This window comes from Janibacter sp. GXQ6167 (assembly GCF_041365945.1).
In the GTDB taxonomy this organism is placed as follows: domain Bacteria; phylum Actinomycetota; class Actinomycetes; order Actinomycetales; family Dermatophilaceae; genus JBGFSK01.
On record NZ_JBGFSK010000007.1, the window covers coordinates 1 to 55,023 of the forward strand.

Annotated in this window: 59 protein-coding genes and 1 tRNA gene (1 of these 60 only partly in view); 44 read left to right on the top strand and 16 right to left on the bottom strand. The window is 68.7% G+C overall.

The window, feature by feature from the left end; translation table 11 throughout:
* Positions 1–169: 169 nt before the first annotated feature.
* From AB8K43_RS11125 to AB8K43_RS11140, 4 genes are all read left to right on the top strand, one after another.
* Positions 170–814 carry a hypothetical protein gene (locus AB8K43_RS11125; protein ID WP_370894274.1) on the top strand — a complete coding sequence of 215 codons (645 nt, stop codon included), beginning with the start codon at positions 170–172 and terminating at the stop codon, positions 812–814.
* A 180-nt stretch (positions 815–994) separates the two neighbouring features.
* Positions 995–1,585 (top strand): RNA polymerase sigma factor, encoded by a 591-nt coding sequence (locus AB8K43_RS11130; protein ID WP_370894275.1) that lies wholly within the window; start codon positions 995–997, stop codon positions 1,583–1,585.
* A gap of 14 nt (positions 1,586–1,599) precedes the next feature.
* Positions 1,600–2,352 (top strand): hypothetical protein, encoded by a 753-nt coding sequence (locus AB8K43_RS11135; protein ID WP_370894276.1) that lies wholly within the window; start codon positions 1,600–1,602, stop codon positions 2,350–2,352.
* Positions 2,349–2,663, top strand: a complete 315-nt coding sequence (locus AB8K43_RS11140; RefSeq protein ID WP_370894277.1) for a LysR family transcriptional regulator — start codon at positions 2,349–2,351, stop codon at positions 2,661–2,663. The genes AB8K43_RS11135 and AB8K43_RS11140 overlap by 4 nt, the downstream gene beginning before the upstream one ends.
* A gap of 95 nt (positions 2,664–2,758) precedes the next feature.
* Here the strand turns inward: AB8K43_RS11140 and AB8K43_RS11145 are convergent, their stop codons facing one another.
* The 3 genes from AB8K43_RS11145 to serS form a co-directional block, all read right to left on the bottom strand.
* On the bottom strand, positions 2,759–3,340 hold the full coding sequence (locus AB8K43_RS11145; protein ID WP_370894278.1) for a TIGR03086 family metal-binding protein: 582 nt from the start codon (positions 3,338–3,340) through the stop codon (positions 2,759–2,761).
* A gap of 74 nt (positions 3,341–3,414) precedes the next feature.
* The gene (locus AB8K43_RS11150; protein ID WP_370894279.1) at positions 3,415–3,975 is read right to left on the bottom strand and encodes a hypothetical protein; all 561 of its coding nucleotides are present in this window, start codon (positions 3,973–3,975) and stop codon (positions 3,415–3,417) included.
* 30 nt (positions 3,976–4,005) lie between these two features.
* Entirely contained in the window at positions 4,006–5,271 is a 1,266-nt protein-coding gene (serS, locus tag AB8K43_RS11155) for a serine--tRNA ligase (RefSeq protein ID WP_370894280.1), read from the bottom strand.
* 80 nt (positions 5,272–5,351) lie between these two features.
* Between serS and AB8K43_RS11160 the strand changes: the two genes are divergently transcribed.
* Positions 5,352–5,843 carry an amino-acid N-acetyltransferase gene (locus tag AB8K43_RS11160; protein WP_370894456.1) on the top strand — a complete coding sequence of 164 codons (492 nt, stop codon included), beginning with the start codon at positions 5,352–5,354 and terminating at the stop codon, positions 5,841–5,843.
* Positions 5,844–5,921: 78 nt separating this feature from the next.
* Here the strand turns inward: AB8K43_RS11160 and AB8K43_RS11165 are convergent, their stop codons facing one another.
* Genes AB8K43_RS11165 through AB8K43_RS11180 form a run of 4 tightly spaced genes read right to left on the bottom strand, consistent with a single transcriptional unit; the run spans position 5,922 to position 10,219 of the window.
* Positions 5,922–6,800 carry an A/G-specific adenine glycosylase gene (locus AB8K43_RS11165; protein WP_370894281.1) on the bottom strand — a complete coding sequence of 293 codons (879 nt, stop codon included), beginning with the start codon at positions 6,798–6,800 and terminating at the stop codon, positions 5,922–5,924.
* A 7-nt stretch (positions 6,801–6,807) separates the two neighbouring features.
* Positions 6,808–7,848 carry a DNA integrity scanning diadenylate cyclase DisA gene (gene disA / locus AB8K43_RS11170; RefSeq protein WP_370894457.1) on the bottom strand — a complete coding sequence of 347 codons (1,041 nt, stop codon included), beginning with the start codon at positions 7,846–7,848 and terminating at the stop codon, positions 6,808–6,810.
* Positions 7,849–7,907: 59 nt separating this feature from the next.
* Complete coding sequence (gene radA / locus AB8K43_RS11175; RefSeq protein ID WP_370894282.1) at positions 7,908–9,332, bottom strand: DNA repair protein RadA; 1,425 nt, start codon at positions 9,330–9,332, stop codon at positions 7,908–7,910.
* 47 nt (positions 9,333–9,379) lie between these two features.
* A complete protein-coding gene (locus AB8K43_RS11180) occupies positions 9,380–10,219 on the bottom strand; it encodes a hypothetical protein (protein WP_370894283.1) in 840 nt (279 codons plus the stop codon).
* A gap of 67 nt (positions 10,220–10,286) precedes the next feature.
* Here AB8K43_RS11180 and AB8K43_RS11185 point away from each other — a divergent pair, with 67 nt between their 5' ends.
* The 10 genes from AB8K43_RS11185 to AB8K43_RS11230 all read left to right on the top strand — a co-directional run bounded on the left by AB8K43_RS11185 (position 10,287) and on the right by AB8K43_RS11230 (position 18,198).
* Positions 10,287–11,213, top strand: a complete 927-nt coding sequence (locus tag AB8K43_RS11185) for a Ppx/GppA family phosphatase (protein ID WP_370894284.1) — start codon at positions 10,287–10,289, stop codon at positions 11,211–11,213.
* Positions 11,214–11,279: 66 nt separating this feature from the next.
* Entirely contained in the window at positions 11,280–12,074 is a 795-nt protein-coding gene (locus AB8K43_RS11190; protein WP_370894285.1) for a sugar phosphate isomerase/epimerase family protein, read from the top strand.
* Positions 12,071–12,811 (top strand): TetR family transcriptional regulator, encoded by a 741-nt coding sequence (locus tag AB8K43_RS11195; RefSeq protein WP_370894286.1) that lies wholly within the window; start codon positions 12,071–12,073, stop codon positions 12,809–12,811. The genes AB8K43_RS11190 and AB8K43_RS11195 overlap by 4 nt, the downstream gene beginning before the upstream one ends.
* A gap of 38 nt (positions 12,812–12,849) precedes the next feature.
* Positions 12,850–13,575: an ABC transporter ATP-binding protein gene (locus tag AB8K43_RS11200; RefSeq protein ID WP_370894287.1), complete on the top strand. Its 726-nt coding sequence runs from the start codon at positions 12,850–12,852 to the stop codon at positions 13,573–13,575.
* A complete protein-coding gene (locus tag AB8K43_RS11205) occupies positions 13,572–14,306 on the top strand; it encodes an ABC transporter permease (RefSeq protein WP_370894288.1) in 735 nt (244 codons plus the stop codon). Before AB8K43_RS11200 ends, AB8K43_RS11205 begins: the two co-directional genes overlap by 4 nt.
* A 28-nt stretch (positions 14,307–14,334) precedes the next feature.
* On the top strand, positions 14,335–15,285 hold the full coding sequence (locus AB8K43_RS11210) for a diacylglycerol kinase family protein (protein WP_370894289.1): 951 nt from the start codon (positions 14,335–14,337) through the stop codon (positions 15,283–15,285).
* 5 nt (positions 15,286–15,290) lie between these two features.
* The gene (locus AB8K43_RS11215; RefSeq protein WP_370894290.1) at positions 15,291–16,229 is read left to right on the top strand and encodes a hypothetical protein; all 939 of its coding nucleotides are present in this window, start codon (positions 15,291–15,293) and stop codon (positions 16,227–16,229) included.
* A gap of 63 nt (positions 16,230–16,292) precedes the next feature.
* Complete coding sequence (gene proC / locus AB8K43_RS11220; protein ID WP_370894291.1) at positions 16,293–17,093, top strand: pyrroline-5-carboxylate reductase; 801 nt, start codon at positions 16,293–16,295, stop codon at positions 17,091–17,093.
* Between the two features lie 30 nt (positions 17,094–17,123).
* The gene (locus tag AB8K43_RS11225) at positions 17,124–17,636 is read left to right on the top strand and encodes a GNAT family N-acetyltransferase (protein WP_370894292.1); all 513 of its coding nucleotides are present in this window, start codon (positions 17,124–17,126) and stop codon (positions 17,634–17,636) included.
* 43 nt (positions 17,637–17,679) lie between these two features.
* Positions 17,680–18,198 carry an N-acetyltransferase family protein gene (locus AB8K43_RS11230; protein ID WP_370894293.1) on the top strand — a complete coding sequence of 173 codons (519 nt, stop codon included), beginning with the start codon at positions 17,680–17,682 and terminating at the stop codon, positions 18,196–18,198.
* Positions 18,199–18,229: 31 nt separating this feature from the next.
* On the opposite strand, the gene AB8K43_RS11235 is transcribed toward AB8K43_RS11230, so the two are convergent.
* Positions 18,230–18,898, bottom strand: a complete 669-nt coding sequence (locus AB8K43_RS11235) for a TrkA family potassium uptake protein (RefSeq protein ID WP_370894294.1) — start codon at positions 18,896–18,898, stop codon at positions 18,230–18,232.
* A gap of 70 nt (positions 18,899–18,968) precedes the next feature.
* Here AB8K43_RS11235 and AB8K43_RS11240 point away from each other — a divergent pair, with 70 nt between their 5' ends.
* The 4 genes from AB8K43_RS11240 (at position 18,969) to AB8K43_RS11255 (ending at position 22,097) form a co-directional block, all read left to right on the top strand.
* The gene (locus AB8K43_RS11240) at positions 18,969–20,165 is read left to right on the top strand and encodes an acetoin utilization protein AcuC (protein ID WP_370894295.1); all 1,197 of its coding nucleotides are present in this window, start codon (positions 18,969–18,971) and stop codon (positions 20,163–20,165) included.
* Positions 20,166–20,360: 195 nt separating this feature from the next.
* Positions 20,361–20,558 (top strand): helix-turn-helix domain-containing protein, encoded by a 198-nt coding sequence (locus AB8K43_RS11245; RefSeq protein WP_370894296.1) that lies wholly within the window; start codon positions 20,361–20,363, stop codon positions 20,556–20,558.
* Between the two features lie 212 nt (positions 20,559–20,770).
* Entirely contained in the window at positions 20,771–20,869 is a 99-nt protein-coding gene (locus AB8K43_RS11250) for a 30S ribosomal protein bS22 (protein WP_003792170.1), read from the top strand.
* A gap of 172 nt (positions 20,870–21,041) precedes the next feature.
* Positions 21,042–22,097, top strand: coding sequence for an NAD-dependent epimerase/dehydratase family protein (locus AB8K43_RS11255; RefSeq protein ID WP_370894297.1), 1,056 nt, complete (start codon positions 21,042–21,044; stop codon positions 22,095–22,097).
* A gap of 7 nt (positions 22,098–22,104) precedes the next feature.
* On the opposite strand, the gene AB8K43_RS11260 is transcribed toward AB8K43_RS11255, so the two are convergent.
* Positions 22,105–22,704 (bottom strand): hypothetical protein, encoded by a 600-nt coding sequence (locus AB8K43_RS11260; RefSeq protein WP_370894298.1) that lies wholly within the window; start codon positions 22,702–22,704, stop codon positions 22,105–22,107.
* 97 nt (positions 22,705–22,801) lie between these two features.
* Here AB8K43_RS11260 and AB8K43_RS11265 point away from each other — a divergent pair, with 97 nt between their 5' ends.
* The 10 genes from AB8K43_RS11265 to AB8K43_RS11310 all read left to right on the top strand — a co-directional run bounded on the left by AB8K43_RS11265 (position 22,802) and on the right by AB8K43_RS11310 (position 32,928).
* Positions 22,802–23,824 carry a lysophospholipid acyltransferase family protein gene (locus AB8K43_RS11265; protein ID WP_370894299.1) on the top strand — a complete coding sequence of 341 codons (1,023 nt, stop codon included), beginning with the start codon at positions 22,802–22,804 and terminating at the stop codon, positions 23,822–23,824.
* A 22-nt stretch (positions 23,825–23,846) separates the two neighbouring features.
* The gene (locus AB8K43_RS11270; RefSeq protein ID WP_370894300.1) at positions 23,847–24,149 is read left to right on the top strand and encodes a glutaredoxin family protein; all 303 of its coding nucleotides are present in this window, start codon (positions 23,847–23,849) and stop codon (positions 24,147–24,149) included.
* A 101-nt stretch (positions 24,150–24,250) separates the two neighbouring features.
* Positions 24,251–24,970 (top strand): redox-sensing transcriptional repressor Rex, encoded by a 720-nt coding sequence (locus tag AB8K43_RS11275; RefSeq protein WP_370894301.1) that lies wholly within the window; start codon positions 24,251–24,253, stop codon positions 24,968–24,970.
* Positions 24,967–26,235 carry a glutamyl-tRNA reductase gene (locus AB8K43_RS11280; RefSeq protein WP_370894302.1) on the top strand — a complete coding sequence of 423 codons (1,269 nt, stop codon included), beginning with the start codon at positions 24,967–24,969 and terminating at the stop codon, positions 26,233–26,235. The genes AB8K43_RS11275 and AB8K43_RS11280 overlap by 4 nt, the downstream gene beginning before the upstream one ends.
* Complete coding sequence (gene hemC / locus AB8K43_RS11285) at positions 26,232–27,197, top strand: hydroxymethylbilane synthase (RefSeq protein ID WP_370894303.1); 966 nt, start codon at positions 26,232–26,234, stop codon at positions 27,195–27,197. Before AB8K43_RS11280 ends, hemC begins: the two co-directional genes overlap by 4 nt.
* Entirely contained in the window at positions 27,194–28,864 is a 1,671-nt protein-coding gene (locus AB8K43_RS11290) for a uroporphyrinogen-III synthase (RefSeq protein ID WP_370894304.1), read from the top strand. The genes hemC and AB8K43_RS11290 overlap by 4 nt, the downstream gene beginning before the upstream one ends.
* A gap of 47 nt (positions 28,865–28,911) precedes the next feature.
* The gene (hemB, locus tag AB8K43_RS11295) at positions 28,912–29,892 is read left to right on the top strand and encodes a porphobilinogen synthase (RefSeq protein WP_370894458.1); all 981 of its coding nucleotides are present in this window, start codon (positions 28,912–28,914) and stop codon (positions 29,890–29,892) included.
* A gap of 77 nt (positions 29,893–29,969) precedes the next feature.
* A complete protein-coding gene (locus tag AB8K43_RS11300) occupies positions 29,970–30,446 on the top strand; it encodes a MarR family winged helix-turn-helix transcriptional regulator (protein WP_370894305.1) in 477 nt (158 codons plus the stop codon).
* A gap of 39 nt (positions 30,447–30,485) precedes the next feature.
* On the top strand, positions 30,486–31,832 hold the full coding sequence (gene hemL / locus AB8K43_RS11305) for a glutamate-1-semialdehyde 2,1-aminomutase (RefSeq protein WP_370894306.1): 1,347 nt from the start codon (positions 30,486–30,488) through the stop codon (positions 31,830–31,832).
* A gap of 157 nt (positions 31,833–31,989) precedes the next feature.
* A complete protein-coding gene (locus AB8K43_RS11310) occupies positions 31,990–32,928 on the top strand; it encodes a hypothetical protein (protein WP_370894307.1) in 939 nt (312 codons plus the stop codon).
* A gap of 65 nt (positions 32,929–32,993) precedes the next feature.
* On the opposite strand, the gene AB8K43_RS11315 is transcribed toward AB8K43_RS11310, so the two are convergent.
* Positions 32,994–33,761: a hypothetical protein gene (locus AB8K43_RS11315; RefSeq protein WP_370894308.1), complete on the bottom strand. Its 768-nt coding sequence runs from the start codon at positions 33,759–33,761 to the stop codon at positions 32,994–32,996.
* A 174-nt stretch (positions 33,762–33,935) separates the two neighbouring features.
* On the opposite strand from AB8K43_RS11315, the gene AB8K43_RS11320 reads away from it, so the two are divergent.
* The 3 genes from AB8K43_RS11320 to AB8K43_RS11330 are packed head-to-tail and all read left to right on the top strand — an operon-like array spanning position 33,936 to position 37,365.
* Complete coding sequence (locus tag AB8K43_RS11320) at positions 33,936–34,619, top strand: succinate dehydrogenase cytochrome b subunit (RefSeq protein ID WP_370894309.1); 684 nt, start codon at positions 33,936–33,938, stop codon at positions 34,617–34,619.
* An 8-nt stretch (positions 34,620–34,627) separates the two neighbouring features.
* Positions 34,628–36,619, top strand: coding sequence for a fumarate reductase/succinate dehydrogenase flavoprotein subunit (locus AB8K43_RS11325; RefSeq protein WP_370894310.1), 1,992 nt, complete (start codon positions 34,628–34,630; stop codon positions 36,617–36,619).
* A gap of 2 nt (positions 36,620–36,621) precedes the next feature.
* Positions 36,622–37,365 (top strand): succinate dehydrogenase/fumarate reductase iron-sulfur subunit, encoded by a 744-nt coding sequence (locus AB8K43_RS11330; protein ID WP_370894311.1) that lies wholly within the window; start codon positions 36,622–36,624, stop codon positions 37,363–37,365.
* A 172-nt stretch (positions 37,366–37,537) separates the two neighbouring features.
* Here AB8K43_RS11330 and AB8K43_RS11335 read toward each other — a convergent pair whose 3' ends face one another.
* The gene (locus AB8K43_RS11335; RefSeq protein ID WP_370894312.1) at positions 37,538–38,329 is read right to left on the bottom strand and encodes a CPBP family intramembrane glutamic endopeptidase; all 792 of its coding nucleotides are present in this window, start codon (positions 38,327–38,329) and stop codon (positions 37,538–37,540) included.
* 108 nt (positions 38,330–38,437) lie between these two features.
* Between AB8K43_RS11335 and AB8K43_RS11340 the strand changes: the two genes are divergently transcribed.
* A complete protein-coding gene (locus tag AB8K43_RS11340) occupies positions 38,438–38,824 on the top strand; it encodes a hypothetical protein (RefSeq protein WP_370894313.1) in 387 nt (128 codons plus the stop codon).
* Positions 38,825–38,957: 133 nt separating this feature from the next.
* On the opposite strand, the gene AB8K43_RS11345 is transcribed toward AB8K43_RS11340, so the two are convergent.
* Complete coding sequence (locus tag AB8K43_RS11345) at positions 38,958–39,590, bottom strand: DUF4126 domain-containing protein (protein WP_370894314.1); 633 nt, start codon at positions 39,588–39,590, stop codon at positions 38,958–38,960.
* 165 nt (positions 39,591–39,755) lie between these two features.
* On the opposite strand from AB8K43_RS11345, the gene metG reads away from it, so the two are divergent.
* The 6 genes from metG (at position 39,756) to AB8K43_RS11375 (ending at position 47,500) form a co-directional block, all read left to right on the top strand.
* Positions 39,756–41,573, top strand: a complete 1,818-nt coding sequence (gene metG / locus AB8K43_RS11350; RefSeq protein WP_370894315.1) for a methionine--tRNA ligase — start codon at positions 39,756–39,758, stop codon at positions 41,571–41,573.
* Positions 41,570–42,451, top strand: coding sequence for a TatD family hydrolase (locus AB8K43_RS11355; RefSeq protein ID WP_370894316.1), 882 nt, complete (start codon positions 41,570–41,572; stop codon positions 42,449–42,451). Before metG ends, AB8K43_RS11355 begins: the two co-directional genes overlap by 4 nt.
* Positions 42,452–42,623: 172 nt before the next feature.
* Positions 42,624–43,775 carry a ubiquitin-like domain-containing protein gene (locus AB8K43_RS11360; RefSeq protein ID WP_370894317.1) on the top strand — a complete coding sequence of 384 codons (1,152 nt, stop codon included), beginning with the start codon at positions 42,624–42,626 and terminating at the stop codon, positions 43,773–43,775.
* A gap of 30 nt (positions 43,776–43,805) precedes the next feature.
* Positions 43,806–44,747 (top strand): 16S rRNA (adenine(1518)-N(6)/adenine(1519)-N(6))-dimethyltransferase RsmA, encoded by a 942-nt coding sequence (gene rsmA / locus AB8K43_RS11365; protein WP_370894318.1) that lies wholly within the window; start codon positions 43,806–43,808, stop codon positions 44,745–44,747.
* A gap of 9 nt (positions 44,748–44,756) precedes the next feature.
* The gene (locus AB8K43_RS11370; RefSeq protein WP_370894319.1) at positions 44,757–45,695 is read left to right on the top strand and encodes a 4-(cytidine 5'-diphospho)-2-C-methyl-D-erythritol kinase; all 939 of its coding nucleotides are present in this window, start codon (positions 44,757–44,759) and stop codon (positions 45,693–45,695) included.
* Positions 45,695–47,500, top strand: a complete 1,806-nt coding sequence (locus tag AB8K43_RS11375; protein ID WP_370894320.1) for an ABC-F family ATP-binding cassette domain-containing protein — start codon at positions 45,695–45,697, stop codon at positions 47,498–47,500. The genes AB8K43_RS11370 and AB8K43_RS11375 overlap by 1 nt, the downstream gene beginning before the upstream one ends.
* 6 nt (positions 47,501–47,506) lie before the next feature.
* Here the strand turns inward: AB8K43_RS11375 and mgtE are convergent, their stop codons facing one another.
* Together mgtE and AB8K43_RS11385 are read right to left on the bottom strand one after the other, a co-directional pair.
* On the bottom strand, positions 47,507–48,868 hold the full coding sequence (gene mgtE, locus AB8K43_RS11380) for a magnesium transporter (RefSeq protein WP_370894321.1): 1,362 nt from the start codon (positions 48,866–48,868) through the stop codon (positions 47,507–47,509).
* Between the two features lie 8 nt (positions 48,869–48,876).
* Entirely contained in the window at positions 48,877–49,446 is a 570-nt protein-coding gene (locus AB8K43_RS11385; RefSeq protein WP_370894322.1) for a PadR family transcriptional regulator, read from the bottom strand.
* Positions 49,447–49,481: 35 nt separating this feature from the next.
* Here AB8K43_RS11385 and AB8K43_RS11390 point away from each other — a divergent pair, with 35 nt between their 5' ends.
* Positions 49,482–50,312, top strand: a complete 831-nt coding sequence (locus tag AB8K43_RS11390; protein ID WP_370894323.1) for an alpha/beta hydrolase — start codon at positions 49,482–49,484, stop codon at positions 50,310–50,312.
* Between the two features lie 81 nt (positions 50,313–50,393).
* On the opposite strand, the gene AB8K43_RS11395 is transcribed toward AB8K43_RS11390, so the two are convergent.
* Complete coding sequence (locus tag AB8K43_RS11395) at positions 50,394–50,903, bottom strand: MarR family winged helix-turn-helix transcriptional regulator (RefSeq protein WP_370894324.1); 510 nt, start codon at positions 50,901–50,903, stop codon at positions 50,394–50,396.
* 94 nt (positions 50,904–50,997) lie between these two features.
* Here AB8K43_RS11395 and AB8K43_RS11400 point away from each other — a divergent pair, with 94 nt between their 5' ends.
* Positions 50,998–51,834 (top strand): methyltransferase domain-containing protein, encoded by an 837-nt coding sequence (locus AB8K43_RS11400; RefSeq protein ID WP_370894325.1) that lies wholly within the window; start codon positions 50,998–51,000, stop codon positions 51,832–51,834.
* A gap of 82 nt (positions 51,835–51,916) precedes the next feature.
* Here the strand turns inward: AB8K43_RS11400 and AB8K43_RS11405 are convergent.
* Positions 51,917–51,995 (bottom strand) — tRNA-Gln (locus AB8K43_RS11405).
* Between the two features lie 109 nt (positions 51,996–52,104).
* On the opposite strand from AB8K43_RS11405, the gene AB8K43_RS11410 reads away from it, so the two are divergent.
* From AB8K43_RS11410 to AB8K43_RS11420, 3 genes are all read left to right on the top strand, one after another.
* A complete protein-coding gene (locus AB8K43_RS11410) occupies positions 52,105–52,701 on the top strand; it encodes a TetR/AcrR family transcriptional regulator (protein ID WP_370894459.1) in 597 nt (198 codons plus the stop codon).
* 75 nt (positions 52,702–52,776) lie between these two features.
* A complete protein-coding gene (glmU, locus tag AB8K43_RS11415) occupies positions 52,777–54,228 on the top strand; it encodes a bifunctional UDP-N-acetylglucosamine diphosphorylase/glucosamine-1-phosphate N-acetyltransferase GlmU (protein WP_370894326.1) in 1,452 nt (483 codons plus the stop codon).
* Between the two features lie 35 nt (positions 54,229–54,263).
* Positions 54,264–55,023, top strand: partial view of a ribose-phosphate diphosphokinase gene (locus AB8K43_RS11420; RefSeq protein ID WP_370894327.1) — the 5' portion only. 221 nt of this gene lie beyond the right edge of the window; 760 of the gene's 981 nt are visible here — the first part of the coding sequence; it begins with the start codon at positions 54,264–54,266; the stop codon falls past the right edge of the window.

The following is a 55,023-nucleotide window of genomic DNA, read 5'->3' on the forward strand; positions in this document are numbered from 1 at the left end:
AAGATCGACGAATCCCATGCAAAGGCAGTCGCTGACGCCCGTCGACAATCGAGTCAGACCTCCACCCGGGGATGCCAAAACCCATCCTCACTGTCGACAATGTGTGGTGCGGTCATCGTGATGACTCCATTCGAGAGTGCTGTGAGAGGTTCGCTCGAAGGATCACGCGGTGGCCGCACCCACGTCCACTGCCGGGACGATCACGGCGACCGCGCTACACCACTATCAGGGACTCAACTTGATGAATATTCGCAAGATCGCAAGCATCGCCGGCGCGGCAGGGTTGGCATTGATGGCTTCCCCGGCGGCGTTCGCCTCGCCGGCAGACGGGCCCACCGCGAAGATTCCAGACAAGGCGCGGGTGACCGAGGTCGTCAGTGGCAGGACCCCAGCCGTTCGCATTAGCAAGGCAACCTACCTCGCTGGGGCCAAGAAGGCCGGTGCCGTAGTGACGGCCACGCAACAGCGCTCCATCACTGCTTCAACGTCCTGCTGGCGTTGGGATGCGTGGAGGTCGGGCCAGAACGTCTTCGGTGCCACGATGTGGAAGTCCCACCACCGCGTGAACTGGTGCGGGGACTGGTCGTGGATCCGAGTGCACGCGTACACCGAGAGGTGGGGTGAGACGTTCTTCCCCGGATGGAAGGACAAGGGTTTGGTCCAGTCCGGAGGGCGATACGGTGTGAACTGGAACCAATACCAAAGCTGGACTCAGCGCAAGTTCTGTTACGTTGAATATTTCTCCTGTATCCAAGAGTCGAACCCGTATACCAACACGACGGTGTTCCCTAACGGAGCAGGTCGCTACAACTAGACCTCTCCATTGCGCTCGTCATGGGTGCTGCGCGGCCGACGCTTGGTTCGGCCGCGCAGCACCCCGTGATGTTCCACCGTGGAACTCGACCCCATCGATCGGGCATGACATGGCAGACGCCGCGTATGTAGCCGTCAGGGCACGTGCGGACTCGTCAGTTAAAAGGAGGAGGCTGGTCACGTGCAGGACATCATCGATGGGAGCGATCAGAGCCTGTGGGACGCAACGCTCGCCGGTGACACGGCCGCGCTGAGCGAGCTCTTCCGCAGACATCACCGCGCGGTGTACAACTACTGCTTCCGCAGGGTGTCCAGTTGGGCGGAGGCGGAGGACCTCACGTCGGGAGTATTCCTCGAACTGTGGCGCACTCGTCAGCCCCTCGACCTCCCGTCCGGATCCCTCCTGCCTTGGCTGATCGGGATCTCCACTCGGCTCACCCATCGCCACTTTCGCTCGGAGGTCCGACGCAGACGCGCGACGATGCGCTTGGCCGCGGAGAATACGGCCGTTGAGCGCGACCATGCGGAGCGAATCGATGGTCAGGTCGACGATGAGCGGGCGATGGCCGAGGTTCTCGCCGCGATAGCGGATCTGCCGCAGATCGATCAGGACGTCATCGGCGCGTGCATCTTCGCCGAACTGGACTACGCCTCAGCCGCAGAAGCGCTCGGCATCCCCATAGGAACCGTACGCTCACGTCTTTTCCGTGCCCGAGCTCGCCTCGTACGGAGGGCACCCCACCTCGTCGCACTCAGAGCACAGCACGGATGAAAGGGAAGAACTCGATGAGCACTTTTATGGCGATGATCCCAGAAACCCGAGACCTCCCTGAGGGGCGCGAAGATGCCATGCTCGCCGACCTCCTCGCATCGTTGGACTCCGAACCGGAGCAGAACTCGACTCCCTCACGCAGGCTCCCGTGGCGGCGATATTCGTTACTCGCAAGTGCCGCTGCGGCGGGCGCGGCCGTGATGGTGCTGGCAACCAATGTGCTGGGGGCTGATCCCGCCTACGCTTCATGGACCGCCAAACCCGCCTCGGCTGACGCCCACCTCGTCCGAACGCTCGGAGCCCAGTGCATCTCCAGAGTGCGAGACGCCTTCCCAAGCGCCCCGCGGGGCCTGAAGCCGGTGACGTCCGAACGTCGTGGTGACTACACGACCATGCTCGTGGCCACTGGCGGGACCGTGTCACTCTGCGCGGATTGGGTTGGGGCGGCCTCTAAGGACCAGGCCCGTGGGGGCACTCTGGAAGGGATGACGACGGGGGCGAGGCTCGACGAAGGGGTATCCGTGCTCACCCTCGGCGTCCCGGGGCAGGTCAACGGTTCCGACGCAGTGCGCTTCGCGTACGGGATGACTGCTCCGAACATCAAGAGCGTCGTCGTCACCACGTCGAAGGGAGTCGATGTGACAGCAACGGTCGCCGATGGCTACTTCGTCGCCTGGTGGCCCTCGGGCGCGGAAATCGCCCGCATAGGCGCAGTCGACCGCGCGGGCAATCCTGTCAGCCCAAGCGCTATCCAGGGCCCACGATGATCGACGATCGCGTTCTCCGGGCCTTCGTCGCAGTGGCTCAGCAGGGGTCATTCAGTAGAGCAGCCGCGGAACTCGGATACTCCCAACCCGCGATCACTCATCAAGTCCGCCAGTTGGAGGCCTCCTTGCGGGTGACCTTGTTCGATCGAAGCACCGTGCCGCTGCGCCTCACCGCGCAAGGCCGGGCACGGCTTCTGGTGGTCGAGGCGATCATCGGGTTGATCGACGGCTTACGGGAGGACTCCGGTGAGGTCGGTGGGGTGTCGGCCCGTGGCCGAGTCATCAAGGACGCTCTGAGGGTCGTGCCGTAGGAGGCGACGACACTTCGCGAACGGCGGTGAGCTTCCCCTTGAAGCCTCCTCGCAAAAGCCCGGGCATTTGCGAGGAGGGGAGGGGGGAGAGCGGGTCAGGCCGAAGGGGTCCAGCGCGGGTCACGACCGATGAAGGCGAAGAACTGCTCGATCCGCGTCGCATCCTCGGGCACGGGCTGTTGCTCGCCAAACTGACCGGACTCGCGGATCGTGTCGCTCATCTGCTGCATCCCGTCGTAGGCCGCGCCGATGTACTGCTCGTCGAGGTGCGGGTCCTGTCCACTCGCCTTCGCAAGATCCCAGGTGTGGAAGACGACGTCACTGGTGTAGAAGCGGTCGATGAGCTCCCCGACCGTCATCGGCTCGAAGTACGTGCTGGTGAAGGGGGAGCCCGCCAGCTCCTCGTCATCGACGATGGCCTGGACCTGAGCGTCGATGCCCGCCCACGCAGCGACCGGGTCGCGCCGGGCGTCCGGGACGGGGACGAAAGTGATCGGGGCGCCGGAACTGAGCAACCCCGGGAGCCAGGTCGTGAGGTGCCCGACGATGTCCCGCGCGCGCCACTCCGCGACGGGAGTCGGCGCGTCCCAGTCGGTCACGCCAGCGACGACGCGAGAGAAGTTCGCCGCCGCGCGCTCATAGCGCTGCCGGTTGTTGACGTCGTTGAGGCCGATCATGATCGATGCCCTTCTGCGTGGCTGGCGTGCTGCCCTCGGGTGGGGCGCCCCTCATCCTGCCAGCCCGAGCACTCTCAGCGCGGGGGCGTGGGCGCCGACGTGCGCCAGGTGGCGCCGCCGGCGGGTGAGACCTGGCGCTTGGGCTTGCCCAGGACCGAATAGTGGACGATGAGACGCCAATCGACGGTCCCGCTCGCGACGCGCGTGAGCACGGTGAGCGGAAGGGAGGACTCGGCTTCGAGGTCGACGGCCTCGCCCTCCAGGCGGTGCGCGCTCCAGTCGAGGTGGCCCTGAGCGCCGCGCAGACAGCGCGTCCGATCATCGCTGAGGTCGAAGCCGATGAGCACCGCGCCGTCCGGGACCTCAGGGTCGTCGGACACCGATAGCGCGCCGGGTTCGCCGGTCGATGACGCCGCGCGGGCGACAACCTCGACCTCGAAGCCCTCGATCACCACCTGCGGCCCGCGGCTCGTCAGGACCAGGTCGACGCGTCCGCTTCTTTCCTCCGCGACCGGCTCGATGCGGAGCTCTCGAGAGCGCGCGACGAGGTAGCCGTTGCGGAGAATCTCCCAGATCATCCGGAACTGGTCGGCCACCTCGGCGCTGTCGAAGAGCCGCGAGCCCTGCTCTGGCATCGTCGGCTCCCGGGGACTTTCGCGAAGGGGTCAGACCGGCGGGAGCACGTCGGTGCCGAGGAAGGGGCGCAGACCCTCAGGCACACGGACCGACCCATCGGCCTGCTGATGGTTTTCCAAGATCGCGACGAGCCAGCGCGTGGTCGCCATCGTGCCGTTCAAGGTCGCGACGATCCGGGTGCCCTTCTCGCCGCGCTCGCGGGTGTTGAGGCGGCGCGCCTGGAAGGTCGTGCAGTTCGACGTCGACGTCAGTTCGCGATACCGCTCCTGCGTCGGCACCCACGCCTCGCAGTCAAACTTACGGGCCGCGGGACCGCCGAGGTCACCGGCCGCGACATCGATGACGCGGTAGGGCAACTCGCAGGCGTCGAGGATGCGCCGCTCGATCCGCAGCAGCCGCGCGTGCTCCTCTTCGGCATCCTCGGGACGGCAATAGACGAACATCTCGGTCTTTTGGAATTGGTGGGTCCGGAAGATCCCCCGGGTGTCCTTACCGTGTGAGCCGGCTTCGCGCCGGTAACAGGTCGAGGTCGCGGTATAGCGAAGGGGGCCGCCGGTCAGGTCGATGATCTCGTCGGCGTGGAAGCCGGCGAGCGCCACCTCCGAGGTCCCCGTGAGGTAGAGGTCATCGGCCTCGAGCCGGTAGACCTCATCGGCGTGCGAGTCGAGGAAGCCCGCGCCGGCCATCGTCGGAGCCTTGACGAGGTTCGGGACACCGAGGGGCTCGTGGCCCTCTTCGTAGGCCACCTGTTGGCACAGGGCCATCAGGGCGTTTTCGAGCCGGGCGCCGGCGCCGCGCAGGAAGTAAAAACGCGAACCAGATACCTTCGCGCCCCGCTCCATGTCGATGGCACCGATGATCTCGCCGAGCTCGAGATGATCGCGGGGCGTGAAGCCTTCCGCGGCGAAGTCACGGGGGGTCCCGACGGTCTCAATGAGGCGGAAGTCCTCTTCGCCGCCGGCGGGGACTCCATCGATGATGACGTTGCCGATCCGGCGGATCAGCGAGTCGAGGTCTGCCTGCGCAGCGTCGGCGTCGGCCTGGAGCGACTTCACCTGCGCCGCAAGGGATTTGGTCCGCTCGAGCAGGGCGGTGCGCTCGTCCCCCTTCGCCTTGGCGACATCCTTGCCGAGCGCCTTCTGCTCGGCCCGGACGGCCTCGAACTCGGCGATGGAGTTGCGGCGCCGGGAATCGGCGTCGAGGACCTGGTCCACGAGGGTCTCGTCCTCGCCACGCGCGCGCTGTGAGGCGCGCACGGCGTCGGGGTCGCTGCGCAGTTCCTTGATGTCGATCACGGAGCCCAACCCTACCCGCGCCCGGGCCGCCGCCTTCCCCGCGATGATTGCGGCCTACGCTGGCCTGCGTGAGCAGCGAGATGGTGATCCGCCGGGCCCGCACCCGCGATATCCGCGCGATCCGGGAGTTGGTGCGCCCGCTCGCCGAGCGCCGGGTCCTCGTCGCGAAGGAAGCCGTGCAGTACTACGAGAGCACGCCGGATTTCCGCGTCGTGGAGATCGATGGCCGCGTCATCGCGTGCGGTGCGTTGCACGTCATGTGGGAAGACGTCGCCGAGATCCGCACCCTGGCGGTCGACGCCGACTACCTCGGGAAGGGGGTCGGCGGCGCCCTTCTCGAAGCCCTGCTCGATGACGCCCGCGAGATCGGCGTCGAGCGGATCTTCTGCCTCACGTTCGAGACGACCTTCTTCGAGCGGCACGGCTTCACCGAGATTCAGGGGCAGGCCGTGGACCCAGAGGTCTATGCCGAGTTGTTGCGCTCCTATGACGAAGGTGTCGCCGAGTTCCTCGACCTCGAGCGGGTCAAACCCAACACCCTCGGCAACACCCGGATGCTGCGCCAGCTGTAGCCCTGCCGGAGTCGAGGTATCTCGCCGCCACCGGTGGCGGCCGAATACATCGACCGCGCCGGAGGGGGCCAACGCGGGCTAGCTCGGAAGGGCGAAGCGCTCCCCCGGAAGGGGTTCGACTAACCGGTCCTCGATCAGAGTGCGCAGGGCTCGATCCCGCTGTGCGGCGTCGTCCCACGCCGCGTCGAGGGCGTCTCGCGGCACCGCGCCCGGTGCCGCCCGCAGCACCGCCAGAAGCGCGCCTCGGGCCTGCCGATCGGTGCCGTGCCACGCCTGTCCTCGCCGCGGAGGTCCGTCATAGGCCGGGCGCCCGGCGAGTTGCCAGGCGCAGCGTGAGCGGATCGGGCAGCTATCGCACGCGGGGGAGCGGGCGGTGCAGATGAGCGCTCCGAACTCCATCGCGGCGACATTCCATGCGTTTGCCTCGTCTCGGTCGGCTGGCATCGCCCGCGCGGCCAATTCTCGCTCCGCCGCCGTCATCGCCGGAGCCGCGTGCTCACGCCCGTCGAAGACCCGGACCAGCACCCGGCGGACATTGGTATCGACGACCGGCACCGGCTCGCCGTAAGCGAAGGACGCGACCGCAGCCGCCGTGTACTCCCCGACGCCGGGAAGGGCGAGGAGGTCGGCGTGGGAGCGGGGCACCTCACCGTCGTGCGCGGCGACCATCTGACCGGCGGATTCCCACAGCCGCAGGGCGCGGCGTGGATAGCCGAGGCGCTTCCACATGCGGACCGCCTCGCCGGGTGTATCGGCGGCGAGCGCCGCCGGGGTCGGCCAGCGCGCCATCCATTCGCGCCAGGCGGGCTCGACCCGGGCCACCGGCGTCTGCTGGGACATCACCTCCGAGACATAGACGCCCCAGGGCGAGCAGTCTGGGTCACGCCACGGAAGGGGGCGCAGAGCCCCCTTCGCCCAGGTCAGGACGCGATCGTGGACGAAGGCGAGGGAATCCACGCTCCGGTCAGACGTACCGCTCGAGGATCGAGGTCTCAGCGACCCGGGAGAGGCCCTCGCGCACAAGGCGGGCCCGCCCTTCGCCCACCCCGTCGACCGTCATGAGTTCCTCGACCCCGGCCGCGAGCAGCGCCTGGAGGGTGCCGAAGTTGTCGACCAGCCGCTCGACAATGGCTCGGGGGAGACGCGGCACCTTCGACAGGATCCGGTAGCCACGCGGGCTGACCGAGGCGTCCAGGGCCTCGCCGACGATCGAAAAGCCGAGCGCCTTGGCGCACAGGGCAAGGTCCAACAGCTCGATGGGGTCGAGCTCGGTGAGCGCGGCCATGACGTCCTTGGTGGTCCTGGCCTGCTCGGCGCGCCCGACCTCGAGGTAGTCCTTGGCGACCCACTCGAGGTCATCGGTGAGCCCCGCGGTCAACTCTTCGAGCTGCAGGGTCAACAGGCGTCCATCGACACCAAGTTCGACGATGTACCCGGAGATCTCCTCGCTGATCCGGCGCACCATCTCGAGGCGCTGCAGGACGTTGGAGACATCGCGCACCGTCACGAGGTCTTCGATCTCGAGGGCGGAGAGGGTGCTCGTCACCTCATCGAGGCGAGCGCGATAGCGCTCGAGGGTCTGCAGGGCCTGGTTGGCCTGAGAGACGAGTTCGGCGGAGGTCTTCAGGACGTGGCGGCGCTGGCGGACGTAGAGGGCGACGATGTGCATCGATTGGCTGACCGAGATGACCGGCAGACCGGTCTGGCGGGCGGCGCGATCGGCGGTGCGGTGCCGCGTGCCTGACTCGCCGGTCTCGATGCTCGGGTCGGGCACCAGTTGGACCCCCGCGCGCAAGATGCGCGTCGCGTCCTTGTTGAGCACGATCGCGCCATCCATCTTCGCGAGCTCGCGCAATCGGGTCGAGGAGAACTCGATATCGATGACGAACCCGCCCGTGCAGATGCTCTCGACGGTCTTGTCATAGCCCATGACGAGTAGGGCGCCGGTGTTGCCGCGCAAGATGCGTTCGAGGCCGTCGCGCAACTGAGTTCCGGGCGCGACCATTGCCTGGGTCGCCCGGAAGAGCTCTTCGTCCTTGTCGATGGGGGTGCCTGCCACGAGCGTCAGTGTAGGAGAGGTCTGATGGGCACGACCTCCGCCGACGGGGGGAGTCGGCGACGGAACTCGGCGATGGCATGCGTCAGGTGGGCGGCTTCGAGCACCTCGATGGTCGAAGGGGGCGTGATGTCGCGCATCGCTCCCTGCGGAACGACCGCGACCGTGAAGCCCAACCGGGCGGCCTCGGTCAGCCGCCGCGAAACGCCCACGGCGGGGCGGATTTCGCCGGAGAGCCCGACCTCGCCGATCGCGAGCAGGGTGTGCGGGACGGCCTCATCGAGCATGGCGGAGGTGATCGCGATGGCCACGGCGAGATCGCTCGCGGGTTCGGTGATCCGTACCCCTCCGACGGTCGAGACGTAGGCGTCCGACTTCAGCATCGGCAGCCCGGCCCGCCGGTGGAGGACCGCGGCGACCATGGCAACGCGAGCGGAGTCCAACCCGACGCTGGTGCGGCGCGCGACGGATTGCTGAGACTCGGTGACCAGGGCTTGGACTTCGGTGACGAGAGGCCGACGCCCTTCGAGGGTGACCGTCGCGCAGGTGCCCGGGACGGTGATGTGACGGCTGGAGAGGAAGAGCCCGCTCGGGTCATCGAGGCCCACGATCCCGGTATCGGACAGGTCGAAGCAGCCCACCTCGTCGGTCGGGCCGTAGCGGTTCTTCACCGCGCGGACGAGCCGCAGCCGTGAGTGCCGGTCCCCATCGAAGGCGAGCACCACATCGACGAGGTGCTCCAGCGCGCGTGGGCCGGCGATTGAGCCGTCCTTGGTCACGTGGCCGACCAGCAGCATCGCGATCCCCGCGCTCTTGGCGCGATTGATGAGCGCGGCCGCGACCTCGCGGACCTGGCTGACATTGCCCGCCGCTCCCTCGACGGCGGTCGACGTGATCGTTTGGACTGAGTCGACGACCACCAGATCGGGGGAGAGCCGGTCGATGTGCGCGAGGACGGTGGCGAGGTCGGTCTCGGCCGAAAGGTAGAGCCGCTCGGCGATCGCCCCGATCCGGTCGGCCCGTCCTCGCACCTGCGCCGCGGACTCCTCGCCGCTGATGTAGAGGACCGTGCGGCCCCCTTCGTCCCCATCACGAGCGGCTCGGGCGGCGACATCGAGGAGCAGCGTCGACTTGCCGATCCCCGGCTCGCCCGCGACCAGGACAACAGACCCCCGCACCAGACCTCCGCCAAGGACCCGGTCCAACTCGCCGACTCCGGTCGAGCGCGCGCTTGCCTGGGTCAGGTCCACCTCGCCGATCGGGACGGCCGGGCGCTCGATGCGCCCCGCGGCGATGGTCCGACCCACCGGCGCGCCGACCTCTTCGACCGTGCCCCAGGCCTGGCATTCGCCGCAGCGACCGACCCATTTGATCGAGGTCCAGCCGCACTCGACGCAATGGAACCCCGGGGCGCGGGTCTTGGTGGCAGCCATGAGCGACAACCTAAACGGCCGCGCCGACAATCCCCGCGGCGAGCGCCCTACCGCCTCCGGCGTTGAGCCTCGATGGTGGCCGGATGGACAAGAAGGGGGAGGAGCGCGCGGCCCTGAGGTTCGGCCGAGCGTCGACCGGAGGGGCCACGGCTGCCGCGCAAGGCCGCCACGGCCGCCAGATGCGCCTCGCAGCGGCGAGCTAACTCCTCGTAGGCCTCCGCGCCCATCAACTCGATCAGCCCTCCGCGCTCGGAGATGTAGACCGGGTCGGCGCCGACGTGCGCGGCGGGGTTCCCGGAGCAGTACCAGTCCAGGTCATGCCCGCCGGGCCCCCAGCCGCGGCGGTCGTACTCACCGATCGAGATCTCCAGGTAGGAACTGCCGTCGGGCACCTCGATGGTCCGATAGGTCCGGCGGATCGGCAGCTGCCAGCAGACATCCGGCTTGACCGTGTGCGGCTCGACACCGGTCAGCATCGCGTGCTGATGCAGGGCGCAGCCGGCGCCCGCCGGGAAGCCAGGGCGGTTCAAGAAGATGCAGGCGCCGTCGACCACCTTCGTCTTGCGCTCACCGTCCTCGCGCTCGGTCCAGGCCGAGACCTTCGTCGACCCGGGGTGGAGCTCCCATTCGTCCTCGCCGAGATCCTTCACGATCCGGCGGACCCGGTCGACATCGTCCTGGTCCGTGAAATGGGCGCCGAGGGTGCAGCATCCGTCGTCGGGACGATCCGCGTAGATGCCTTCGCAACCGGCACCAAAGATGCAGGTCCAGGAGGAGGTGAGCCAGGTCAGATCGCAGCGCAGCCGCTGTCCCTCGGTCGCCGGATCATCGAACTCGACCCACACGCGGGGGGTCGTCAGCGGCGTCTCGCCCGGGTGCTCGGTCACGGCCGCCACTGTAACGACGCGAGGGCCAATGCGAGACTTCCCGCTCGGCGGGTCTAGCGTTGCCGCCATGCGCCTTGGGGTCATCGACGTCGGATCAAATACCGTCCACCTCCTCGTCGTCGACGCCCACCCCGGCGCGCAGCCCATCGCCGCGAACTCCCACAAGATCGAGTTGCGCCTCTCCGAGCACGTCCGCGACGACGGCCGGATCGCTGATTCCGGAGCCAAGGCGCTTGCCACCTTCGTCGCGCAATGCCTCGAAGTCGCCGAGGACCGCGGGGTCGAAGAGCTCCTGCCCTTCGCCACCAGCGCGATCCGGGAGGCGCCGAACGGCGATGACGTGCTCGCGCGGGTCAAGGACCGCACCGGCGTCGAGCTGCAGGTGCTCTCGGGGGAGGACGAAGCGCGCCTCACCTTCCTTGCCGCTCGGCGGTGGAAGGGGTGGTCCGCGGGCAAACTGCTCGTCCTCGACATCGGTGGCGGCTCCCTGGAACTCTCGATCGGGCTCGATGAGGACCCTGACGTCGCCGAATCTCTGCTCCTCGGCGCTGGCCGGGTTACCCGGGAGCTCCTCGCGGGCGACCCACCGAGTGCCCAGCAGATCAAGGCGGCTCGCAAGCACGTGCGCGCCGAGATCGCTGCCAACATCCGCGCCCTGCACAAGGCCGGCAGCCCGGACTGTGTCGTCGGTACGTCGAAGACGATGCGGCTGCTCGCCCGGCTCTCTGGGGCCGCTCCGAGCTCCGAGGGGCCCTACGTCAAGCGCACCCTGACGCTCGCCGACGCGACCGCCGCCATCACCCGACTGGCCCCGCTGACCGCGGCCGAGCGGGCGGCTCTGCCGGGAGTTTCGGTCGCCCGCGCACCTCAGGCCCTCGCCGGGGCGATCATCGCCGAGGCGGCGATGGACCTCGTCGGCGTCGAGGCTCTTGAGGTGTGTCCGTGGGCCCTGCGCGAGGGCCTGATCCTGCGTTATCTGGACCACCTCGGCTGAGCGGGCACCCTCCCTTCTGCGCGATCGGACTAGGCTCACGGCCATGGACTCCGACCGGCAGGCCTCATGACGTCCGGCATCCCCGTGGCCCTCTCCACGGCGTCGGTATACCCCGAACAGACCGCGGCTGCCTTCGAGACGGCGGCCCGTTTGGGCTACGACGGCCTCGAGGTCATGGTGTGGACCGATCCGGTGACCCAGGAGGCGGACGCGCTACGGGCGCTCGCCGAGCACCACGGCCTCGCGATCGTCTCGATCCACGCGCCGACGCTCCTCCTCACCCAGGGTGTCTGGGGCCGCGACCCGTGGACGAAGATCGAAAAGTCGATTGAGTTGGCGCAGGGAGTCGGAGCCCCGGTAGTGGTGCTGCATCCCCCCTTCCGCTGGCAGAAGGAGTACGCCCTCGGTTTCGCCGAAGGGGTCGCCGAGCGGGAGGACGCGACCGGCGTCACGCTGGCCGTTGAAAACATGTTCCCGTGGCGCGCTCGGGGTCGAGAGTTGCAGGCCTACCGGCCGCACTGGGATCCGGTGCCGCAGCCGTATCGCCATGTGACCGTTGACCTTTCGCACACGGCGATCTCGGGATCCGATGCCCTGGAGATGGTCGTCGCGCTCGGCGACCGGCTCTCGCATATCCACCTCGCCGACGGGTCCGGGCAGACCGTCAAAGATGAACATTTGGTGCCCGGTCGCGGCACCCAACGATGCGCTGGCGTGCTGCGTCACCTCAAGGAGCAGCAGTGGGATGGCGCGGTGGTCCTGGAAGTGGGGACCCGGCGTCGCGATGCCGAAGGGCGCGAAGCTGACCTGCGAGAGGCGCTGGCCTTCGCGCGAGAGCACCTGGGCCAGGATCGGGAGTGAGCCCGCGGGGACGGCGGCCCGGCGGTCCGGATACCCGAGCCGCGATCCTCGAATCGGCCCGCGAGGAATTCGCCGCGAAGGGGTATGACGCGACCTCGCTGCGGGGGATCGCTCGAGCTGCCGAGGTCGACCCGGCCCTCGTCCATCACTATTTCGACGGCAAGGCCGACCTCTTCGCTCAGGTCGTCGCGATCCCGGTCGACCCACAGTCCCTCATCGACGGTGTCATCGAGGGGCCGATCGATGGGGTTGGGGAGCGTCTCGCCAGAGCCTTCTTTTCGGTGTGGGAGCGTCCTGGTGCGGATCTGGCGTTCCAGGCACTGATCCGGTCGGCGAGTTCGACGGAGTCGGCGGCCCGTGCCCTGCGGGAGTTTGTCGGGCGCGAGATTTTCGGTCGGGTCGCTATCGAGGTCGCCGAGCGCTCCGGTCGGCCCGTAGGCGCGGACGTGGAGGCGCGGATCGGCGCGGCCGCCGGCCAGGTGCTGGGGGTGGCGATGCTGCGATATGTCGTGCGGTTCCCTGCGTTGGTCGACGCCGAGGCCGATGACCTGATCGATCTGGTCGCGCCCACCTTGCAGCGCTATCTCGTCGGCTGTGCCATTGCCGGGCCCCGTCGACGGGGCTATATTCATCATATGGTGAAAAACGCGATTGAGGTGAGCGGCCTGCGGGTCGAGCGGGGCGGCCGCCCCGCTCAACCCGCAGGCCGCCCACCTCAATCGCGTTTTTCACCATAGGAGGAGTATAGCCCCGTCGACGGGGCTATATTCATCATATGGTGAAAAACGCGATTGAGGTGAGCGGCCTGCGGGTCGAGCGGGGCGGCCGCACCGTCCTGCCCGACCTCGACCTCGTCGTGCCGACGGGTCAGGTCGTTGGCCTGCTCGGCCCGAGTGGAGGCGGCAAATCCACCCTCATGCGCGCGATCGTCGGGGTGCAGGTGGTAAGCGGCGGCGAGGTCACTGTCCTCGGACTTCCTGCGGGGGACCGCGACCTGCGCCACCGGGTGGGGTATGTGACACAGGCGCCGAGCGTGTACTCGGACCTCAGCGTCCGGGACAACGTGCGCTATTTCGCCCGGCTCGTGGGCTCTCGCCGACCGGAGGCAGTCGACGAGGCCATTGACCTCGTCGACCTCACCGATCACGCTGCGGCGCCAGCCGGTTCGCTCTCTGGGGGTCAGCGCTCTCGTGCCTCGCTCGCCTGCGCCCTGGTGGGCGATCCCGAGTTGCTGGTCCTCGATGAGCCGACCGTCGGTCTCGATCCGGCTCTGCGCCGAGACCTTTGGGCGCTCTTTCGACGGCTCGCGAGCGAGGGACGGACCCTGCTCGTCTCGAGCCATGTGATGGATGAGGCGGCGCGCTGCGACCGCGTCCTACTCCTGCGCGAAGGGGTACTGCTCGCCGACGACACCCCTGAGGGTCTGCTCGCCGCGACCGGAGCGGCCGATCACGACGCGGCCTTCCTCGCCCTCGTCGACGCTGCCGAGGTACCGCGATGACCGCCGGACGTACGCTCGCCACGACCGGGCGGATTCTGCGACAGATCCGCGCCGACAAGCGCACGGTGGCCTTGCTGCTCGTCGTCCCGTGCGTCCTCATTGGCCTGCTGGCGTGGATGTACATCGATACGCCGGTCTTTGACCGGGTGGGCGGGATCTTGGTCGGGGTCTTCCCCTTCGTCGTGATGTTTGTCGTCACCTCGGTCACCACCTTGCGCGAACGCACGTCGGGCACGCTGGAACGGCTCCTCACCACCCCGCTCGAGAAGGGGGAGTTGATCCTTGGCTACGCCCTCGCCTTCGGGCTGATGGCACTCCTCCAGGGCCTGATCGCGACCGGGTTCGCGATCTGGGTGGCGGGCTTGGATGTGGCCGGGCCGACCTGGGTCCTCGTCGCTCTCGTGGTGTTGAGCGCGGTCCTCGGGACGGCTCTCGGGCTCCTCGCGAGCGGGTTCGCGCGCACCGAGTTCCAGGCGGTCCAGTTCATGCCGGCCTTCATCCTTCCCCAGTTCTTGCTGTGCGGATTGTTGGTGCCGCGCGAGCACCTCCCGACGGTGTTGGAGCGGATCTCCGACGTCTTGCCGCTGTCGTATCTCGTCGATGCGGCGGTCGCCGTGACGGGCCAAGCCGACCCCTGGGGCGACCTCTGGCTCCCACTCGGTGTCACGATCGGTTGGATTGCCCTGTCGCTCGTACTCGGCGCGTTGACCTTGCGCCGCGAAACCCCGTAACGATCACGCGAGCCCTAAGGTGAGGATCGTGCGACGTTTGCTCCTCATCACCAATGACAACGCCGGGACGAGCGACGATGAGCCGATCGAGGCGGCCGTGACTGTCCTCCGGGAGGGCGCCGAGGTCGAGGTGGTCGGTACTAGTGATCTCGATGAGCTCAAAGACGTGCTCCGCGAGCGGCTCGACGCCCACCCAGAGACCGAGGTCGTGGTCGCCGGCGGCGATGGTTCGCTCCACGCGATGATCGTCGCGCTCGGCGCGCTCGATCGGCTTCACCGCGAGGACGGCTCGGGTCCCGAAGCCCCCGCGCTCGGACTGATCCCCCTCGGGACGGGCAACGACTTCGCGCGCTCGATCGACCTGCCGACCGAGCCGGCGGAGGCCGCCCGCGTGGTGCTCGATGGCAAACTCCGACCGATCGATGTGATCGAGGACGACACCGGTGCCCTGATCGTCAACGCCGTCCACGTCGGCGCCGGCGAGGAAGCCGGTCGCGCCGCCCAGCCGTGGAAGGAGCGCCTCGGCCCGATCGGGTATGTCATCGGTTCGGTGCTGGCGGGGATCCAGGCGAAGGGGTGGAGGCTGCGAGTCGTGATTGATGGCACGGCCGTGACCGACGGCCGTCAGCGCCTGATGCAGGTCGCGATCGCCAATGGCACCAGCGTCGGCGGGGGAGCGCAGATCGCACCGGAGGCAGCCCCCGGCGACGGGCGGGCCGATGTGCTCATCGCGAGTGCGCGGGGCCGCTTCGAGCAACTTCGCTACGCGTTGCGCCTCAAGCGAGGCGACCAAGACGAACTTGATGGGGTGCGCAATTACGTCGGGCGGGAGGTGCGGATCTCGACGACCGGCGAGCCCTTCGGGATCAATGCCGATGGGGAGCTGAGCGACCCGGTCCGCGAGCGCACCTGGCGGGTTCTGCGCGCCGCGTACCGACTGCACGTGCCCGCTGGTGAGGATCCCGGGGTGCGATCCTAGAACCCATGAGGACCCCCTTCGATGCCTTGCGCGGCAGCGCTCTTGACCGCCTGACCGGCCCCACGCGCGCCCGCGCCGAGAAGTCGGCAACGATCCGATCGGCACGCGCTCGGTTCATCGCGGGGCCTCGCGTCGAGGACGCGGTCGAGGCCGCGGCAGACCTGCGCCGCACGGATCGCCTCGCGATCTTGCACCCCCTTCTCCCGCCGCCGCAGGACGCCTCCCAGGTGGCGACCCTGGTCGCCGCGTGCCGTCGGGCGCTTCGCGAGATGGACGCCCAGGGCCTCGCCGCCGACCATGGCTCGGACCTGCTCGTGACGCCCGATCACCTCGGTCTCCCGCTCGGACGAGAGGTTGCCCAGACCTCGTTGCTGGCGCTCACCTCGGTGGCCGAGGCGTGGGGCGGGCGGATCACGCTCGGCGAAGGGCGCCTCGATCAGGTCCAAGAGGTCCTCGACCTCGCCGATGAGGTGCGCCCCATGTACCCGCAGACGGGCGTCACCCTGGTCGCGCGACGCCACCGCAGCGACGCGGATGCCGCCGCGCTCGCCGAGAAGGGCGCGCGCGTCCGGTTGGTTCGCGGCGGACCGAACGAGCCGCGGACCGAGGCCTGGTCCGACCGGCACGAGGCCGACCTGGCGTGGACCCGGTGCCTCGCTACCTTGCTCGCCGCTCCCGGAGAGACCGCGCTCGTCACCCACGACCCGCAGCTGTTGGAGGTCGCCGACGCGCTCATCTACCACCACGGTCTCGGTCCCGAGCAGGTCGAGCAGCAGATGTACTACGGGGTCCAGCCCGCTCAACAGATGCGCCTCGCCGACGCGGGCCACCGGGTCCGGGTCCTCATCCCGTACGGGCCCGACTGGTACGACTACCTCGCCCAACTCGCCGGGCGCCCATCCACCCCGATCGGGTTCTGGCGGGTCCTCAGCGGGCGCGGCTGACGCCGGCACCTCGGGCCGGAAAGTCAGGGGAGGGGCAGGGCCCGACTTCGCCATACTGGGGCTATGTCACGCATCGCGATCTACGGAGTCGGCAATATGGGCGAGGCGGTCCTCGCCGGGCTGCTTCGGGCCGGTCAGGACCCCGACGAGATCACCGTCGTCGAACCGAATCCCGAGCGCGCCGATGAGATCGGCGCCCGCCATGGGGTGACCGCCCGCTCTGCCTCCGAAGCGGCGACCTGGGGCGAGATTCACCTCCTCATCGTCAAGCCCCACCAGGTCCCCGACCTGCTCGACGAGATCGGGGATTCGCTGGGAGCAGATGACATCGTCGCCAGCTTGGCCGCCGGTGTCCCGACGGCCACCATCGAAGGGCGGCTCCCGGCCGGGATCGCGGTGGTGCGGGTCATGCCCAACACGCCAGCGCTCGTCGGGCAAGGAATGGCCGCCCTCAGTGCCGGGGCGGCGGCGACCGACGAGCAGGTGGAGCGGGTCGCCGAGGTCCTGCGCACGGGGGGCTCGGCCGTCATCGTTCCCGAGTCGCAGCAGGACGTCGTGACGGGCCTGTCGGGCTCTGGCCCCGCGTATGTCTTCTACATCGCCGAGGCGCTGATCGAGGCGGGTGTCGTGCTCGGTCTGCCTCGCACTTCGGCCAGCGAGCTTGCGACTCAGACCCTCCTTGGCGCTGCCACGATGCTCCGCGAGAGCGGCGAACACCCGAGCATCCTGCGCGAGCGCGTGACCTCTCCCGGTGGCACTACCGCCGCGGGCCTACGCACGCTCGACGAGCACGCGGTCCGCGCGGCGGTGATGGCTGCCGTCGAAGCTGCGGCCGAGCGCTCCGCCGAACTCGGCCGCGGCTGAACCCCCTTCGACGACGGAAGAAGAGCGCCCATGACGACCGGTGAAGTGGACGTTCGACCGACGAGCGCGAGGGATTGGGAGGTCTACCGCGCGGTCCGCCAGGCCATGCTGCTCGATGCCCCCGATGCCTTCCTTCAGACCTTCGCCGCGACCGTGAGTTACGGCGAGGACACCTGGCGCTCCCAAGCCGCTGGCGGGCCGGAGGTGCAATCGTGGCTCGCCTGGCGAGGTGATCTCCCGGTGGGCGCGATCACCGCGCTCACCCGCGATGGTGCCCCTCGGCTCGTCGCGGCGTGGGTCGCCGGGCACGCGCGCGGGACCGGCGTGATCGAGCGCCTCGTCGAGACCGCGATCACCTGGGCAGCAGCGCGTGGCTTCACCACCATCGTGCTCGGCGTCAGCGCGCGTAACCCGCGAGCCGTCGCCGCCTACGAGCGCCTGGGGTTCGTCGATACGGGCGAGCGCACCTCGCACCCGCAGATGAAGGACTGCGAGATTCACATGGCGCGAGCGATCGAGTCGACCAAGGTGAACAGCGCGTGACCTGCCGAGGCAAGGCCGCCCGAGACGTGCGAGAGTATGCGCCATGAGTGAGATCACCGTGCGCGCACTGACCGAGAATGACTGGGAGACCTACCGTGAGGTCCGCCTGGCCGCGCTCAAGGAGTCGCCCGAGGCCTTCGTTGCGAGCCTCGACGATGAAGAGCAGTTCGACGAGCAGACCTGGCGTGACCGGATGAACCGCAGCCAGCGACTCCTCGCCGAGGTCGAGGGTGGGCGCGTGGGCGTTGCGAGCATCGGTGCCTTCGAAGGGGGCGACGAGCCGGGTGCGGCCGGACAGCTCTTCGGCCTCTGGGTGACCCCGGACTGGCGCGGCAAGTCGGTGGCGGCAGAACTCGTTCGCCAGGCCGCGAAGCACGCTCGCAGCCAGGGCCTGGACCTTCTCTACTACTGGGTCGGGACCGAAAATGGCCGCGCCGTCGCCTTCGCGTCGAGCTTCGGCTTCCGACCGACCGATGAGCGCCGCGAGGTCCGCGTGAAGAACGACTTCGACGGTGACCAGGAAGTCGCGATGGTGCTTCCGCTTGGCAAGGACCGCCGCTGACGCTCGGGTGCTGAGCCCGCCCGGTCGATCGTTATGGGCGGGCGGCCATCCGCTCGATCAAGGTCGTCGGGCCGCTCACGATGAGGGTGTCGCCAGCGAGCACCTTGGTTTCCGGTTGCGCGTAGGTGAAGTCGCGCCCCGGTGACTTCACCCCGACGATCGTCACTCCGTATTTGCTGCGCAGTTGGGACTGCGCGAGCGTGAACCCGATGGCTTCGGTCGGTGGGAGCATCTTGACGATGGCGAAGCCGTCGTCGAACTCGATGTAGTCGATGAGCCGCCCCCCGATGAGGTGCGCGAGGCGTTGGCCGGACTCGATCTCGGGGGAGAGGACGTGCTGGACGCCGATCCGGTCGAGGATCCTCGCGTGCTCGGGGCTCACCGCCTTGGCCCAGACCTGCGGGATGCCTGCGTCGATCATGTTGACCGCCGCGAGCACCGACGCCTCGACGGATGAGCCGATCCCAAGGACGGCGCCGGAGAAGTTCTGGGCCTGGATGTCCTCAAAGACCGAGACCGACGTCGCGTCCCCGTGGACGATCCGCCCGACGCGGCCGAGGTAGTTTTCGGCGAGTTCGGGGTCGAGCTCGATCGCCGTTACGCGGTTGCCGAGACGGTGCAGTTCGGTCGCGACCGCCCCACCGAAACGGCCCAGCCCAACGACGAGGATGTCTTCGTTGTGCAGGCGCATCCGCGGCATGTCGTCCTCCTAGTAAGCGCCGGTGAAGGGGGCAAGTGGTCCCGAGCCTAGTGCGAGTAGCGTTCCCCCTATGAGCAGCACTAAGGCGTGCGCCATCTGGGGCCCCGAGTTCACCTCGTACGACTTCGGCATAGGGCACCCGATGGCGCCCTTACGGATCGATCTGACGGCCCGCCTATGCGAGGCGCTCGGAGCGTTCGAGGGGATGGAGATCATCGATCCGGGGATCGCCGAGGATGCCGTGCTCGCGAGCGTCCACGATCCTCAGTACATCGACCTCGTGAAGAGGATCGGCGCGGACCCTTCCCTTGCCGACGGCTCCCGGGGGATCGGGACCGAGGACGTCCCCGCCTTCGTCGGGATGCATGAGGCGAGCGCTCGCCTCGCCGCTGGCACGCTCGAGGTCACCCAGCGGGTGTGGTCGGGAGCGGCCGAGCACGGGGTGAACTTCACCGGAGGCATGCACCACGCGATGCGTGACCGGGCGTCGGGTTTTTGCGTCTACAACGACATCGCCGTCGGCATCCAGTGGCTGCTGGACCAGGGCGTCGAGCGCGTCGCCTATATCGATGTCGACGTCCACCACGGTGACGGCGTCCAGGAGATCTTCTACAACGATCCTCGAGTCCTCACCTGCTCGTTGCATGAGAGCGGCCGGACCCTCTTCCCCGGCACCGGATGGCCGGCCGAGACCGGTGGTCCCGAGGCCGAAGGGAGCGCCGTCAACGTGGCCCTGCCTCCCGGGGTCCCCGACTCACCGTGGCTCCGGGCGATCAACGCGGCGATCATCCCGGTCGTGCGGGCCTTTAAGCCCCAGGTGGTCTTCACCCAGCATGGGTGCGACACCCACATGGATGATCCCCTGGCTCACCTTGCGCTGACCCTCGACGCGCAGCGACAGGCGATGGTCACCTTGCACCGGCTCACCCATGAGATCTGCGATGGCAAGTGGATCGCGGTCGGAGGGGGCGGGTATGACGTGACGAGCGTCGTGCCGAGATCCTGGACCCACCTCACCGCTATCGCCGCTCATCACCCCATCTCGGCGGCGACCCCGATCCCGGAGCCCTGGCGCGAGCATGTGCTCGAGGTCACCGGTCAGGAGGCGCCGACCCGGATGGGGGACCTTCCCGCCAAGGAACTCCCGATCTGGGTGCAGCCGTGGTCGCTCGGATACAACCCCCACAGCGAGGTCGACCGCGCCGTCATGGCGACCCGCGAGGCGACTTTCCCCCACCACGGGTTAGACGTCTGGTTCGACGACTGATCGGCCCGGGAGTGGGGCGATCGGGCGAGATCTTCCTCCACTTCGTCGGCGTGTCGGCTGGACAATGTCGGATTGTGACTCTCAGGTACTTCCCAGTAGTCACATCTGCCCCTAGGGTTACCTCAGCACGGACCGTATGCGTCTGCCGGCCCACACCGGGTCGGCCATGCGACCGCGCAGAAGTCCGGGGTAGTCATGTCGAACGAGCGACTCGCCGAGGTGCGGTTCCTCACCGTGGCCGAGGTGGCCGCCATCATGAGGGTGTCCAAGATGACCGTGTACCGCATGGTCCACAGCGGTGAACTGCCGGCCGTACGCGTCGGCCGATCCTTCCGGGTCCCGCAGGATGCCGTCGACAAGTACCTCGGTCAATCCTTCGTCGATACCGCCTGAGCGAAGGTGGGCGCCGCCCCCTTCCCCGTGCGTCGTCGGGCGGTGATGCGTGAAGTTTGGGTGCCTGCGCCCCGCGCGCTTAGACTCAGCAGTTGACTCCCTTGAGGTGGCCCGTCGCACCCACGTGGCGTGAAGCGCTTTGGGCGGCAGAGCGTGACCGCGCTGCCGGGGGGCCACCGCACAGTGTTCACGCGAAAACGAAGGACAAACGTATGGGTTCGGTTATCAAGAAGCGCCGCAAGCGGATGGCGAAGAAGAAACACCGCAAGTTGCTGCGCAAGACGCGTCACCAGCGTCGCAACAAGAAGTGACGCGAGAGCCCCGGCCGCCTCGAGAACGAGGCAGGGTCCGGGGCTTTCTCATATCGTAAGCCGATTCACCCTCCTTCGGCAGTGAAATAACCCGCGAGTGAACTAGGGTCAAGCCCGTCGGTCTGATGACGGGACCAGGCCGACGCGATTGATTCGAAGGGGAGGTGGGACGGTGGCGGACACCGTTGTCATCACAGGCATTTCGCGCCATCTCGGTGGGGCCTTTGCTCGCCGCCTGTCTGGAGATCGATCCGTGCGCCGGATCATCGGTGTCGACATCGTGCCGCCGCGCCACGGCATCGGCCGAGCGGAGTTCATCCGGGCCGATATCCGTAGCCCGCTCATCGGACGAATCATCGACGATCACGAGGTCGACACCGTCGTCCATATGAATGTGATCGCGACCCCGTCTGCAGGAGGTGGCCGCGCCTCCCAAAAAGAAATCAACGTCATCGGCACGATGCAGCTGCTCGCCGCGTGCCAAAAGGCGGAGTCGGTCAAGGCGCTCGTCGTGAAATCGACCGCGGCCGTCTACGGGTCGAGCCCGAAGGACCCGGCGATGTTCGCCGAGGACATGTCGGCGCGGCGGATGCCCCGCACGGGCTGGGCGCGCGACTCGGTCGAGGTGGAGGGCTACGTCCGCGGCTTCTCCCGGCGCCGACCGGATGTCGCCATCTCGATGCTGCGCTTTGCCAATGTCATCGGCCCGAAGATCCGCACGGCCTTTACCGATCACTTCTCCCTCAGCGTGATCCCGCTGCCGTTCGGCTTTGACGCGCGCTTGCAGTTCATCCACGAAGATGACGTCCCCGACGCGCTGGCGCTCGCCGTCGCCCATCCCGGCCAGGGCGTGGTCAACATCGCCGGTGACGGGATCATCACCGCCAGCCAGGCCGCCAATATCGCTGGCCGGCCCTATGTGCTCATCCCGAAGTTCATCGCCGGGTCGGTGACCGGATCCCTCCAGCGCGTCGGGCTCGTCGATGTGAACCCCGACCAGCTGGACATGCTCTCCTTCGGTCGCGGATTGGACACCACCCGTATGCGCGAGGTCATGGGTTTTACCCCGCGATACACGACGCGAGCGGCCTTCGAGGACTTCGCCCGCGGGATCCCGGGCCGCCCCCTTCACCGGGCCTTGCCGTTCGCCCAGCCCGGTTGGGCTGCGGTGCAAGCGGCCCAAGGGGCCATCGGCGCCCCTGCGGCGAGTGAAGAGAGCGAACTCTGATGGCCGATCAGACGAAGCCAACCGGCGGATCGAGCGCGCCCGCTGCCCGCCCGACCACGCGACCGACGAAGACCACAGCGAAGAAGACCGTGAGCACCGACACCACCACCAGTTCCTCCGCCGCCCCGGCGAAGAAGGCCGCTGCCAAGAAGTCCACTGCGAAGACGGCGACCGCGAAGAAGGCCGCTGCCAAGAAGGCCACTGCGCAGAAGGCGAGCGCGAAGAAGGCGTCGACGACGAAGGCCACCGCGAAGACGGCGACCGCGAAGAAGGCCACGGCCACGAAGGCCGCTGGCAAGAAGACCCCGGCCAAGAAGGCGGCCCGAAGGCCGGCCGCGAAGGAGGCCTCCGCCTTCGCGGCTGCCGCTGAGCGGGCGAGCGGCGAGCGGGCTCGACGGCGCGCCACCCCCTTGCTGACTGCACCGGGGGAGAGCGCGATCACGCCACCTGCTCCCGCGCCGGCGAGCACGGCGAAGAGTGCGCCGCCGAGCGAGTCGGCGACCGCCGCCACCAGCTCGCCGTCGCCGAAGCCTGCGGCCAAGGCGTCGCGCCCGTCGCGGGCCAAGATCGCCGCCGATGCCAAGAGCGGGGCCGGACGCGCCCGCACGACCAAGCGCGCGCCCCGCAAGATCCACCGGGAGCCCGAGGCGGCCGGTCCGGGTCGCCCCGCGATGCGCCCGGCCCGTAGTGCGGCGCGGCAGGGGATGCCCGACCTGCGGGTGGTGCCAGATCCCGAGCCGACCACCTCCACGAGCTCGACGAGCAGCGGCCCCCTTCGCTCCGGTCAGACGCTCGCGCCGGGCGTCGCCGAACTCCTCTCCGTCGCCCTCTCCGCGGGTCAAGCCGCGTCCCGGACGATCGGCTCGGCTGCCGGAGCTGCAGCCGGTGACGACTGGGAGCGGCGATTCGCCGAGCTGGGAGCGTTCTTGCGCCGCCGCGTCTCGGGGGAGTACCAGGTCGACGACTTCGGTTTCGACGAGGACTTCACCGTCCACACGGTCTTCCCGCTAGTGCGCCTGCTGAAGGACAAGTGGTTCCGGGTCGAGGTCCGCGGGATCGAGAACATCCCCGCCGAAGGGGGCGCGCTCGTCGTCTCGAATCACTCTGGCACGGTCGCGATCGACTCGGTCATCACCCAACTGGCGATTTATGACGCGCACCCGCAGCACCGCTTCTTGCGGATGCTCGGCGCCGACCTCGTCTTTTCGATGCCGGTCGTCGGGGACTTCGCCCGCAAGACCGGCGCCACCTTGGCGACCAACCCCGATGCCGAGCGCCTGATGAGCTCGGGCGAGTTGGTCGGCGTCTGGCCCGAAGGCTTTAAGGGAGTCGGCAAGCACTTCCGCGAGCGCTACAAACTGCAGCGTTTTGGACGCGGCGGGTTCGTCTCGGCCGCGATGCGTAGCGAGGTGCCGATCATCCCGTGCTCGGTCGTCGGAGCCGAGGAGGTCTACCCGATGATCGGCAATATGAAGACCGTCGCACGCCTGCTCGGCGCTCCGTACGCACCGGTCACCCCCTTCTTCCCCCTTCTCGGTCCGCTGGGCTTGATCCCCCTTCCGAGCAAGTGGATCATCGAATTCGGGACGCCGGTCGACACGGCGTCCCTCGGCCCCGCGGCCGCCGAAGATCCGATGCTCGTCTTCGACCTCACCGACCAGGTGCGCGAGACGATCCAGCAGACGCTCTACTCGGTCCTGATGACGCGGCGGTCGGTGTTCTTTTAAACGACCGACGTGGAGGTAGGACGTGGCGGCGTGGAAGCCCGTGGCGCGGGTCAGCATCATCGGCAAACCGGGCTGTCACCTCTGCGATGAGGTGCGCGATGTGGTCGCCGCGGTGGCCACCGACCTCGGCGTGACCTGGGAGGAAGTCTCGATCCTCGATCACGGCGATCTGCTCGATCGCTATGCCGAGCAGATCCCGGTGACCTTCGTCGATGGTCTGCAACATGACTACTGGCGGGTCGACGAAGGGCGCCTGCGGGCGGCCCTGGAAGGGAGTGGGGACGGGCGGACGGAGTCCGGGCCGGGCCGTACGCCGCCGGCATGAGATGACTTTGTGCATTTGTTCACAAGGGCGTAATCTCGGCCTCGCGTGCCCCCGAACTCCTCGTGTCCGAGGAGGCTCGCCGAAAGGAGCCACGGCCGCCAATGAGCGTGACCAGAACCGTCAAGCGCGGGATTCCCGACGCGACGGTCGCCCGGCTCCCCGGGTACCTGAGGGCGCTTAACCAACTCTCTGGCGGTGGCGTGAGCTCCGTGTCATCGGAGGAACTCGCCCGCTTCGCCGGCGTGCGCTCGGCCAAGCTGCGCAAGGACCTTTCCCATCTCGGGTCTTACGGCGTGCGCGGCGTCGGCTACGACGTCGGCCACCTGAGTTACGAGATCTCGCGGGCGCTTGGCCTCACCCACGACTGGCCGGTCGCCATCGTCGGCATGGGTAACCTCGGCCGCGCTCTCGCGTCCTATGGGGGATTTGCGACCAAGGGCTTTACCGTCGTCGCCTTGCTCGACCGCGATCCGCGAGTCGTCGGGGAAACCATCGCTGGGCTGACGGTTTCGCCGATGAGCTCCCTGCCGGACCTCGCGCGCTCCATCTCGATCGGCGTCATCGCCACCCCGTCCGGATCGGCCCAGGATGTGTGCGACCAACTCGTCGCCGCCGGAGTGGGATCGATCCTCAACTTCGCCCCGGAGGTCCTCGACGTGCCGACCGGCGTCGTCGTCCGCAAGGTCGACCTGTCGACCGAGTTGCAGATCCTCGCCTTCCACGAGCAGCGCAAGGCGGCCTCGAATGGGGTGCTCCCGACCGACCTGCCGAGCGAGTTGCTCGGTGAGGACGGCGCGCAGATGATCGGGGTCGCCCGATGAGCCTGCTGGTCTTCGGGCTCTCGCATCGGCGTGCGCCCCTGTCTCTGCTCGAGCGGGCTTCGCTGGACGCCACGAGCCGCGAACTGCTGATCTCAGCCGCCGCGGCGAGCGCGGACATCGCCGAACTCGTCGTCGTCTCGACCTGCAACCGCACCGAGGTCTACGCCGAGGTCACCGCCTTCCACGGGGCGGTCGCGGATCTCACGACAGCCCTGACGCACGCGAGCGGCGTGACCGTCGACGACCTCAAGGACCACCTCGATCTGCACTACGGCGACGCCGCGGTGGGCCACGTCTTTAACGTCGCGGCCGGACTCGACTCCATGGCGGTCGGCGAGGCTCAGATTCTTGGCCAGCTGCGCGATGCCCTCGCGGCTGCGCAAGAAGGGGGCCACGCCGGTCCGGCCCTAAACCATCTGGTCCAGCAGGCCCTGCGGGTCGGCAAGCGGGTCCACTCCGAGACCGGGATCGACGCGGTCTCGCGCTCGCTCGTCGGGGCGGGCCTGGATCGGGCCGAGCGAAGCGTGGGACCGGTGAGCGGTGCCCGGGTGCTCGTGGTCGGTGCCGGGGCGATGAGCGGTCTGGCCGCGACGACCGCCCGCCGCCGAGGCGCTGCCGCCCTGACGATCGTCAACCGCACCTACGCGCGCGCCGAGCACCTAGCCGAGCGGCTCGATGGCGTGCCGCGCCCGATCGAGGAGTTGGACCAGGCACTCGCCGAGGCCGACATCGTGATCTCCTGCACCGGCTCTACCGGCACGGTGATCGACCTCGCCCGGGCCGCGGACGCGCAGGTCTCGCGCGGCGGGAACCCGCAGGTCTACCTCGACCTCGCCCTGCCCCACGACGTGGCCCGCGAAGCCGATGAGATGACCGGCGTCACCGTGATCGGCCTCGCCGAACTCGGCGAGGAACTCGCTGCCGACGGCACGGCCCCGCAGGTCGCTGCCGCTCAAGCTCTCGTCGCCGACGAAGTGGGTCAGCACCTCGCGGCTCGCGCCGCGGACCTCGTGGCCCCCACCGTGCGTGCCCTGCGCGGCGCGGCGACCGATGTGATGAATCGCGAACTCGCTCGGCTGGAGGCCCGCACTCCGGATCTGACCGAGGCCGAACGCGCCGAGGTCCGCCTCGCGATGCACCGCGTCGTCGAAAAGCTCCTCCACACCCCGACCGTGCGGGTGAAGCAGCTCGCGGTCGATGGCCGGATCGGCCACTACGAGGACGCGATCCGCCAACTCTTCGACCTCCACGGGGAGGCACTGTGACCGCCCTTCGGCTCGGCACCCGCCGCAGCGCCCTCGCCACGACGCAGTCCGGTCATGTCGCCGACCTCTTACGCGCCGCGGGACACGAGGTCGAGCTCGTCGAGATCGTGACCGAGGGAGACACCAGCCGGGCCTCGCTCGCGAGCCTCGGGGGGACGGGCGTCTTCGCCAGTGCCCTACGAAACGCCTTGCGCGCCGGAGAGATCGACTTCGCCGTGCACTCCTTAAAGGATCTCCCGACCGCGCCCGAGGAGGGCCTGGTCGTCGCGGCCATCCCTTCGCGAGTCGACCCCCGAGACGCTCTCGTCGCCCGCGACGGACTCTCGCTCGGCGAGCTCCCCGCCGGGTCCGTGATCGGTACCGGTTCGCCGCGGCGCCGCGCCCAACTCGCTGCGCTCGGGCTGGGGCTGGAGTTCCGCGATATCCGCGGCAACATCGGAACCCGCTTGGCGATGGTCGGCGAAGAGGTCGACGCGGTGGTCCTCGCCGCCGCGGGCCTGACCCGTCTTGACCAGCGGGCGGTCATCACCGAACTCCTCGATCCCATCCAGATCCTCCCGGCCCCGGGCCAAGGTGCCCTGGCCGTCGAATGCCGCGCCGACGATGAGGCCATGCTCGCGATCCTGCGCCCGATCGACGACGCCGACACCCGCGCCGCAGTGACGGCCGAGCGTGCTCTCCTCGCACGCCTCGAAGCCGGCTGCGCGGCCCCCGTCGGCACCCTCGCCGAGGTCGTCGAGGGCGATCGCGGCCCGGAGCTCACCCTGCGCGCCGTCGTGGCCGCGGTCGATGGCTCCGGCGAGGTGCGGCGCAGCGCCTCCGGCTCGCCGGGCGATGCGGCCGCCCTGGGCGCCGATCTCGCCGACACCCTTCTTGCCGACGGCGCGAGTGACCTCGCCGCCGTCGGTCCGCAAACCCCTGACGTCCCTGTCCCGCCGACCGCTTCGGAGCGTGCCCTGTGAGCCCCCAGCGCTCGACCACCTCGACCACCTCGACCGACGTCCCCGTCGCGGCTCGACCACCGGCCCGGGTGGCCTTCGTCGGTGCCGGGCCGGGCGATAGCGCCTTGCTCACCCTCGGCGCCGTCGAATGTCTCAAGGTCGCCGAGGCCCTCATCATCGACCAGACGAGTGGGCCAGAACTCGTGCGCGAGTTCCTCCGTGAGGACGTCGAGATCATCGACGCCTCGCACGGCGAGCACGGCCAGCAGCTCACCACCGCCTCGCGCGCCAAGCTCGTCGTGAAGACCGCGAAGGCTCACCGTGATGGTGTCGTGGTGCGCCTCATGGACGGCGATCCGACCACCTTCAACGGGCTAGCGGAAGAGGCGGCGGCGCTGCGCAAGGCGGGCATCCCCTTCGATGTGGTGCCTGGCGTGAGTTCGGCGACGGCCGTCCCGGCCTACGCGGGGGTCCCGCTCACCTCCAGCGCCACCAGCGCAGTCCATGTCGTGAGCGTGACGAGCGGCGTACGCCCCGACCTCACCGGGTCCATCGCCGACGATGTCACGGTCGTCCTCCTTGGCCTGCCCGATGCGCTCGCGGTCGCGCTGGCCGACCTCAAGGACGCCGGTCGCGACGAGCAGACCCCGGTCGCCCTGACCCAGCGCGGGACCACCACCGAGCAGATCACCCGGACGTCCACCCTCGCCGCTGCACCCAAGGCGATGGCGGGCCTGAGCGTCCCGACCCTCGCGGTGGTCGGCCCGACGGTGGATCTGCGAGATCAAGGCCTCTCCTGGTTTGAGACCAAGCCCCTCTTCGGCTGGCGGGTCCTCGTGCCGCGGACCAAGCAGCAATCCGGATCGATGGAGGAGCGACTCTCCTTCTACGGGGCCAGTGCGGAGGTCGTCCCGACGATCAGCGTCGAGCCGCCGCGCACCCCCCAGGCGATGGAGCGCGCCGTCAAGGGTCTGGTCACCGGGCGCTACGAGTGGGTGGGATTCACCTCGGTCAACGCCGTGCGCGCGATCCGCGAACGGTTCGAAGCGATCGGTTTGGACGCCCGCGCCTTCTCCGGGTTGAAGATCGCCGCCGTCGGTGGGGCCACCGCGGCCGCGCTGCACGACTGGGGGATCAACCCCGACCTGGTGCCGGACGGCGAGAAGTCCGCCCGTGGGCTGCTTGAGGTCTGGCCGCCGTATGACGAGGTGCTCGACCCCATCAACCGCGTCTTCCTGCCGCGCGCGGACATCGCGACCGACACGCTCGTCGCGGGCCTGCAGGACATGGGGTGGGAGGTCGACGACGTGACGGCGTACCGGACGGTGCGGGCTGCGCCGCCTCCCGCGCCCGTGCGCGAAGCGATCAAGGGCGGCGCCTTTGACGCGGTCGTCTTCACCTCTTCCTCCACGGTCCGCAATCTCGTCGGCATCGCCGGCAAGCCGCATCCGTCGACGGTGATCGCCTGCATCGGCCCGGCCACGGCCAAGACCGCCGAGGAGCAAGGCCTGCGCGTCGATGTGCTGGCCCCAGATGCCTCGGCACACGCGCTGATCGACGCGCTCGCCGAGTTCGGTCGGGGAATGGCCGAGGACGCCGAGGCCAACGGCCTGCCGGTCACCCGGCCGAGCGCCAAGCGGAAGAAGGCCGCGGGACGCAAAACCGCCCGCACCACGGTGAAGGGGTGACCCGCCACCTGGACGGCGCGGCCGCGGAGGAGCCCGCCGGGCCGATCATGCGCCCGCGACGGCTCCGGCAAAACACGGCCGTGCGCCGACTCGTCGCCGAGACCCGACTGCATCCCGCCGAGCTGGTGCTCCCCGCCTTCGTGCGCGAGGGGATCGACGAGCCGCGCGAGATCTCCAGCATGCCCGGGGTGTACCAGCACACCCTCCCTTCGCTCGTCGAACTCGCCGAGCGGGCCGCCGATGCCGGCCTTGGCGGGATCATGCTCTTTGGCGTCCCCGCCACCAAGGACGCGCGGGGGTCGGGCGCCGATGATCCGGACGGGATCCTCAATGTCGCGACCCGGGCGGTCGTCGAGGCCGTCGGAGATCGCCTGGTCGTGATGACCGATCTCTGCCTCGATGAGTTCACCGATCACGGGCACTGCGGCGTCCTCGCCGACGATGGCCGCGGCGGCGTGGTGGTCGATAACGACGCGGCGCTCGAGCGGTACGCCGATATGGCGATCGCTCAGGCCCACGCCGGTTCGGCGGTCCTCGGGCTCTCCGGGATGATGGACGGGCAGGTCGGCTTCGTGCGCGGCGCGCTCGATGCCGAGGGATTCACCGACACGATCCTGCTCGCCTACGCAGCGAAGTACACCTCCGCGCTGTACGGCCCCTTCCGCGAGGCGGTCCAGTCCTCGCTCACCGGCGACCGCGCGACGTACCAGCAAGACCCGGCCAATGCGCTTGAGTCCCTGCGTGAGATCGAGCTCGACCTGGCCGAAGGGGCCGACATCGTGATGGTCAAGCCCGCGCAGCCGCACCTCGACATCGTCGCGGCGGCGGCCGAACTGTCCTCGGTGCCCGTCGCGGCCTATCAGATCTCGGGCGAGTACGCCCAGATCGTGGCCGCAGCCGAGCGCGGCTGGATCGAGCGCGATCGCACCGTCCTGGAATCCCTGATGCACATCCGTCGCGCGGGAGCCTCGATCATCCTCAGCTATTTCGCACTCGACGTCGCCGAGCGGCTCCTCTCCGAGCAGTAGGCGCACGCCCTTCGCCAGCCCGAATATCCGCAGGGGTCGGAAGGGGTGTCGGTACGGGCTGCGATAATGGAGGCATTGTGAAAGAACCCAGCTGGTTATCGGATCGTCAGCAGGTCGCGTGGCGGGCCTATCTGCGCGCGACTCGGCTGCTCGAGCAGCGGCTCGATAGCGACCTGCGCCCGTATGGGATCCAACTGACCGAGTACGAGCTGATCTCGCTCCTTAGTGACGCGCCCGAGCAGCGGCTGCGGATGGCCGTCCTCGCTGACCAAACCGTCCAGTCGCGGAGTCGGGTCACCCATACCGCCAAGCGACTCGAAGAACGCGGGTGGGTCCGTCGCGAGCGCTGCCCCTCTGTCGACGGTCGCGGGGTCGAACTCGTCCTCACCCCCGCCGGCCGCGCCGCGGTCGAGGAGATTGCCCCGGTCCACGTCGCGTCCGTGCGGGCCTATCTCGTGGACCTGCTGAGTTCCGATGAACTCGATGCGCTCGGCGATGCGATGGCCACCGTGCGCGATGGCCTCGATGGTCTCGACGGGCACGCTCGGGAGTAGGGCGCGCCCGCCGTCGGTCGGACTGAGAGGATGGGCGGCATGTCTGCCCCCTTCGATGAGACCGCCGTCCCTTCGTCCGCCGCCCTCTTTGAGCGCGGCCGCCGCGTCACTCCCGGCGGGGTCAACTCGCCCGTCCGCGCCTTCCGCGGGGTCGGCGGCACGCCCCGGTTCATGGCCTCGGGGAAGGGGGCGTGGCTCACCGACGTCGACGGCAATCGCTATGTCGACCTGATCTGCTCCTGGGGGCCGATGATCCTTGGGCACGCGCACCCGGACGTCCTCTCGGCCGTGACCGATGCCGCCGGGCGGGGCTTCTCCTTCGGCACGCCGAGCGAGAACGAGGTCGCGCTCGTCGAGGAGATCGTCGCGCGCGTCGAGCCGGTCGAGCAGGCACGGCTCGTCAGCAGCGGCACCGAGGCGACGATGAGCGCCCTTCGGCTCGCTCGTGGGTACACCGGCCGCTCGGTCGTGGTGAAGTTTGCCGGTTGCTATCACGGGCACGTCGACGCCCTGTTGGCGCAGGCGGGTTCGGGGGTCGCGACCTTCGCGCTGCCGGACTCGGCCGGTGTCCCGGCGTCAGCCGCGGGCGAGACCGTGGTGGTGCCATACAACGACCTCGCGGCGGTCGAGGCCGTCTTTGCCGAGCGCGGATCCGAGATCGCCGCGGTTATCACCGAAGCCAGCCCGGGCAATATGGGCGTTGTCCCTCCGGCGCCGGGCTTCACCGAGGGCCTTCGACGGGTGACCGCCGAGCACGGTGCGCTGCTCATCACCGATGAGGTCATGACGGGCTTTCGGTGTAGCCGGGCCGGGTGGTACGGACTCGAGACCGGCGAGTCCGGTGCGCACCCGGGTGGCTACGCCGGGGGAGCGCCGGACCTCTTCACCTTCGGCAAGGTGATGGGCGGTGGGTTCCCGGCAGCGGCCTTCGGTGGGCGTGCGGAGATCATGGGGTACCTCGCGCCGGACGGCCCGGTGTACCAGGCCGGGACCCTCTCGGGGAACCCGGTCGCGACGGCGGCGGGCCTTGCCACCCTGAGGGGCTGCACCGATGAGGTGTACGCGCACCTGGACTCGGCGGCGCACACGATCGCCGCAGCTGCGAGCGAGGCCCTGGCCGCCGAAGGGGTGGCGCACACCGTGCAGTGGGCGGGCTCGATGTTCTCGATCTTCTTCCGCGAGGGCGCAGTGGCGAACTACGACGACGCGCGCGACCAGGACACCGCCGCCTTCGGCCGCTTCTTCCACGCGATGCTCGACGGGGGCGTGCACCTGCCGCCGAGCGCCTTCGAGTCCTGGTTCCTCTCGGACGCTCACGACGACGAGGCCATCGACGCAGTCCTCGCGGCCCTGCCCGCAGCCGCCAAAGCCGCCGCCTCCTCGTAACCCCCTTCCCTCTCCCTTCCTGACTTTGCTTAAGCACGTCCTCGTTGCTCACCCTCGAGGCTGAGCATCGAGGCGCTGCTTAAGCAAAGTCGGGACCGACAGGGGACGGTGTGGATAACTCGGGCGCCCTCAGCGGGCCGTCGGTCACCCTGGAGCGATGGAACTCGACCTCGGCCCCCTTCGCTCGCGGCTCACCTTCAGCGCCGATGAGGCTCGCTCGCTTGACCTCGGTCGAGAGGCCCTGCGCGAACTCACGACGAAGGGGGTGATCCGTCGCCTCAGTCGCGGTTGGTACACCGCGCGCCCGATCGGGACCCCGGAGGAGGAGCATCGCCTCCGCGTCGCGGCGGTCGTGCGCGGTTTCGGCGAAGGGGTGGCCGCGAGCCACCACTCGATGCTGCTCCTGGTCGGCCTGCCGGTTGTCAGGGCCGACCTCGACACCGTCTTTTTGACCCGCACGGACACTGCTCATGGCCGCAGCGGACCAGGCGTGCACGTCGTGCGCAAGGCCGGCTCGGTCGAGGCGCACTCGCCCGAGGACGGAACTGCCCCGATTCCTCACGTGGATCCGGCGACCGCCATCGTCCAAGCGGGACTGCGAGCCGGGCTGGACACGGCCGTCGTCGCCGCCGATGCCGCCCTGCGAGCCAAGATGTGTACTCGGCTTCAGATCGATGACGCGCTCGATGCCCACTCACGATGCCGCGGCCACGCCTCCCTTCGTCCGCTGGCGACGAGGATCGATCCGCGCCGCGAGTCGCCGGGTGAATCGTTGTGCGCTGGCGTGATGACCCGGGCCGGTTACGCCTTCACGCCGCAGGTCGAGATCCGGTGCGGGATCGAGCTCTATCGGGTCGACTTCCTCCTGGACGCCCTGCCCGTCATCGTCGAGTTCGATGGGATGGCGAAGTACGGCGACGATCTTCGCAACCTCCGAGAGGAGAAGCGCCGCGAGGACAACTTGAGGGCCCTCGGGTACGAGATCGTACGGCTCACCTGGACCGACCTCTTCGCGCCGGAGCGCTTCCTGCAGCGCCTCGCCGCCGCGGTCGCCCGAGCGACCGCGAGGCGCGCCCCCTTCGACGCACCTGCTTAAGCAGCGCCTCATTGCTCAGCCTCCAGGGTGAGCAACGAGGACGTGCTTAAGCAAAGACAGGACGGTTAGGGGTGGGTGAGGTAGATGGCGTAGGTGAGGTCGCGTCCCTCTCGGGTGACCGGCAAGAGGATTTCTTCGGTGCGCGCGAGGGATCGGAGCCGGTCGAGGATATCGGGCTCGCGCTGAGCCGCCCAGATCGCGAGGGCCCCTCCCGGTCGGACGTGCGCGAGGGCGGACCGAAGGGCCTCAGTGCGATAGAGGCCGGCGTTGGTTTCGTGCACGAGGAAGCCGGGGCCGTTGTCGACATCGAGGAGCACCAGATCCCACGGCCCGGTCGGTGCGGACGAAGGGGGGATCGCTCCGGCTGGCTGCGCTGGGCTAAAGGCCGCGCCGGCCTGAGGCGATGATCCGCCGAGGACCGCCGCGATGTCCGCGGCGTGGAGGTGAGCGCGGGGATGGCGGGCGATCATGCCGAGCGTGGGGGTGAGGCCGAGGCGGGCCCAGGCGATCAGGTCCTCTTCGAGCTCGACCACATCGAGGTGCCTTACCCGGCGATCTTTCAGCACCGACCATGCCGTGAACCCGAGGCCGAGCCCGCCAATTAGGACCCGCTCGGGCGCCTCGACCTCAGCGAGGCAGAGTTCCGCCAGGGCGACCTCGGTCGAGGTGTCCCGGCTATCCATGGCGAAGACGCCCGCGACGATGAGCTCGTGAGCGACCTGCTCGCCGCCATCGGTCCCATCGCTGATCACGCGCTCCCGGAGCGCGATCTCCCCGCGAGGGGTGTTCGCTCGCACCACGGTCGTGAGATCTGGGCCGGGAAGGGAGGACATCGCTCGATTATCCCCGACGGCGACGATTTACCAGCAGTAAATGTTGACTATTACAGTGCCGTAACCCCTTGACCGAAATCGGCCTGGTGAGGGCATCCTCACCGCCGAAGGGTTGCGGCGAGGCGGTACGTTGACCAGGTGGCTACTACGACTCTCCCCGCAAAGAAGAAGGGAGTGACGTCGTCCTCTATCGGGCTGAAGATCCTGATGGCGGTCACGGGCATCCTCTTCGTCCTGTTCGTGCTTGCGCACATGTACGGCAACTTGAAGGTCCTCGCTGGTGAAGAGGCGTTCAACACCTACGCCCACCACCTGCGCACCTTCGGCGAGCCGATGCTCCCGTACGAGGGCCTGCTGTGGGGCCTGCGCATCGTCTTGATCCTTGCCCTCATCGGGCACGCTTACTCCGCGTTCACGCTGTGGAGCCGCGCCCAGGGCGCGCGCAGCCAGAAGTACGCGGTGAAGAAGGCGATCGGCTCGACCCTGGCGTCGCGCACGATGCGCTGGGGTGGCGTCGCGCTGCTCCTCTTCCTCATCTTCCACCTCATCCACTTCACGATCGTCAAGCCGTCGGTGAACTCGAACTACCCGGCCGACCAGATCGCGGGCAACCCCTTCCTGATGGTCGTGGGCAGCTTTGAACTCTGGTGGATGGTGCTCCTCTACGCCCTCGCCATGGTGGCCCTTGGCATGCACCTCTACCACGGTGTGTGGAGCGCCTCCCAGACTCTCGGATGGACGAGCAGCGCCAAGTCCCGTGGCGTCGCGAAGACGACCGCCCACGTGGTCGCCGCGGTCGTCGTGGTGGGCTTCTTGATCCCGCCGTTTGCCATCCTCTTTGGAATCGTGAAGGGCTGAAACCAGACATGACTGACACGCTGATCGACGGCTTCTACCGCGAGGGTGAGCCGATCGCCGACACCAAGGCGCCCAATGTCGACATCTCCCAGATGTGGACCCAGCACAAGTTCGACAACCGCCTGGTCAACCCGGCGAACCGGCGCAAGCTCTCGGTGATCATCGTCGGCACCGGTCTCGCCGGCGCCTCGGCGGCCGCGACCATGGGCGAGGCTGGCTACAACGTCAAGGCCTTCTTCTACCAAGACTCCGCCCGCCGCGCGCACTCGATCGCCGCGCAGGGTGGCATCAACGCCGCGAAGAACTACAACGACGACGGTGACTCGACCTACCGCCTCTTCTACGACACGGTCAAGGGCGGTGACTACCGCAGCCGTGAGACCAACGTCTACCGCCTGGCCGAGGTGAGCACCAACATCATCGACCAGTGCGTGGCGCAGGGTGTCCCCTTCGCTCGTGAGTACGGCGGCCTGCTCGACAACCGCTCCTTCGGTGGTGTCCAGGTCGCGCGGACCTTCTACGCGGCCGGTCAGACCGGTCAGCAGTTGTTGATCGGCGCCTACCAGGCCATGGAGCGTCAGGTCGGTGCCGGCACCGTCGAGGAGTTCCGCCGCCACGAGATGCTCGAGGTGATCGTCGCCGACGGTCGCGCGCGCGGGATCATCGCCCGCGACATGGTGACCGGCGAGATCGAGACCCACCTCGCCGATGTCGTCGTGCTCGCGACCGGTGGCTACGGCAACGTCTTCTTCCTCTCCACCAACGCGATGGGGTGCAATGTCACCGCCGCGTGGCGCGCGCACCGCAAGGGCGCCTACTTCGGCAACCCCTGCTACACCCAGATCCACCCGACGTGCATCCCGGTCCACGGCGAGACGCAGTCCAAGCTCACCCTGATGAGCGAGTCGCTGCGTAACGACGGCCGCATCTGGGTCCCGAAGAAGGCCGAGGACGCCGAGAAGGACCCGCGCGAGATTGCCGAAGAGGACCGCGACTACTACCTGGAGCGGATCTACCCCGCCTTCGGCAACCTCGTTCCGCGTGACATTGCCTCGCGCCAGGCGAAGAACATGTGCGACGAAGGGCGCGGCGTCGGCCCGAAGATCACCGAGGTCGCACCCGACGGCAGCAAGCGTGAAGTGAGCCGCGGCGTCTACCTGGACTTCGCGGACGCGATCAAGCGCCTCGGCCGTCCGGCGATTCAGGCCAAGTACGGCAACCTCTTCGACATGTACGAGCGCATCACGGGGGAGAACCCCTACGAGGTGCCCATGCGCATCTACCCGGCGGTGCACTACACGATGGGTGGCCTCTGGGTTGACTACAACCTGGAGACCAACATCCCGGGTCTCTACGCGGTGGGGGAGGCGAACTTCTCCGACCACGGCGCGAACCGGCTCGGCGCGAGCTCGCTCATGCAGTGCCTCGCCGACGGGTACTTCGTCCTGCCCAACACCATCCGCGACTACCTCGCGGACGGCCCCTTCGAGGCCATCGACGAATCCCACCCGGACGTCGTCGCCGCGCAAGAGCAGGTCGTCGATCGGATCGACACCCTGCTCGGCATCAACGGCACCCGCTCGGTCGACTCCTTCCACAAGGCCCTCGGCCAGATCATGTGGGAGTACTGCGGCATGGAGCGCAACGAGGAGGGTCTGAAGAAGGCCATCGGCATGATCCGCGAGCTCAAGGAAGAGTTCTGGAGCAATGTCCGAGTGCTCGGCGAGAAGGACACCCTGAACCAGTCCCTCGAGAAGGCCGGTCGCGTGGCCGACTTCTTCGAGCTGGGTGAACTCATGTGCATCGACGCGCTCCACCGGCGCGAGTCCTGCGGCGGCCACTTCCGGTCCGAATCGCAGACCGAAGACGGTGAGGCGCTGCGCCACGACGACGAGTTCGCCTACGTGGCGGCGTGGGAGTTCGCCGAGGACGCCCCCGTCCTGCACAAGGAAGACCTGAACTACAAGTTCATCGAGCTGAAGCAGCGGAGCTACAAGTGAGCATGAATCTGACCCTGAAGATCTGGCGCCAGGCCGGACCCGACGCGGCGGGTGCTCTCGCCACCTACAAGCTCTCCGGGGTCTCGGGGGATATGTCCTTCCTCGAGATGCTGGACCTGCTGAACGAGCAGTTGATCGAAGAGGGGACCGAGCCGGTCGCCTTCGACTCGGACTGTCGCGAGGGCATCTGCGGCATGTGCGGTCTGATGATTTCCGGCGTCGCGCACGGCCCGGAGGTCACCACGACCTGCCAGTTGCACATGCGGACCTTCAACGATGGTGACGAGATCACGATCGAGCCGTGGCGGGCCAACGCCTTCCCGGTGATCCGCGACCTCGTCGTCGACCGCAGCAGCTTCGACCGGATCATCCAGGCCGGTGGCTTCATCTCGGTCAACACCGGTGCCGCCCCCGAGGCGCACGCGGTGCCCGTGCCGAAGCCGCACGCTGACCGCGCCTTCGAGGCCGCCAAGTGCATCGGCTGCGGCGCGTGTGTCGCGGCCTGCCCGAACGCCTCGGCGATGCTCTTCATGGGCGCCAAGGTGACCCACCTCGGCGAACTCCCGCAGGGCCAGCCGGAGCGTCCGGCCCGCGTGCTGAAGATGGTCGAGCAGCACGACCACGAGGGCTTCGGCGGGTGCACCAACATCGGGGAGTGCGCCGCGGCGTGCCCCAAGGAGATCCCGCTGGATGTCATCAGCCAGCTCAACAAGGATCTGCGTCAGGCCGCCCGCCACGCCGGCTGAGGCCTCACCGCACGATCAGCCGAAAGCGCCGCCCCCTTCCCACGCTGGAAGGGGGCGGCGCTTTCGCCGCTCCCAGACCCCCTTTGGCCTGACTTTGCTTAAGCAGCGCCTAGGTGCTCATCCTGGTGGGTAAGCACCTAGGCCGTGCTTAAGCAAAGTCAGGGAGGGGCGGTCAGCGCAGCCAGAGCAGGTGGCTCGCGAGAAGGGCGTAACCGACGAAGGCGACGATGTCGAGGACGGTGTGCGCGACGACGAGCGGCTGGACGCGGCGCAGGCGCAGGTAGACGAGGCCAAAGATCACGCCCATCGCGAGATTGCCGATGAACCCGCCGAAGCCTTGGTAGAGGTGGTACCCACCGCGGATCAGCGCCGAGAAGCCGATGATCAGCCACGGTGCCAAGCCCGCCTGCCGCCAGCGGGTGAAGAGGTAGCCGATCATCACGACCTCTTCGAGGATCCCGTTTTGCAGGGCCGCGAGGATCAGGGTCGGGATCGTCCACCAGTGCTCGCCGAGGTTGGCCGCGGCGATGGAGGTGTTGACGCCGATCGCGCGCGCGGCGAAGTACAGGCCCAGCCCGGGGATGCCGACGAGCGCGGCGAGCACTAGCCCCCGAATCAGATCGCCGCCCGGGTGGCGCAGGTCGAAGCCGATCGAGCGTGCCGCTTGCCGAAGGGGGAGCGGGGCCTCTTCGCTGTCGTGGTCGCGGGCGAGCAGGTAGAGAACGAGGGCGACCGGCGCCAGAGCGAGCGTGATCCCGGTCAGCTGGTAGGCCAGGTCAAGCCACGGGCGATCGGGCGTGACCGACGAGTTCATCGCCGTCGTCTGTGACGACAGGGCCTGCTCGGCGGTCAGTTTGCGGATGATCGAGAGCACCGACCAGATCGCCGACGCCCCAAGCGAGACCGCCAAGACGATCCCGGTCTCGACGAGGAGTGCGCGGCGGGAGAGCGGTGGCGCGGACACGCCCTCACCATAGAGCTATCGGCCGAGCGGGATTCGGTGTGCGCTGCCGAAGCTTGCTTTCGTCAAACGACCGTAAACTACCTTTCGAGTACCTCAGACCGGTCGGTGGTGGCCGGTCCGCAGGCGCGGGTCGAGGTCTTCGGCTGGGTGGTCCGGGGCGACGTTGTTCGTTTCGTCATCGAGTGGTTCGCTGCGCCGGTTGCCAACCATGACTTCGATCTGGATCTGACGGGTTGGGAGCCGGGGTGTGGCGGGTATGAGCGGCAGGCGCAGACCGACTTCCAACCGATGATCCGGGTGGGCGACTCGCCAGTTCCCTACCGCGTGCTTACGGCCAGCGGAGGCACCGATGAGGATGGGTTCGCTGAGTACCAAGCCGTAGCGGAATTGGTCGTGCCCAGCCATGGGGAGCGGATGGTCCTGTCCTTGGTATGGCCCCTCTTCGACCTCGCGGCTGAGCGCGCCGTTGAGCTTGCTGCTCTACGCGGCGGATGAGGCGTCCCCGGGGTCACACCAGGTGGTTCAACCCGAGGAGGTGAGGTCGGATCGGCGTCCGCACGGGGCCGACACGGATGAGAGCCGCTCCTTCGAACCGTGCGGACTCGACGGTATGGACGTTTTGCCTGGTCTATCGGGGGAGGTCTCGGTCGAGCCACGCGGTGTCGGTGCTGGGAGCGCCCGCGAGGCGGCGCCGGCGACGTCGACGCAGGGCCGCCCAGATCCCGAACCATGCCCACACGAGCAGGATCAGCACGCCGATCACGAGCACCGGCAGCAAGATCGCGATGAAGGACAGCACGACCGAGGTCCCATCCTCGGCCGTGGACACAACAGCGCCACCAGTACCGAGGGTCGCGGTGTTGATGACCGGGCGGGCCGCCATCTTCGTGCCGTGGACCAACGCTGCAACGACCACGCCAAGCACCACGCCGATCCAGGAGTTCTCCTGCATGAAGGTCGAGGAGTCCAACTGGGCAGCGCTGGCCATCGCCGCGCCCATCAGGCCACCCATCGCCGGGCGCACCGCGGTTTGGATCGCGTCGTTGACCGAGTCGACCGCCGGGATCTTGTCGAGGAAGACCTCCGCGAGCAGGAGCACCGCACCCACACCGATCGCCCACCAAGACTCAATCCAGGAGTAGGACGAAGGGAGGGTCACGAGGTCGGTGAAACGGGCCAGAAGGGCGACGATCAGGAAGGGGATGTAGGCGTTCAAACCCGCGGCGGCGGAAAGGCCCATCCCCGTGAGGGCAGAGATCACGAGCGAACTCCTTATCGGCTCATGGTCGCTCGGCACCGCACGGCCGCCCGATCCACTACGGATCAACGTAGGGCACACGGGGCTTCTTCCAGCGCACGTAACCCCAGCGGGGGCCGGATTCCGGCGAGGTCGGCCCCGTGCCTCTCCCCGCCTAGGATTGGGCCCATGAAGGTCCTCTCCGCTGTCGCCTGGCCGTATGCCAACGGTCCGCGCCATCTCGGCCATGTCGCCGGGTTTGCCGTGCCCTCCGATGTCTTTAGCCGCTATATGCGGATGGCCGGGCATGACGTGCTGATGGTGAGCGGCTCGGACGAGCACGGCACCCCGATCCTGGTCCTTGCCGATCAGCAGGGCGTGACGCCCCAGGCGTTGGTGGACAAAAACCACGCGATCATCGCCGCTGAGCTGGCCGACCTCGGCTGCTCCTACGACCTCTACACCCGCACGACCACGGCCAACCACTACGCCGTCGTGCAGGAGATGTTCCGGCAGGTCCACGCCAACGGGTACATGATCGAGCAGACCACCCGCGGCGCGATCAGCCCGTCGACGGGTCGGACCCTGCCCGACCGCTATATCGAGGGCACCTGTCCGATCTGTGGCTACGCCGAGGCGCGCGGTGACCAGTGCGATAACTGCGGCAACCAGCTCGAGCCGACCGACCTGATCGAACCGCACAGCCGGGTCAACGGGGAGACCCCGGAGTTCATCGAGACCCAGCACTTCTTCCTCGACCTGCCCGCGCTCGCCGACGCCCTGCGTGAGTGGCTGGACGGCCGCGAGCAGTCCGGCACCTGGCGTCCGAACGTCATCAAGTTCAGCCTCAACATCCTGGACGAGATCCGCCCGCGCGCGATGTCCCGCGACATCGACTGGGGCATCCCGATCCCGCTCGATGGCTGGGATGACGCGAGCCAGCCGGTCGCGAAGCGCCTTTACGTGTGGTTCGACGCCGTCATCGGCTATCTCTCGGCGTCGATCGAGTGGGCTCGTCGCCTCGGCGACCCCGAGCGCTGGCGCGACTGGTGGAACGACCCCGACGCCCTCTCGTACTACTTCATGGGCAAGGACAACATCACCTTCCACTCCCAGATCTGGCCTGCCGAACTCCTCGCCTACGCGGGGAAGGGGGCGAAGGGGGGCGAGCCCGGCACCTATGGCGTGCTCGACCTCCCGACCGAGGTGGTCTCAAGCGAATACCTCACGATGGAGGGCAAGCAGTTCTCCACTTCGCGAGGCTACGTCGTCTACATCCGCGATGTGCTGGAGCGTTACGGCCCGGACGCGATCCGCTACTACATCTGCGCGGCGGGCCCGGAGAACCAGGACTCGAACTTCACCTGGGCCGACTTCGTCCAGCGCAACAACTCCGAACTCGTCGCCGGCTGGGGCAATCTCGTCAACCGCACCGCCGCGATGATCGCGAAGAACTTCGGCGAGATCCCGCAGCCCGGCGCGCTCGAGCCCGTCGATGAGGCGGTCCGCGAGCGGGTGCTGGCGGCCTTCGACACCGTCGGAGACCTCCTCGCTCGTCAGCGGGTCAAGGCCGCGATCGCCGAGGCGATGCGCACGGTCGGCGAGGTCAACAAGTACGTCACCGACACCGCCCCCTTCCGGTTGAAGGGGGAGGACGAGCGCGAGCGGCTCGCGACGATCCTGCACACCCTGATCCAATGCGTCGCGGACTTGAACCGCATCCTCGCTCCCTTCCTCCCGCACTCGACGAACCGCGTCGATGCCGTGATCGGTGGCGATGGCGACCTGATGCCGATGCCGGTTCTCGAAGAGGTGCACGGGCTGGATGAAGACGCCGAGCACGCCTACCCGATCGTCACCGGCGACTACAGCGCCACGCCCGCGTGGGAGTCGGTGCCGGTCCGAGTGGGCGCGCCGATCGCCAAGCCGACCCCGGTCTTTACCAAGCTCGATGAGTCGGTGATCGAGGAGGAACTCGCCCGGGCCGGGATGGGCGGCGACGCGTGAGCCGGACCGACCGCGGGCGCGGCGCCATCGCCCCTGCGCCCGACCCGCTGCCGGTGCCGGTCGTCGACAATCACACGCACCTCGACATCCGCCGCCACGACCTGCCGGACCCGGCGGGGGAGCACGGCGACGACACCGAGCGGGTGACCCACGCCCTGCGGCAAGCGGGTGCGGTCGGCGTCGACCGGGTCGTCCAGATCGGGTGCGACCTGCCGTCGGCTCGGTGGACCGTCGAACAGATCGATCGGCACGCAGCGATGCTCGGCGGCGTGGCACTGCACCCCAACGAGGCCCCGCGGCTCGCCGCTGCCGGTGAGCTCGACGCCGCCTACGAGGAGATCGAAGCCCTCGCTGCCCACCCGCGCATCCGCGTTATCGGCGAGACGGGCTTGGACTACTACCGGACCGACGAAGGGGGTCGAGCGGCCCAGCACGAGTCCTTCCGCTGGCATATCGATCTCGCGAAGAGGACCGGCAAGGCGCTGCAGATCCACGACCGGGATAGCCACGACGACGTCCTGCGGGTCCTCGCCGAAGAGGGGGCTCCGCCAGTCACCGTGATGCACTGCTTCAGCGGTGACATCGAGATGGCGCGAGAGTGTGTCGAGCGCGGGTACCTGCTCTCCTTCGCCGGGACGGTGACCTTCAAATCGGCCAAGGGCTTGCGCGACGCGCTCGCGATTACCCCGATCGACCAGGTGCTGGTGGAAACCGACGCGCCCTATCTGGCGCCGATGCCCTATCGAGGATCGGCCAATGCGCCCTACCTGATCCCGCTCACCGTCCGTGCGATGGCCGGCGTCCTCGGCGTCTCCGTCCCGACGTTGTGCGTGGCCGTGAGCGCCAATGCAGAGCGTGCCTACGGCCCCTGGATCTAGGAGACGCGTCACGTCGGCGTTACCAAAACTTGACCTTCACCCCCTTCGGCAGGCACCGTAGAGGATCGAAAGGCCAGGGACCGGTGCCCCTGATGCAATTCCCGAGCCACCACGGATCGCTCCGTCTGGCTCGAACCGCCGGTGCCTCGCACAGTCAACCAACGGAGTCCCCTTGCCCTCCTTCCCTGCCCGCCGCGTCGCCCAGGTCAGTGTCGTCGCCGCTCTCGTTGCCGGTGTCTCCGGCGTCGCCCTGCTCGATAAGTCCGTCGCGCTGTCCGTCGACGGCGCCCAGTCGACGAGCCGCGCCTTCGGCGGCACCGTCGGCGACATCCTGGAAAAGGAAGGGGTCAGCCTCGGCGAGCACGACACGGTGAGCCCCTCGGTCGACACCCCCATCGCCGATGGCCAGACGATCGTCGTGCGATACGGCCGCGAGCTGACCGTCACCGTCGATGGCAAGGAGCGGACCTACTGGACGACCGCCGCCAATGTCGGCGATGCGCTCGATGAGCTCAACATCCGCGCCGACGGCGCGCGCCTATCGGCTTCTCGTTCGCAGGCGCTCGGCCGCGAAGGGCTCGAGCTCGACGTGGTCACCCCGAAGGACCTCACCCTCGTCGTCGGCGGGAAGAAGTCGACCGAGACGATGGCCGTCCAGACCGTGCAGGAAGCCCTCGACAAGGCCAAGGTCTCGCCGGACAAGAACGACAAGGTGAGCCCCAAGCCCACCACGGCGGTGACCGACGGGATGAAGATCAGCGTCAAGATCATCGACACCAAGACGGTCAAGAAGAACGAGACGGTGGCCTTTACGACCAAGACCACTACGGACTCGTCGCTGAAGCCCGGCACCACCAAGGTGACCCGCGAGGGCAAGCCCGGCAAGCGCACCATCACCTACCGGGTCACGACGACCGATGGGAAGGCGACCGCCCGCACGAAGGTGAGCGACAAGGTCGTGAACGCCCCGGTCGCCAAGCTCGTCTCGAAGGGCCCGGAGAAGAAGGCGTCGACCCCGGCACCGTCGAACACCTCGAGCGCCCCGCGGAGCTCCGGTAACACCTCGGGCAAGGGTCTGAACCTCGCCAACGCCGCGATGTGGGACCGGATCGCGCAGTGCGAGTCTGGTGGTCGCTGGAATATCAACACCGGCAACGGCTACTACGGCGGTCTGCAGTTCGCTGCGTCCACCTGGACGTCCAATGGTGGTGGCGACTTCGCGCCGCGCGCCGACCTCGCGACCCGCGCCGAGCAGATCACCGTCGCCAACCGCCTCTACGCTCGCGCTGGCCTCCAGCCGTGGGGCTGCCGTCACGCGGCGTGATCCCCGCCCACGCGCACTAAGGTGGCGCCCATGAGCGCCCCGACGACCGGCAGCCCATCCTCACCCGAGGGTGGGCTGCTTGGCGCGAGCCAGATCCGCGAGCTCGCCGACCGCCTGGGGATCCGCCCCACCAAGCAGTGGGGTCAAAACTTCGTCGTCGATGCCAACACCGTGCGCCGGATCGTCCGGGTCGCCGAGGTGACGAACGAGGACCACGTCGTCGAAGTGGGGCCCGGCCTCGGCTCGCTCACCCTCGCGCTCCTCGAGACCGGCGCGGCGGTCACCGCGATCGAGGTCGATCCCGTCTTGGCGCAGGCTCTGCCGGAAACGGTGGAACGCCTTGCGCCCCAGCACGCCGGGCGCCTCACGGTGGTCCACGGCGACGCGCTTGCGGTGACCGACATCGCCGCGGCGGCGCCGGAAGGGGGAGAGCCTCGCCTCCCGACCGCTCTGGTCGCGAACCTCCCGTACAACGTGTCCGTGCCGGTCGTGCTCTCCTTCCTCGAGCACCTGCCGACCATCGAGCGGGTCCTCGTGATGGTCCAGTTGGAGGTCGCCGAACGCCTTGCCGCGAAGCCGGGATCGAAGACCTACGGCGTGCCGAGCGTCAAGGCCGCCTGGTGGTCGAGCGCGCGCCTTGCTGGGCAGGTCTCCCGGAGCATCTTCTGGCCGGTCCCCGGAGTGGATTCGGGCCTGGTCTCGCTCGTGCGCCGAGAGCCGCCAGCGACCACGGCGTCACGTCAGGACGTCTTCGCGTGCGTCGACGCCGCCTTCGCGCAGCGGCGCAAGACGCTGCGCGCGGCGCTGCGCTCCTGGGCCGGCTCGGCCGAGGCCGCCGAGGCGGCCCTGGTGGCCGCCGGAATCGACCCGCGCACTCGCGGTGAGCAGCTCGATGTCGACCAGTTCGCTGCGATCGCCTCGGCGCTCGCCGACACCCGCGCGGATGGCCGCGACGCCGCTGCTCAGGGATAGGGTCGCGCTATGACCTCCCTTCCCGAGACGCCGACCGCCGTCACGGTCCGAGCGCCCGCGAAGGTCAACCTCGAACTCTTCGTCGGCCCCCTTCGCCCGGACGGCTTCCACGCCCTGTCGACGATCTATCAGGCGGTCGGTCTCTACGACGAGGTCACCGTCGCCGAAGCCGACGAGTGGGGCATCGTCGTGCACGGCCGCGACGCCGATCGGGTCCCCGCGGATGAATCCAATCTCGCGATGCGCGCCGCCCGGCTGATCGCCGCGGCCCTTGGTGTGGAGACCCCCCTTCACCTCACGATCGATAAGGAAATCCCCGTCGCCGGCGGGATGGCCGGAGGGTCGGCCGACGCCGCCGCCGCGCTCCTGGCCTGCGAGACGCTCTGGGGTGGGCGGCACACCCGTGAGCAGTTGGACACTCTCGCGGCGACCCTCGGCAGCGACGTCCCCTTCCTGCTCCACGGTGGGACGGCGATCGGTTCGGGCCGCGGCGAGGTGATCACGCCGGTACTGGCGAAGGGGACCTATCACTGGGTCTTTGTCCCCTCCTCGGGCGAGGGGCTCTCGACGCCCTCGGTGTACGGCGCGTTTGATCGCCGCCAGGCCGGGCTCGATCTGCCGGAGCCGGTCCCGAGCCCGGCGATGATGAGTGCCCTGCGCGCCGGCGATCCGGACGCGCTTGCTGCCGTGCTCGCCAACGATCTTCAAGAGGATGCGATTGCTCTGCACCCACCGATCGGTGAAATCCTCCACGCCGCCATGGATTTCGGCGCGCTCGGCGGGCTGGTCTCCGGGTCCGGTCCGACGGTTGCGCTGCTCGCCGACGGACCGGAAGGGGCGATCGACCTCGCGGTGGCGCTGACCGCGTCGGGTGTCGCCGACGATGTCCGGCGAGCTACCGGTCCGGTCCACGGCGCCCACGTCGTCCCCACCCCCCGCCGATCCTGATGGCGAACCTCATCTCGGTCGAGCGCGCCCGCCTCGCGCTCGGCACCAACCAAGTGCTCGACGGCGTCTCCCTCGGCGTCAACGAGGGCGACCGAATCGGCATCGTCGGGCGCAACGGCGGTGGCAAGTCCACGCTCATGCGCGTCCTCGCTGGCGTGCGAGAGATCGACGATGGTCGGGTCACCCGATCCAGCCGGGCGACCGTGGCAATGCTCACCCAGGCCGACACGCTTCCCCCTTCGCACACCGTCGCCCAGGCCGTCCTCGGTGATCGGGCCGAGCACGAGTGGGCATCGGACGCCCGGGTTCGCGACATCCTCGATGGACTCCTCGGGGGGATCGACGCCCGCGCGGTCGGAGGGCTCGACGCGATCGTCGGGCCCATGTCCGGCGGCGAACGCCGGCGGCTTTCCCTCGCGCGCGTGCTCGTTGACGACCCTGACGTCTTGCTCCTCGACGAGCCGACCAACCACCTTGATGTCGAAGGGGTGGCCTGGCTCGCCGAACACCTCGTGCGCCATCGGGCCAGCAAAGACAACGCTCTCCTCACGATCACCCACGACCGGTGGTTCCTCGATGCCGTCGCCGAGCGCACCTGGGAAGTGGTGGACGGCGGGGTCGAGCAGTACGAAGGGGGTTACGCCGCCTACGTCCTCGCCAAAGCCGAGCGGGAGCGGATCGCCCAGGTGACGGCGGAGCGCCGGGACAACCTGCTGCGCAAGGAGCTCGCCTGGCTCCGCCGCGGTGCGCCCGCGCGCACGAGCAAGCCGAAGTTCCGCATCGATGCCGCGACCGCCCTCATCGCCGATGAGCCGCCGCCGCGCGATGAGGTGGAGCTGGTGCGCTTCGCGACCACCCGGCTCGGCAAGGACGTCATCGACCTCCACGACGCTTCGATCGAACTCGGTGGCCGGAAGCTCTTGGACCGGGTCACCTGGCAACTCGCGCCGGGCGACCGCTACGGCATCGTCGGAGTAAACGGCGCCGGTAAGTCCACCCTGCTCCGGGCCCTCGCAGGGGAGATCCCCCTGACCTCGGGCAAACGCAAGCAGGGCATCACCGTCCAGATCGCCCACCTCACCCAGGACGTCAGTGAACTGGAGGCCCTCGCCGAGCGCCGGGTCATCGATGCCGTCGAGATGGTCCGCAAGGTGACGACCCTCGGGAAGAAGGAGGTCACGGCCTCCCAACTCGCCAAGCGCCTCGGGTTCACCGGAGGGCGCCAGCAAAGCCGGGTGGGCGACCTCTCGGGTGGCGAGCGCCGCCGCCTGCAGATCCTGCGCCTGCTGATGGCCGAGCCCAACGTGCTAATCCTCGACGAGCCGACCAACGACCTCGACATCGAAACCCTGACCCAACTCGAGGATGTCCTCGATGGGTGGGCCGGGACGCTGCTCGTGGTGAGCCATGACCGCTACCTCCTGGAGCGGCTCTGCGATCGCCAGGTGGCCCTCCTCGGGGATGGCAAGGTCCGCGACCTGCCGGGTGGCGTTGAGGAATACCTCCGACTGCGCACGCGGGCGCTCGCGAGCGATACCGCCCCGGTGACCCGCGAAGCGGCACCCCCTTCGGCCGAGGGACCGACCCCAGCGGAGCAGCGCGAGGCCCGTAAGACAATGGCGCGGGTCGAGAAGCAACTTGCCAAACTCACCACCCGCGAGGACAAGATCCACCAGGCGATGGCGGAAGCGGCGGATGACCATGCCCGGGCGCTCGCGCTCAATGGCGAGTTGCGTGAGGTCGTCGACGAGCGCGAGGCCCTTGAGTTGGAGTGGCTCGAGGCGGCCGACGTCCTCGACGACTAGGCGCGCTTAGATCCCCAGCACCGCGCGGGCGATGAGGAAGTAGATGACGAGCCCGGTGGCATCGACGAAGGTCGTGATGAAGGGATTCGAAAAGACCGCCGGGTCCACCCCGATCGCTCGCGCGAGCAGCGGCATGACACCCCCGATCGTGGCCGCCACCGTGCAGATGGCGAGGAGGGTGAGGCCGATGACCGCCCCTACGTCGGCGTCATAGACGAGCCCGGTGACCGCGAACCCGAGGGCCCCGAGCATGACGCCGAGCATCGCGCCCACCCCCATCTCCCGGGTCAACACCTTGGTGACATCGCGTGGGCGGACATCACCCAGGGCGAGTGCCCGGGTCACGGTCGTGGCCGCCTGGTTGCCGGTGTTGCCGCCGGTACCGATCAGCAGCGGCACGAAGAGGGCGAGGATGGTCATCTGCTCCAAGGTGCCCTCAAAGACCTCGAGGACTTGGACGGTCAAGGTCGCCCCGATCGCGAGGACGAGCAGCCAGACGACCCGGGAGCGCACGATCGAGAGCAACGGGGTCGAGAGGTAGGGACGGCGGAGCGGCTCGACACCACCCTGGCGGGCCGCATCCTCGCTATCGGCGTGCTCGAGGATGCGCACCGCGTCGTCGATGGTGAGGATTCCGACGAGCCGGTTCTCGCTATCGACGACTGGCATCGCGAGCACGCTGATATCGGCGAAGCGCCGGGAGGCCACTTCGGCGTCCTCGGTCGCGGTCGCCGTGTGGGCGTCACGCATGAGCGTTCGGATCGCGGTGGCGTCATCGGCGCCGAGCAGGTCACGCAGGCTCACGACACCGACGACCCGCCGTTCGCCGTCGAGGACCGGGAGGGTGTAAATCGTCTCGACCTCATCGACGCGGGCCCGGATGCGAGCCACGGCGTCCCCGACGGTCCAGTCCGGGTGGGTGATGAGGACCTCGGGACTCATGCGCCGGCCAATGGAGCCGCTGGGGTAGCCGAGCACCTCGGCCGTCATCTGCCGCTCGTTGTCCGGCAGGCCGCGGAGCAGTTCCTTGGCGACGACGGCGGGCAACTCATCGAGGAGCCACACCCGGTCGTCCGGGTCCAACTCGGCGAAGAGCTCGGCCACCTCACCGTCCTGGAGGCCGGCGACGAGCTCACTTTGCAGCGACGGATCGAGCGCCTCGAAGACCTTCAGCGCTGGCAACTTCGGGAGCAGCCGGTAGACCACCGCCCGCTCGCGGGCGTTGAGTCGCTCGAGGACGCCCACGACCTGCGGCGTGGTGAGCGTGGCGACGGCTGCTGCCAGTTGGGTGAGGTCGCGGGTGTGGAGCGAGCGGGTGATCGTTTCCAGCGCTGCTTTAGGGGCGCGCGCCTGCTCGTCGGTCAGCATCGGAGCTCTCACTGTGGGGGGAGGTGGTCGGTGAGCAGCCAATCGCACCACTCGACGGTGCTGCGGGCAACTCTGATCCCGAGCTCAACCGCGGCCAGGTTGGACCACCGGGGTTGGCCGGGCTCAACCGGTCCCTCGGCGAGAAGGGCGTCGCGCTCACCGAGCAGGGTCGCGAGGCGGGCGTCGTGCGCGGCCCGCCGCATCGTGACCCAGGCGCGAGCCTGGTCCGGGTCGTCGGAGAGCCAGAGAGACCACACCTGCAAGGTCTCCTCGCTGCGCGCGGGCCGGACGCTCACCGGTCCGGTCACCCAGGCCCGGTGGCAGGCGAGCCCCGCCTCGGTGATGTCGTAATGCTTCACCGGCCGGGGCCCGCGGCCGACGCTCGCTTCGTGTCGGATCAGTCCCGCGCGGTCGAGGCGGGCGAGCTCGGGATAGATCTGGCTGTGCTGAGCGGTCCAGAAGTACGCGATCGGACGGCGCAGCCGGGCCGCGAGGTCGTACCCGGTCCCGGGCTGGCGGGCGAGGAGCCCAAGGAGGGCCTGGCCCAAGGTCGATATCGACGCAGCCTCAGGATCCATAGACGCGAGCATAGTTGTTATGTCAGGGTTGACATATGACGGGACGGCGAGTCGGAATGGGGATCGCGACGCTGCTTGCGCTCGTCGTGACCGCCTGCGCGGGCGAGTCGGGCGGACCGGCCTCGGCCACCGATCCGAGCGCCGGGGACGCAACGACCCCCGCGCCGATCGAGGCGCCGACGGTGGCCGAGCGGTGTGGGGCCGGGCCGGACGTGGCGATCGAGCAGATCGCCTCGCCCGAGGGGGCCAGCAGGCTTCTCGTCGCCACCTGGGGCGAGGGACCCACTTCGGTCTTGGTCCTCCACCAGACGACCGGTGATGGGATCTGCGGTTCGGTTTCGTACGGCGACTGGCTGGCCGGCCAGGGCCTGCAGGTGAGCGCCATGGACCTCTGCGGCTACGGGCAGTCCACCTGCGATGAAACGCTGAGCGCGGCACCGGCCGAGCAGGTGAAGCTCGTCGTGGACCACCTGCGGGCGTCGGGGGGCGGCGACGTCGCCTTGGTCGGGGCTTCGCTGGGCGGCTCGGTCGCGATGACGGCGGGCCCGAAGGTCGGTGCGAGCCGGGTTGTGGCGCTCTCCCCGCCGAACCGGTGGGAGGGGCTCCTGCGCGATACCGAAGCCACTGCGGCGATGTCCGCCCCGTGGGTGCTCGTGACAGCCAAGGCGGACAGCGGGGTCAACGCCGATGACTGGAAGGCCGCCGGATCATCGAACGCCGACGGCGAGGTCATCGTGGTGCCCGGGTCGGATCACGGGTGGAGCCTCGTCACCGACGGGAGACTCACCGATCCGACGGTCTCCACGCTTGGGAAGTCGATCGCGTCCTGGGTGAAGGGAGCCAAAGGCGCGACGGTCGAGCCGTAAGGCTCGACGGGGAGGGGGCCTGGGCCAAGGACCCGACTCGGCGGGGGATGAGCCGGGTCCTTGGCTCCGGTGCTTGAGGCCCTAGTGCTCGAAGGGGGCGAGCAGAGTGCGCAGGTGGTCGGCGAGGGCGGCGTGCTCCGATGCCGGAAGGTCGGTCAGGAGGGTGCGCTCGCGCTCGAGCAGGTCGGCCATCGCCGCGTCCACCGTGACCCGTCCGGAATCGGTCAGCCGCACGTGGACGCCGCGGCGGTCGGTATCGGAGCGGTGCCGCTCGACCCAACCCCGCGCAGCGAGCCGATCGATGCGGTTGGTCATCGTCCCCGAGGTGACGAGCGTTTGGGCGACCAACTGCCCCGGCGAGAGTTGGTAGGGGGCGCCGGCGCGGCGCAGCGCCGAGAGCACGTCGAACTCCCAGCCCTCGAGATCGTGCTGGGCGAAGGCGGAGGCTCGGTCCAGATCGAGTCGGCGGGCGAGCCGGGAGATGCGCGAGAAGATCGCGAGCGGCGCCGTGTCGAGGTCGGGGCGTTCGCGTCGCCACGCGGCCACGATCTCGTCGACATCATCGGACCGGCTCGATGGATGCGGTTCCATGACCCGATAGTACTGTGCGAAAGAATCTTGACGTCAAAATAAATGGTCCCCTAGGATCGGGGTCCGCAACCTGGCCGACGAAAGAAGACCGCCGATGGCGCCGACGTGGGATCCGCAGCAATACGACCAGTTCGTGGGGGAGCGGGTGCGCCCCTTCCGTGATCTCATGTCGAGAGTGCGGGCCCGAGAGCCCCGGCTCGTGGTCGATCTGGGGTCCGGCCACGGCGCCGCGACGCTCATGCTGGCCGATCGGTGGCCGACGGCTCGAGTTGTGGGCGTTGACTCATCGCCGGAAATGCTCGCCTCGGCGCGGGAGCGCGATCGCGAGGGTCGGGTGGAGTGGATCGAGGCCGACCTTACGACCTGGGATGTGGCCGAGCTCGGCGCCGCCCCCGACGTGATCGTGAGCAACGCGACGCTGCAGTGGATCCCCCTTCATCTCCCGCTCATTGCGAACTGGACCGAGGCGCTCGCCGACGGGGGTTGGTTCGCCCTTCAGGTGCCGGGCAACTACGACGCCCCGACGCACGCGCTGATGCGTGAGTGCGCTCAGCAGCATCCCCGGCGCGCCGAGCTGGAGGCCGCGACCAAGCGCTTTGGTGCGGGGGAGCCGAGCACCTACTTGCAGATCCTGAGTCGCCAGGGCCTCACCGTGGACGCCTGGGAGACCACGTATCTCCACGCGCTCGACCCGAAGGGGGAGTCGGCAAACCCGGTCTTGGATTGGGTGAGCGGCACCGGGCTTCGTCCGATCCTCGATGTGCTCCAGGACGAGCAGGAGCGCCGCGACTTCCTTGCCGACTACGGGGCGAAGGTGGCCGCCGCCTATCCCCGGACCAGCGCGGGCGTGATCTTGCCCTTCCGTCGCGTCTTCGCCGTAGGTCACGCCTCGGGATCACCGCTCGAAGGGGGCGCGGCCGGACGGGGTTAAAGCCGCGGGACGGGCAAAGATCCGCGGCCGCCGTCCGTTTCCCCGTCATCACACGCTCGGAGCATCGCTCACGGGCGTGAAGCTCCCCGGGTAGGAGTCGAACCTACGTCGCTAATCCTGATTCAAAGTCAGGCGGGCCCTGCCGGCAGACCAACCGGGGAACGCCGCGCGCGTCGGCGCGGGCCCACCCAGGGTAATCCACCTCGGGGCCGCGGCTGACACCCGGCGTGGAGCACCGGCCACAATGGCCTCGTGAGCAAGAAGTCCAGGATGACCGGGGTGCAGCGCCGGGAGCAGCTGATCGGGGTGGGCCGAGCGCTCTTCGCCGCGAAGGGGTTAAGCGGCACCTCGGTGGAAGAGATCGCCGCCGCGGCGGATATCTCCAAGCCCGTCCTCTATGAACACTTCGGCGGCAAGGAGGGCCTCTATGCCGTCGTCGTCGATCGCGAACTCCAGGCGATGACGAGCGCGATCTCAGCGGCGTTGACCGCTGGCGGGACCGACCGCGAGACGATCGAGCGGGCCGCGACCACCTTGCTGGATTACATCGAGGGTTCGCCGGATGGCTTCCGGATCCTCGTGCGGGACTCGCGCGATGGCCACGGGGGCGGGACCTACGCGACCTTGCTGAGTGACGTGGCGCGTCAGGTGGAGGACCTCCTCGGGGACGCCTTCCGTCAGCGGGGTCTTGATCCGAAGTCGGCCCCGCTCTATGCGCAGATGCTCGTCGGGATGGTGAGCCTCACCGGCCAGTGGTGGCTGGAGGCCCAGCGCCCGAAGAAGGCCGAGGTGGTCGCCCACGTCGTAAACCTCGCCTGGAATGGCCTGGTCGGGCTGGAACGCAATCCACTCCAGAGCCACGGGTAGAGTGACCGCGAGTGGCCGAAGGACGAGCCTCGGCCTCGCCATGACACGAAGTCCGCTACCGCCGGAGAATCTCGCGTGAACGATCACCGTCCCGCCGCCGTCATCATCCTCGCAGCGGGTGAGGGCACTCGGATGAAGTCGAAGACCCCGAAGGTGCTGCACCCCATCGGGGGCCTGCCGCTCCTCGGGCACGCGATGCGGGCGGCGAAGGGGGCGGACGCGCGCGAGACCGTGGTCGTCATCCGGCATGCGCGTGAGCAGGTCGCGGCCTACATCACCTCGGTGACCGACTGCCCCGCGCAGATCGCCGACCAGGACGACATCAAGGGCACCGCGCGCGCCGTCGAGTGCGGCCTGGACGCCCTTCCCGCTGACCTCACCGGCACCGTCGTCGTCACGATGGGCGACGTCCCGCTCCTCACCGCCGAGACGATTGGTCAGCTCACCGTCCGGCACGAAGAGGCCGGTGCTGCGGTCACCGTCATCACCTCGATCCTGCCGGACGCCAAGCAGTACGGCCGGGTGGTCCGCGGCGACGACGGCGAGGTCGAGCGGATCGTGGAGTTCAAGGACGCCAGCGAGGCCGAGCGCGAGATCCGCGAGATCAACTCGGGCATCTACGCCTTCGACGCCGAAGCCCTACGCGCCGCCCTGCCGCGGATCACCCCGCACAACGCCCAGGGTGAGAAGTACCTGACCGATGTGATCGAGCTCGCTCGCGAGGACGGTCGTCCGGTCGTCGGTTGGCCGCTCACGGACCTCTGGCAGACCGAAGGGGTCAACGACCGCAGCCAGCTCGCGCAGCTCGGGCGGATCCTCAACGAGCGCACCTGCCACGCGCACATGGTCGCCGGCGTCACGATCGTCGACCCGTCCTCGACCTGGATCGACGTCGACGTGACGATCGCCCCGGACGCGACGATCCTGCCGAACACCCAGCTGATCGGCGCGACCGAGATCGCCGAGGACGCGGTCGTCGGACCCGAGGTCACCTTGGTCGACACCGAGGTCGGCGCGGGAGCGACGGTGCGACGCGCGGAGGCCCACCTCGCGGTGATCGGCGCCGGGGCGAGTGTCGGCCCGTACTCCTACCTCCGACCGGGCACCGAGCTCGGCGCGCGCGGCAAGATCGGCGGCTTCGTCGAGACCAAGAACGCGGTGATCAGGGCGGGCGCGAAGGTTCCGCACCTCACGTACTGCGGCGATGCGGTGATTGGCGAGGGCGCCAATATCGGCGCCGGGACGATCTTTGCCAACTACGACGGTGTCGCCAAGGCCAAGACGACGGTCGGCAAGCACTCCTTCGTCGGCTCGAACTCGGTGCTCGTGGCCCCCGTCGCGATCGCTGACGGCGCCTATGTCGGCGCCGGAACGGCCCTGACCGAAGACGTTGGCCCCGGCCAGATCGCCGTGGCCCGCGCCAAGCAGCGCAATGTGAGCGGATGGGTGGCGCGTCGCCGCGCCGGGACCGCCACCGCGCAGGCCGCCGCCGACGCCGAGGCCGAGCTGCCTCCCCCTTCCGCCTGATTCCCGACCATCAACCGCACATCAAAGGACGCCTCGTGACCGGCATTCACAAGACCCCGGAGAAGAACCTCATGGTCTTCACGGGGCGCACCCACCCCGCGCTCGCCCGTGAGGTGGCCGAGCAACTGGGGACCGAGCTCGTGCCGACGAGCGCCTACGACTTCTCCAATGGCGAGATCTATGTCCGCTATGAGGAGTCGGTGCGCGGCTGCGATGCGTTCGTCATCCAAAGCCACGCCAAGCCGATCAACGAGTCGATCATGGAGCACCTCATCATGATCGACGCGCTGAAGCGCGCGAGCGCCAAGCGCATCACCGTCGTCATGCCCTTCTACGGGTACGCGCGCCAGGACAAGAAGCACCGCGGGCGCGAGCCGATCTCCGCCCGGCTCATGGCCGACCTCTTCAAGACCGCAGGCGCGGACCGGCTGATCGCCGTCGACCTGCACACCGACCAGGTCCAGGGCTTCTTCGACGGGCCGGTCGACCACCTGATGGCGATGCCGATCCTGACCGATTACGTCCGTCAGAAGTACGGCCACCAGCCGCTCGCGGTCGTCTCCCCGGATGCCGGGCGGATCAAGGTCGCCGAGCAGTGGTCTCGCCAACTCGGCGGGGCGCCACTGGCCTTCATCCACAAGACCCGCGATATCGATCGCCCGAACGAGAGCGTCGCCAACCGGGTCGTCGGTGATGTCGAAGGGCGCTTGTGTGTCCTTGTCGATGACATGATCGACACGGCCGGGACGATCACCAAGGCCGCCGACGCGATCATGGCCGAGGGCGCGGCCGGGG

Coding starts and splice junctions, on each gene's coding strand:
- AB8K43_RS11135 (WP_370894276.1), top strand. CDS start 1,600: ATGAGCACTTTTATGGCGATGATCCCAGAAACCCGAGACCTCCCTGAG.
- AB8K43_RS11140 (WP_370894277.1), top strand. CDS start 2,349: ATGATCGACGATCGCGTTCTCCGGGCCTTCGTCGCAGTGGCTCAGCAG.
- AB8K43_RS11145 (WP_370894278.1), bottom strand. CDS start 3,340: ATGATCGGCCTCAACGACGTCAACAACCGGCAGCGCTATGAGCGCGCG.
- AB8K43_RS11150 (WP_370894279.1), bottom strand. CDS start 3,975: ATGCCAGAGCAGGGCTCGCGGCTCTTCGACAGCGCCGAGGTGGCCGAC.
- AB8K43_RS11160 (WP_370894456.1), top strand. CDS start 5,352: ATGGTGATCCGCCGGGCCCGCACCCGCGATATCCGCGCGATCCGGGAG.
- disA (WP_370894457.1), bottom strand. CDS start 7,848: ATGGTCGCGCCCGGAACTCAGTTGCGCGACGGCCTCGAACGCATCTTG.
- radA (WP_370894282.1), bottom strand. CDS start 9,332: ATGGCTGCCACCAAGACCCGCGCCCCGGGGTTCCATTGCGTCGAGTGC.
- AB8K43_RS11185 (WP_370894284.1), top strand. CDS start 10,287: ATGCGCCTTGGGGTCATCGACGTCGGATCAAATACCGTCCACCTCCTC.
- AB8K43_RS11190 (WP_370894285.1), top strand. CDS start 11,280: ATGACGTCCGGCATCCCCGTGGCCCTCTCCACGGCGTCGGTATACCCC.
- AB8K43_RS11200 (WP_370894287.1), top strand. CDS start 12,850: ATGGTGAAAAACGCGATTGAGGTGAGCGGCCTGCGGGTCGAGCGGGGC.
- AB8K43_RS11205 (WP_370894288.1), top strand. CDS start 13,572: ATGACCGCCGGACGTACGCTCGCCACGACCGGGCGGATTCTGCGACAG.
- AB8K43_RS11215 (WP_370894290.1), top strand. CDS start 15,291: ATGAGGACCCCCTTCGATGCCTTGCGCGGCAGCGCTCTTGACCGCCTG.
- proC (WP_370894291.1), top strand. CDS start 16,293: ATGTCACGCATCGCGATCTACGGAGTCGGCAATATGGGCGAGGCGGTC.
- AB8K43_RS11225 (WP_370894292.1), top strand. CDS start 17,124: ATGACGACCGGTGAAGTGGACGTTCGACCGACGAGCGCGAGGGATTGG.
- AB8K43_RS11230 (WP_370894293.1), top strand. CDS start 17,680: ATGAGTGAGATCACCGTGCGCGCACTGACCGAGAATGACTGGGAGACC.
- AB8K43_RS11235 (WP_370894294.1), bottom strand. CDS start 18,898: ATGCCGCGGATGCGCCTGCACAACGAAGACATCCTCGTCGTTGGGCTG.
- AB8K43_RS11240 (WP_370894295.1), top strand. CDS start 18,969: ATGAGCAGCACTAAGGCGTGCGCCATCTGGGGCCCCGAGTTCACCTCG.
- AB8K43_RS11245 (WP_370894296.1), top strand. CDS start 20,361: ATGTCGAACGAGCGACTCGCCGAGGTGCGGTTCCTCACCGTGGCCGAG.
- AB8K43_RS11250 (WP_003792170.1), top strand. CDS start 20,771: ATGGGTTCGGTTATCAAGAAGCGCCGCAAGCGGATGGCGAAGAAGAAA.
- AB8K43_RS11265 (WP_370894299.1), top strand. CDS start 22,802: ATGCCCGACCTGCGGGTGGTGCCAGATCCCGAGCCGACCACCTCCACG.
- AB8K43_RS11275 (WP_370894301.1), top strand. CDS start 24,251: ATGAGCGTGACCAGAACCGTCAAGCGCGGGATTCCCGACGCGACGGTC.
- AB8K43_RS11280 (WP_370894302.1), top strand. CDS start 24,967: ATGAGCCTGCTGGTCTTCGGGCTCTCGCATCGGCGTGCGCCCCTGTCT.
- hemB (WP_370894458.1), top strand. CDS start 28,912: ATGCGCCCGCGACGGCTCCGGCAAAACACGGCCGTGCGCCGACTCGTC.
- hemL (WP_370894306.1), top strand. CDS start 30,486: ATGTCTGCCCCCTTCGATGAGACCGCCGTCCCTTCGTCCGCCGCCCTC.
- AB8K43_RS11310 (WP_370894307.1), top strand. CDS start 31,990: ATGGAACTCGACCTCGGCCCCCTTCGCTCGCGGCTCACCTTCAGCGCC.
- AB8K43_RS11315 (WP_370894308.1), bottom strand. CDS start 33,761: ATGTCCTCCCTTCCCGGCCCAGATCTCACGACCGTGGTGCGAGCGAAC.
- AB8K43_RS11325 (WP_370894310.1), top strand. CDS start 34,628: ATGACTGACACGCTGATCGACGGCTTCTACCGCGAGGGTGAGCCGATC.
- AB8K43_RS11330 (WP_370894311.1), top strand. CDS start 36,622: ATGAATCTGACCCTGAAGATCTGGCGCCAGGCCGGACCCGACGCGGCG.
- metG (WP_370894315.1), top strand. CDS start 39,756: ATGAAGGTCCTCTCCGCTGTCGCCTGGCCGTATGCCAACGGTCCGCGC.
- rsmA (WP_370894318.1), top strand. CDS start 43,806: ATGAGCGCCCCGACGACCGGCAGCCCATCCTCACCCGAGGGTGGGCTG.
- AB8K43_RS11370 (WP_370894319.1), top strand. CDS start 44,757: ATGACCTCCCTTCCCGAGACGCCGACCGCCGTCACGGTCCGAGCGCCC.
- AB8K43_RS11375 (WP_370894320.1), top strand. CDS start 45,695: ATGGCGAACCTCATCTCGGTCGAGCGCGCCCGCCTCGCGCTCGGCACC.
- mgtE (WP_370894321.1), bottom strand. CDS start 48,868: ATGCTGACCGACGAGCAGGCGCGCGCCCCTAAAGCAGCGCTGGAAACG.
- AB8K43_RS11385 (WP_370894322.1), bottom strand. CDS start 49,446: ATGGATCCTGAGGCTGCGTCGATATCGACCTTGGGCCAGGCCCTCCTT.
- AB8K43_RS11390 (WP_370894323.1), top strand. CDS start 49,482: ATGACGGGACGGCGAGTCGGAATGGGGATCGCGACGCTGCTTGCGCTC.
- AB8K43_RS11395 (WP_370894324.1), bottom strand. CDS start 50,903: ATGGAACCGCATCCATCGAGCCGGTCCGATGATGTCGACGAGATCGTG.
- AB8K43_RS11400 (WP_370894325.1), top strand. CDS start 50,998: ATGGCGCCGACGTGGGATCCGCAGCAATACGACCAGTTCGTGGGGGAG.
- AB8K43_RS11410 (WP_370894459.1), top strand. CDS start 52,105: ATGACCGGGGTGCAGCGCCGGGAGCAGCTGATCGGGGTGGGCCGAGCG.